We start from the raw sequence: 56,681 nt of genomic DNA on the forward strand, positions 1-56,681 counted from the left end.
TCTACGAGAACTTCCCCGGCTGGAGCGAAGACATCACGACGGCCCGCAGCTTCGAAGATCTGCCGCAGACCGCGCAGGACTACGTGCTCGCGCTCGAGAAGATGAGCAAGACGCGCATCTCGGTCATCGGCGTCGGCCCTGAGCGTGATCAGGTGATCGTCCGCCACGACCTCGTGGACTGAGCGGAGCGCGCCGCGGGTCGGTGCCGTGCTGGTGCTGGTGTCGGCGCGGGTGTCGGCGCGGGCGGGGTGTCGCGTATGGTCGCTGAATCGGGCCAGGGGCGGCAAACTGTGACACCTCCGGGGATACACATGAGGAGACAGCGATGACGCAGTTCTGGGTCGGTGGCTACGGCGCCGATATGGGCGGGGATGCCACGGGTATCGGCCTGCTCGAAGGCGACGAGGGGCGCGAGCCTGCCTCACTCGCCTACCGGGGCGCGGTCACCAAGACGTCGTCTCCATCGTGGTTGGCGCGGCATCCTTCGCTCGATGTCGTCTTTGCGGCGCTGGAGGGATCGGGCAGTGTCCAGGCATTCGCGCGCACCGGCGAGAGGGCGCTGACTCCGCTCGGCCGCCCGGTCGAGGCTGGGGACTCGGTCTGCCACCTCGCCGTCGCACCATCCGGCGACTACCTGGTTGCCAGCTGCTACGGCGATGGACGGGTCGTGCGCATCGACCTGTCTTCAGACGGACGGATGCTGAAGCCGTCGATCGCGGATGCCACCGCCGATCCCTACGGAATGGATGCCGCCACCGGGGATGCCGATCCACTTGCTGTTGACCTCAGCGACATGCTGGCGGCCGCCACTGCGTCGCTCGAGCCCAGTGCAACTGCTGCGCCACGCTCTGGACTCCTGCTGTTCGACGAGATGCTCGGACTGAATTCTGCCGCTGAGCCCGAACCCGTGCCACCCGTCGAAGAGGACAAAAACGTGCGCTCTTCGCACGCGCACTCCGCAGCGTTCTTGCCGGACGGACGCATCGCCACCACCGACCTCGGCTTCGACCTCGTGCGCATCTGGCGCCCGACGGCGAGCGGCCTGACGCTCGATCACCAGATCGTGCTGCCGTACGGCGTCGGCCCTCGGCACATGGTGGTGCACCCCAGCGGCCACCTGCATGTGGTCACGGAATACTCCTGCGAGGTCTTCACGCTCGCGGCCGGCGCGGATGGTCGATGGGCGCTCATCGCGGCGACGTCGGTGAGTCCCGGGGTAATCGTCGGGTTCGACTTCCCGTCCGAGCTGTCGCGCTCACGCGATGGCGAGACGCTCTACGCAGGAGTGCGCGGCAGCAACACCATTGCCGCGCTGCGCGTGCGTGGTGCGGGCGAAAGCGTCGAGCCGTTCGCGCTCGCCGAGTCTGGCGTGGACTGGCCGCGGCATCATCTGGTCCACGATGGGTCGCTGCTCGTTGCGGGGCAGCGGTCGGATGAGATCAGCGTGCTCGACCTCGATGAGCGCACGGGCGCGCCCCGTGGCATCCGCCACCGCGCCCCAGCGCCCGCGCCGACGAGCCTGCTGCTCGCCTGACCCGGGTGATCGACTGGCCCACCCGGCACACTTGCAGGGCCGAAGCACGGATGCAAGGCGAAACGCCGACGAATCAGTCGACATCCGTTCGATCGCCCTGCAGGTGTACCCGGGTCACTCCGCCGCCGCCCCGGTTTTGAGCCAGCGAACCGGCCCAGCCCCTGCAACACCGAGGACGTCAGCCGGATTCTGCAGCGCGCACGAATTCAGGCTCAGGCATCCGCATCCGATGCATCCGTCCAAATCTCCCCGCAGATGCTCGAGTTGGCGGATGCGCGCATCCAACTCATCGCGCCAGCGTTGCGAGAGGCGGGCCCAGTCCTTCTTGGTAGGAGTGCGTCCTTCCGGCAGCGACTCGAGGGCTGCACGGATGTCTTTGAGGGGGATGCCGACGCGTTGCGACACCCGGATGAAGGCGACCCGGCGCAGCGTGTCACGGCGGTAGCGGCGCTGGTTCCCGTCCGTGCGCTCCGAGTCGATCAGGCCGTTGCGCTCGTAGAAATGCAATGCGGATGCTGCGACTCCGCTGCGACTGGACAACTCGCCGATCGTCAGCTGCCGGTTCTTGTCTCCATCTAACTGCGGCATGCGGTTCTCCCTGTTGCACCGTCGGCTTGACCTCAACCATAGTTGAGGTCTTAGCGTCATCCTCATGACAACGGATACGGGAGAGGTGCGGACGGTCAAGGCCACCGCACCGGGCATCATGAACGGCGCGTACGTCTGGATCACCATCGGCGCGTGTGCCCTGGTGTTCCTCGGGGCATTCGAGTCGCTGGCAGTCACGACCGTGATGCCGGCGGTGAGCGCAGATCTCGACGGTGAGCGACTGTATGCGCTGGCCTTCGCCGGGCCTCTGGCAACAGGGCTGATCGGCATGGTCGTAGCGGGGAACTGGTCGGACCGTCGCGGGCCAACGGCCGTGCTGTACACCTCGGTGCTCGTCTTCGTCGTCGGCCTTCTCATCGCCGGACTCGCGCCGAGCATGGAGATTCTCGTGGCAGGGCGCTTCGCGCAGGGACTCGGTAGCGGAGCGATGATGGTGGCGTTATACGTCGTGGTCGCGCGGGTCTACCCGCCGCACCTGCATCCGGCGATCTTCGCCGCGTTCGCTGCGGCGTGGGTCGTGCCTTCTCTGATCGGTCCGACGATCGCCGGGGTGATGACGGATATCTGGAGCTGGCATTGGGTCTTCCTCAGCGTTGTCGTGCTTGCGATGGCCGCGCTTGTCATGGTGATCCCTGCCCTGCGCGGGCTCTCGAGAGCACGGGATGCATCGGTGCCGTGGGCGTTCGGCAGGCTCGGTTGGTCCGTGCTCGCGGCGGTTGCCGTTCTTGCGTTGAATCTTCTGGGCGACATTCCGGACATCGGTCCGGTGCTCGCGCTCGCCGCCGCGGTCGTCGCTCTCATTGCCGTCCGGCCGCTGGTGCCCAAGGGGACGCTGATCGCTCGCCGTGGCCTGCCATCGGTCATCCTGGTTCGTGGCCTCATGGCCGGAGCATTCTTCGGCGCACAGGTCTACCTGCCGTACCTGCTGACCGACCGGTACGCCCTCACTCCGACTCTCGCCGGGCTCTCATTGACCGGTGGTGCACTCGCCTGGTCGGTCGCCTCCACCGTCCAGGGCCGGATGGGTGCCCGGCTGTCCAGCGTGACGGCACTGCGGATCGGAATGGTCCTCGTGTTGATCGGCATCGCACTCGTGGCGGTGACATCCGCCTTCCGATTGGATGCGCTGGTGATCGCCGCCGCATGGGTGGTCGCCGGCTCGGGCATGGGGCTCATGAGTCCACGCAGCAGCGTGCTGATCCTGTCGATGTCGACACCGGCGAATCTGGGCTTCAACAGCGCGGCCATGACGGTCACCGACTCCTTCGGCGCTGCTCTGGTGCTGGCCGTCACCGGCACGCTTTTCGCCGCGTTGTCGACGACCGGTGACCCGTTCACTGCCGTGTTCATCGTTGCCGTTGTGATTGCCGTCGCAGCCGTGGTGCTGGTGCAGCGGGTGACTCCTTCGAACACGGAGGTCACGGCATGAGGGCGATCGAACAGCGCCGCCAGCGAGGGAAAGTCGTGCTCGTTCCGCAGCCTGCGCGGTACATCTGTCGGTCGGAAACACACCTGTAGGCCGGAGTATCGCTAAATCGGCCGACATCCGTACTTTCGCCTGACATCTGTACCCCGGGCATCCGTATTCTCGCCCTACATCTGTACCCAATCGGGAACAACCCCGGTGACATCGCGTTGCACCTCGGCAAGACTGGTGCTTCACGGGTTCCGACGGAAGGCGAAGAGATGTCGACAGATGAATACGACCTGATCGTGCTCGGCGGAGGCCCTGTCGGCGAGAACGTGGCAGACCGCGCCGTGCAGGCAGGGCTCAGCGCGATCATCGTCGAGAGCGAACTCGTCGGCGGTGAATGCTCGTACTGGGCGTGCATGCCGTCGAAGGCACTGCTCCGCTCGGCTCAGGCATTGCGTGCGGCCCAGCACGTCGCGGGTGCCGCAGAAGCCGTGACGGGCACGCTCGATGTCCGCAAGGTTCTGGAGCGGCGCAACTCTTTCACCAGCGACTGGTCGGATGCCGGCCAGGTCGGCTGGCTGCAATCGGCGGGCATCGATCTCGCCCGCGGCCACGGCCGGATCACCGGCACGCGAGAGGTCACGGTGACAGCCGATGACGGTACAGAGTGGGTGCTGACGGCCCGACATGCGGTCGCGATCTCCACTGGCACGGATGCCACCATCCCCCCGATCGATGGAATGGCGGATGCTGCGCCGTGGACGAGCCGCGAGGCGACCAGCGCGCAGGAGATCCCGGCATCCCTGGCGATCGTCGGTGGCGGCGTTGTCGCCGTCGAGATGGCGACCGCGTATGCCTCCCTCGGTGCGAAGGTGACTCTGATCGCTCGCAGCGGTCTGTTGGCGAATATGGAGCCGTTCGCCAGCGAGCTCGTCGAGACAGGGTTGCGTGAACTCGGCGTCGATGTCCGCACGAACACCGGCACGACGCGCGTCGCCCGTGATGCGGATGGCGTTATGGTCGCCCTCTCGGACGGCTCGGAAGTCACCGCATCCGAACTCCTCGCCGCCACCGGGCGCACTCCCCGCACCTCCGACATTGGGCTTGATGCGGTCGATCTGGAACCGGGCCGCTACATCACGACGGACGACACCCTCCGCGTTCCCGGCGTCGACTGGCTCTACGCGGTCGGCGACGTGAACGGACGAGCGCTGCTCACTCACCAGGGCAAGTATCAGGCGCGTGCCGCAGGCGACGTGATTGCAGCCCGCGCGAACGGTGACGACGTCGACGATGCGGCATGGGGTCGCCATGTCGCCACCGCAGACCACGCGGCCGTGCCACAGGTCGTGTTCGGCGAGCCGGAGGTCGCGTCGGTCGGGCTCACCGCGAAAGCGGCGATGGATGCCGGGTACGACACCCGCGTGATCGACTACGACCTCGGGGCAATCGCCGGGTCGAGTCTGCGCGAGGACGGCTACAGCGGGCAGGCACGCATGGTCGTCGACACCGCACGCGATGTCATCGTCGGGGTCACCTTCGTCGGACCGGATGTCGCCGATCTGCTGCAGGCCGCGACTATCGCGATCGTCGGCGAGGTGCCGATCTCGCGACTCTGGCACGCGGTGCCCGCCTACCCGACGGTGAGCGAGATCTGGCTGCGGCTGCTCGAGGAGTACGGGCGGGAGTCTGCCTGAACCGTGGGCGGTCCGGCATCCCATCCATCTGGAGCTCGGCTCCGAACAGCCGAAGAATGTTCCCCGAATGTCCGAACCTTCATTTACGCTCGTAACCGAATCTGAGGAGACCAGACCATGAAGGCTGTATTCGAAGGAACCACGATCGCCGAGGCCGACGAGACTGATCTGATCTCGATAGAGGGCAATTGGTACTTTCCCCTCACCTCGGTGGCACCGGGGGTGCTCGTTGAGAGCCCGACCGCGTACACGTGCCCGTGGAAGGGTGCAGCACAGTACTACTCCCTGCTGATCGACGGAGAGACGCACGCCGATCAGGCGTGGGGGTACCCGCATCCTTATGAGTCGGCGTTCGAGCGGCTCGGTAAAGACATCTCCGGCCACGTGGCATTCGCCCCTGGCGTCGAGGTCGGACCGTAGGCGCGGCCAGGTCGGAGATACACGCATGATCGAGTTCCGCTCAGTATCAAAGAGATTCCCCGACGGCACGCGCGCCGTCGAGGACTTCAGCCTCGTGCTGCCTTCGCGAAAGACGACGGTGTTCGTCGGGTCATCCGGATGTGGCAAGACGACGCTGTTGCGCATGATCAACCGCATGGTCGAGCCGACCGGCGGCGACGTCGAGATCGACGGAGACAGTGTTCTCGGTAAGAATCCGGTCGCCCTGCGCCGCAGCATCGGTTATGTGATGCAGAACTCCGGCCTCATGCCGCACTTCACCGTGATCGACAATGTCGCCACAGTGCTGCGGCTCACCGGTACCTCGAAGAAGACCGCGCACGCGCGAGCCAACGAACTGCTCGACACTGTCGGGCTGGACCGCGCTCTCGCTGACCGCTACCCCAGCCAGCTCTCGGGTGGGCAACAGCAGCGTGTCGGGGTTGCGCGTGGACTCGCGGCCGACCCGAACATCCTGCTCATGGATGAGCCATTCGGCGCCGTCGACCCGATCGTGCGCGCCGACCTGCAGCAGGAGCTCATAAGGCTGCAACGGGAGCTCGACAAGACTGTGGTCTTCGTGACGCACGACATCGACGAAGCATTTCTGCTCGGCGATCAGGTCGTCATTCTCGACAAGGGCGCCCGCATCGTGCAGGTGGGCAGCCCCAGTGAGATCATCGAAAACCCGGCGGACGACTTCGTCTCGGCCTTCATTGGTGCCGAGCGCGGACGCCGAGCGCTGCACCTCAAGCAGACGCCGCACGGAACCGTCGTCGTCGACTCCGAGGGCCGTACGCAGGGGGCACTCACCGATCCGGGCACGACATGAACTGGGTCATCGACAACCTCGGGCTCATCTTCGAGCTCAGCCTGGTGCACTTGCGTCAGAGCGTGATTCCGATCGTTCTCGGGTTCGCGCTGTCGCTGCCCCTGGGCTGGATCGCATGGCGGTACCGACTCGTGCGCGGTCCGGTCATCGTGCTGACCGGGCTCCTCTACACGATCCCCTCGCTCGCACTGTTGATCCTGCTGCCCGCGGTGGTCGGCTACTCCCCGATCAGCGAGACGAACCTCATCGTCGGTCTCACGATCTACGCGGTCGCCATCCTGGTCCGCTCCGTCGCCGACGGCCTCGACTCGGTGGATGCCGCGGTGCGCCAGTCCGCGACGGCGATGGGCTACGGCGGGGCACGCCGGTTCTGGACGGTAGATCTGCCGCTCGCCGGTCCCGTCATCCTCGCAGGCCTCAGGGTCACGGCAGTCAGCACGATCTCGCTCGCCACCGTCGGGGTGCTCATCGGCGTCACCAATCTCGGCTACCTCTTCACGAACGGTCTGCAGCGCCGCATCATTGTCGAGGTGTTCGCCGGCGTCATCGCAGTCGTGGTCATCGCGCTGATCGTCGATCTTCTGCTGATGCTCGTCGGGCGCGCCGTGATGCCGTGGGTGCGGGCCACCGGCATTCCCACCGCGCGTCGCCGCGCACTTCCGGTGAGGGCTGCCGCATGAACGTGAGCGTTGCCGCATGAATGTCTTTGCTGAGGCGCTGGCCTGGTTGTTCTCCCCGGAACGACTGGAGGGGTCGTATGCGTTGCCCATCCTGCTCGGTCAGCATCTGTTCTATACCGTGATCTCGGTCGCCGTCGCCGCAGTGATCGCCGTTCCGCTGGGCTGGCTCATCGGCCACACCGGGCGCGGTCGCGAGTTCGCCGTGGCGGTGTCGGGTGCCGCACGCGCGGTGCCGTCCTTCGGACTGCTGATCCTGCTCGTGCTGCTGCTCGGCGTGCTGCGCATACCCGAGGCCGCGGTGATCACCTTCGTGCTGTTGGCGATTCCCTCGCTGCTCGCCGGAGCCTATACCGGCCTCGAAGCGATCGACCGCCGCGTGATTGACGCTGCCCGTTCGATGGGCATGACCGAATGGCAGGTGTTCTGGAAGGTCGAGGTGCCACTCGGTCTCCCGCTGCTCGTCGGCGGCCTCCGCGCGGCGCTCCTGCAGGTGATCGCTACAGTCACCATCGCGGCCTACGTCAATCTTGGCGGGCTGGGTTGGCCGATCATCCAGGGCATTCCGCTGCGCCGCTTTGACCAGGTGCTCGGCGCGGCGATCCTCGTCGCCCTGCTCGCCCTGCTCGTCGATCTCCTCCTCGCCGCCGCGCAGCGAGCTGCGGTGCCGGCGGGTGTACGCGTGCAGCAGATCGGAACGAAACGCCCGCGCCCTGGCCGGAACACGTCGCACGCCCCCGCGTGAACGGGCGCAAAAGCATCCACATCGACTCACCATCAGAGAGGAACATCATGTTCACCGCACGAAAGTCACGCCTCGTCCTCGCCGGCGGCATCGCGCTCGCCGCTTCGCTTGTCCTCGCGGGCTGCGCCACCAGCAACCCCCTGGACCCCGCCGCCGACGGAGGCGACTCCGGCGACGCGGCCTCCGACACGATCGTCATCGGGTCACAGGCCTACTACTCGAACGAGATCATCGCCGAAATCTACGCCCAGGCGCTGGAGAACGCCGACATCGAGGTCGAGAGGCAGTTCAACGTCGGGCAGCGCGACGCGTACATTCCCGAGCTCGAATCTGGCGCGATCGACCTGTTCCCGGAGTACACCGGCAACCTGCTGGAGTTCTACGACGGCTCGGCCGATACCAACAGCCCGGATGCGGTCTACGCGGCGCTTCAAGGTGTGCTGCCGGACGGCCTGACTGCGCTCGATTACGCCGAGGCCAGCGACCAGGACACCTACACCGTGACGAAGGAATTCGCCGACGCGAACAGCCTCACAACGATCGCCGACCTTGCGAACGTCAGCGAGCAGGTCACGATCGGTGGGGCTCCGGAGTTCGAACAGCGCCCGTATGGTCCGGCGGGCGCCAAGGAGCTCTACGGTGTCGACCTCGCCTTCTCAGCCACGGGTGACACGACGCTTGAGTCGCTGTTGGCCGGCGAGATCCAGGTCGCCGACATCTACAGTGCAGACCCGGCGTTCCAGACCGAGGACATCGTCGCGCTGGAAGACCCGGAGAACCTCATCCTCGCCTCGAACGTCGTTCCGATCGCGTCGAGCGACGTCTCCGAGGAGGCAGTGGCGGTCATCAACGGGGTCAGCGCGGCGCTGAGTGTCGACGACCTCGTCGCGCTCGGCGTGCAGAGCACGGTGGACCAGCTCTCTCCTGAAGAAATTGCCACGCAGTGGCTGACGGACAACGATCTGATCTGATCGATTGAGGAGGGGTCTTCCCGGCAGTCGCCGGGGAGACCCCTCGTCATGCTCCGAAGAGCGGGCATGATCGTGCCGGTGACCTGGGAGAATGGTCGAATGATCTCCAAGCGTGACCTCGCCCACCGGCTCGACATCCCTTTGGAGATGGTCGTGCGCCACGGGTTGGACGACGGAATCAGCGAGGCGGAGTTCGCTGCGCTGGAGCAGGATCCGCCTGCGTGGCTCGTCCAGTCACGGGCGAACCGTAAGAAGGGCGCGCGCCCGATCTGGGCCACGCTGACATGTGCCGTGTGCGGCTACACCGAGACGGCCAGGCCGAAGAAGTGGTGGCCGAAGGAGTTCACCTACGTGAGCTGCAGCCACCACTCGCCATCCGACCTGCCGAAGCCGGCGCCAGGACACCACCGCGCTGAATTCGAAGGCGTCGGGACGAAGTTCGTCGGAATCGTCGATGACAGCTTCGAGGGTCTTTAGAGCTGCTTAGACCCTGGCATCCTGCCGGGGGATCCAGATCTTCTTGATGATGATCAGGATGGATGCCGTGACTGGCACCGCCACGAGTGCCCCGAGCAGTCCGAGCAGGGTGCCGCCGACTAGTGCGCCGATGACGACTAGCGAGCCGGGGATGGCGATCGCTCGGTTCATCACCTTCGGCGTCAGGAAGTACGACTCCACCTGCATGTAAATCAGGTAGATCACCGCGAAGATCAGCGCGAAGATGATGTTGTCGCCGAACAGGGCGATTCCGGTGCCGATCACCCAGAACAGCAGAGATCCGACCAGCGGGATCAGCGTGATGAGGAACGCGACCACGGCCAGCAGCAGCGGGAATGGCAAGCCGAGCACCGTGTACAGAACCAGAACAAGCATCGAGTTTATGAACGCCAGAGTCACCATGCCCATGACGTAACCACCGACAGAGTCGGTGATCTCGGTGCTGATGAGGTCGGCGTTCGAACGGTCGCGCGCCGGGACGAGGCGAAGCATCGCCTGCTTGATTCCTGGCAGAGTTGCCAGGAAGTAGATGATGAGCACCAGCACGATCACTGCGCCGGAGATGCCGTTGGCGATGGATGCGCCGACCTGAAGTGCGCCGCCGCCGATCGTGGCGATGTTGCCCGGGTCAGTGAGGAAACCCTGCACATCGCCGACCAGCGTCTGGAACTGGTCGCCGAATTGATCTTCCAACGTCGCGTAGAGGTCGCTCTGCTGGAAGTCCCCGACCATGACGGGAACATCTTTGACGAAGCTGGCGATCTGCGCGACCACGACGGGGACGATCGCCCAGATGACCAGGCCCAGGGCGGCAATGAGGCCGATGAGTACGATCACCACACCCCACCCGCGGCTCATGCCGCGCCGCTCGAGGAAGCGCACGGCGGGGTCGAGGCCGAGAGCGGCGAACAGTGCGAGGGCGATGTAGATGATCACCGTTGACAGGTTCGACAGCGCGAGTCCGAGCAGGATCGCGGCAAGACCGCCGAGGGTGACGAGGAAGCCGAACATGAAGGGTCGGTCGATGCGTGTCCAGAATGAGCGGCTCGACGGTATCGGCTCGATGACCTGCTTCGGTGCAATCTCGGGGGCGGTGACAGCCTCCGCTGGTGCAGGCTTCCGCTTCTTGGGCTTCACCTTCGTGGCAGCTTCAGCCCGCGAGTTGGCGGTCGCTTCGTTGGCGGTCGCGGTGACATCGTCAGGTTCCACGGGCAGTTCAGTGCTCATGCGCCAACTCTAGAGCGCCGACGCACGATATCGTCTTAACCGCCGACGATGAGGAGACACATGACCGACGCCGACGACGCCCGAGCCGAGCTGCTGCGCCTGCGAGGCAGCATCGACAACATCGATGCCGCGCTCATCTACATGCTGGCCGAGCGGTTCCGCGCCACCCAGCAGGTCGGCATTCTCAAGGCAGAGCATGCGATGCCGGCGTCCGATCCGGGGCGCGAAGAGCAGCAGGTCGCGCGTCTGCGCGCTCTCGCCGAAGAAGCGCACCTCGACCCCGAATTCGCCGCGAAGTGGTTCAACTTCGTGGTGGCTGAGGTCATCCGCCACCACACCGAGGCCGCTGAAGGCCGCTGACGTACCCGGCTTGAGCCCCGAGTCCGCGTTCTAGCGGACTCCCAACGCGGAACCTGCGACGTGGGCGGCGGCGCCGCGCAGAACCGCATCCTGTCCGATTGATGCAGGGTCGACCTCGATCGGAGCGCCCGATGGCAGCGCTGTGCTTGTTCGGAGCACTTCCGCCACATCGTCGCAGAACGTCGAATCGACGATTGCGTCCGCCCCACTGATCACGACGCGCTTCAGATCGAGCGCCGCGGTGATTCCCGCCAGCGACCTGCCGAGGTGGTGGGCGGCCGCCCGCCGGGTTTCGCGCGCGTCGTATGCCGCATCGATCCGGGCGGCGAGGGCCGCTGACCCGATCCAAGAGTGGATGCAGCCACTTCGCCCGCACACACACGTGGGGGATCCCGCATCCGGTGCATCGTCGACGACGAGGTGAGCGAGCTCACGTGCCGTGGAATGAGCGCCTTCTGTGGGACCCAGATGCAATGCTGTGCTGCCCCGTTCATCCAACCGCACCATCAGGAAGTCACCGTGGCGGCCGTTCCGGTGCTCGGCGAGCGCGACAAGATCGGCGACGTTGCTCACGCGAACGGGTGTGCGGGTTTCGACCTGCAGGTTGCGATGCAGTGTCTCCGTCAGTTCGGCGCCGGCGGCGCCGTCTGATCCACGACCGCTCTCTACAGGGATGCCGATTCCGATGCCGAGCAGCGGGCGGGTGGCAACGGCTGCGAGTTCGATGGCCATCGCCAGGGCTGCAGCCACAGCATCCACTCCCGCCGGGCGCATAGCGCGTTCGATGATGCGTCCGTCCGGTGTGCACAGCGCGGCGCGGAATCCGGCCGGATCACTCAGGTCGATCGCGATCACCTGTGTGGCGTCGTGGTCGAGGCGCAGCATGACAGCAGGCTTTCCCGGTCTGGTCTCCTGGCTCTGGCCGGTCTCGACGACGATGCCGTCGAGCAGCAGGTGCTTTACGACCTCTGAGACGGTGGGCCGCGCAAGTCCTGTCATGCGAGCGAGGTCGGCACGACTGACAGTCGTCTCGCGCTGCAGCGCGCGTAACACCATGCCGCGATTATGGCGCCGAACCCGCTGGGGAGAGCCGATGGGCGAGCGGAGGTGCGGGGCTTCAAGATCCGCGAGCGTGATTGTGCTCATCACAGCACCGGCCGTCTTCTAGGGTGGGTGAATCGCACGATACTCCTTCGCCGAACAACATACTTAGTTCAGTCACTAAAGTATGCTCAGCGTATGGACGTCCGATGTCCATGTCAAGCGATGCCGCCTGCCACCTGTCGCCAAGGAGCGCTGATGAAGCCGACACTCACCGATGACGTCGGACTTGACGCGCAGAGCATGATGCGTCGGGCGAATCTGAGGCGTGCGTTGCAGCTGGTTTTCCTGGATCCAGGCGTGCAGACCCGCGCGGGGATCGCCCGAGCCACCGGACTCACTGCGGCCACGGCCTCGTCGCTGGTCGCCGAACTCATCGAGAGTCGATACGTCATCGAGGGTGAGCAGGCGGCGAGCACGGGTGGCAAGCGGGCGACGACGCTCAGCGTCGACGACCACCTCGTCGTGCTCACCATGGTGGTGCATCAAACCGAGGTCATCGCCACGCTCGTCAGCCTCGACGGTCGGGTCATCGAGCAGTCCCGCACCGAGTACGTGCCTGAGCAGACGGTCGGTGTTCTCGCGAGTATCGCGACGCGGTGGGCCGCGTCTCACGGTGATCGGCTTCTCGTCGCGAGTGTGCAGCTGCCGGGCGCGACCGACGGACGGGTCGTGCTTGAGAGTGTGCAGCTCGGATGGCGCGATCTGCCGCTGGCGGCGCAGCTGGAGTCGATCCTCGATGTGCCGGTGCTGCTCATCAACGACGTGGATGCCGAAGCCATCGCGGAGGCGACGATCTCTCCGGATCAGTTCGGCTACCGAATTTTCATTCACCTCGGGGTCGGCATCGGCGCGACCACGATGCTCGACGGTGTGATCGCGCCGGGCCCGCGGTCGCGCGCCGGTGAGATCGGCCATGTACAGGTCGTCTTCGGAGAGGCGGCAGTGGAGTGCGGCTGCGGGCTCACCGGCTGTTTGGAATCCGCGTCGTCGATGGTCGCGATGCTCGGCGAAAGATTCAGCGAGGGGATGCCGGAGGCGGATGCCCGTGCGCTCGCCGCGGCCGCTGCGCCGGAACGACTGGCGGCCGGGGTTGTCGCTCTCGCACGCGCGACGAAGTTGATCTCGGCAATGCTTGATCCGGCCGAGGTCATCCTCGGCGGATCCGCCGCAGCGCTGGGGGAACCGTTCCTCGAACTGCTGCGGCGGGAAACTGCCTATGCGGCGAGCGGCACGAGCGATATGCGGGTGCGGTTCGCGCATCCACAATCCGAAGCGCATCTCGGGGCTGCGCAGTATGCGCTCACCACCGTGCTCGGGGTGCGGTGGAGTCATCCGGTTTGACGGGCGGCTGCCGGCCGCACGGATGTCGGTCGAAATTACGGATGTCGGTCCAGATCGGGGAGTTGGACAGGCATCCGTAATTTCAACCGACAGGTGTACCCGGCTACTTCACGCTCCCCGCGGTCAGCCCGCCGACGAGGCGCTTCTCGATCATCATGAACAGGATGATCACGGGCAGGATCGCGACGATCGAGACGCCGAACACGTACTGCCAGCTGGTCTCGTACTGACCGACGAACTTCGTCAGCGCGACGGACAGCGGCTGGTTCTTGTCTGTGGACAGGATCACCAGCGACGCGGCGAACTCGTTCCAGCAGGCGACGAACGTGAACACGATCGCGGTGACGATGCCGGGCCACACCAGCGGCAGGCTGATCTTGAACAGCACCGTCAGTCGTCCGGCACCATCGATCTGCGCGGCCTCGTCGATCTCTTTCGGGATGCCGGCGAAGAACGAGTGCATGATCCACACCGCGAACGACAGGTTGAACGCCGCGTTGATGAAGATCATCGCCGCCCAGGTGTCGCCCAGGCCGAGCACCGTGAACTGTCGGAACAGGCCAGAGGTCAGCACGGCCGGTTGCAGCATCTGCGTGACGATCACGAGGAACAGGAACACCATGCGCCCGGGGAACTTGAATCGTGCCGTGTAATACGCGGCAGGCATCGCCACGACCAGCACGAGCAGCGTTGCGAATACCGCGATGACGATCGTCGAGATCAGGTTGTACGGCAGCGGCGTCTCTGGCGTCGACCACATGTGGATGTAGTTCTCCCAGTGCCACTCCACCGGGAAATACGTCGGGTCGACCGAGCGGATCTGCGACTTCGTCTTCACGGAGCCGAAGAACATGATCACGTACGGCAGCACGAAGATGCCGAGCACGAGGGCGCCGGCGACCATACGCAGGATGACGCGAGGCAGCGACACTTGGTCGGCCGTGTAGCGACGTCGACGCCCGACGGGTGCCCCGGGGCGGCCGCCCCCGGACGTAGTGATGAGGCGGGTCTCTGTGATGGTCATCATCAGACCTCCTTCATGGGCTTGACGATCTTCACGTAGGCCGCGACGATCACGATCACGATCAGGAAGGCCACCACAGACAGTGCGCTGGCGACATCGACCTTCTTCTGCAGTTCGATGTATTTGAAGATCATCGTCATGACCGTGTCGGCGTCGTAACCGGGTATCGATCCGGTCATCACCTTCAGGATCGGCAGCGAGTTGAACACGTTGATGATGTTGATGAGTACGGCGACGCTGAGTGCCCCGCGTAGCTGCGGGAAGACGATTGACCAGTAGGTGCGCACCGGTCCCGCACCATCCATCTTCGCTGCCTCAAGCGCATCGCCAGGCACGGACTGGAGCCCGGCGAGCAGCGTGTAGGTCGTGAACGGCAGCGACACGAAGATCGCGATCACGATTGACCAGGCGAACGCGGTCGTGGGATTGCGCGTCCATCCGAAGCCTTCGGGTGTGGTGACCAGGCCGATGTCGACAAGGAACTTGTTGATGACGCCGAAGTACGGCTCAAGGCCGTAGTAAAACACCAGCGTCGTCATCACGACCGATGCCGCCCACGGGATGATCACGGCGAGCCGCACGAGTTGGCGACCCGGAAACGCCTTGTTCAGGATCTGCGCAAGCCCGAGCGAGATTACGACGGTGATCACGACGACCGAGGCAACCCAGATGACCGTGCGCCCCATGATCGGCCAGAATGCCGGGAAGTTGAACACGGCGATGTAGTTGTCGAAGCCGACCGAGCCTTTGTCGAGACCGGACAGTGAGATGTCTCGCGTGGAGTTGAAGAACATCACCCCCGCAGGGAACAGCACCACGCCGATGATCAGGATCAGTGCGGGCGCGAGCCACGGCAACGCACGCAACAACTCCCGTGCACCGGGGCTCTTCTGCGGCACAGCGTCCGTGTTGTCGGGGGTGTGGGGGCGACCGGTGGCCGCCCCCACGGGGCTCGAGGATTTCGTCATTCGGCTCATGGATCTATCCCGAACCCCTCCATCTCCGGGCGTCAGCCCGCGTCGACCTGTGCCTGGATCTCCGCCAACACATCAGCGGCGGACTTCGTCTGCAGCTGACCGAACAGCGACTTGAATGCTCCGTCCGTCGCCGACCACTGGGCGTTCGTGGAGGGGTAGAACTGGGCATCCGGCAGAACCTCAAGGAACGGCGCGAGCGCCTCATCGTCGGCGAGCTGCTCAGAACCCGACTTCGTCACGGGCAGGAATCCCTCAGCCTGCACCCACGGCACGTAGACGTCCGGTGAGTAGAAGTAGTCGAAGAATGCCGTGATTGCCTCGGCCTTGTCTCCGTCGTTTTGGAAGGCCATCAGCTGGTCGGCGACGCCGAGCGTGAACGGCGAGCCGTCCTTGGTGGGGATCGGAACGATGGAGTAGTTCAGCTCGGGGTTGCCCTCGGCGATCTGGCCGACCGTCGGTGGCAGACCCACCTGCATCCCGATCTTGCCTTGGATGAATATATCCATCAGGGGTGAACGCTGGGTCGAACCGGGGTCGGCCTGGGTGGCGCCCGCGTCGATCATCTTCTTGATCTGTTCAGCGCCGACGAGGTTCTCCGGAGTGTCGATGGTGATCGTCGACTCATCGCCGAACGATCCGCCGCCGCCCCACAGCCATACGGCCGCTTCTGCCTGCGCCTCTTCGGATCCGAGCGGCATGCCGTAGCCGGCGATACCGTCGCCGAGGGCGGACACCTTCGTCGCGGCATCCAGTAGCGAATCCCAGTCGGTCGGCGCTTCGACGCCGGCCTGCTCGAGAAGGTCGTTGTTGACGAACAGTGCACGGGCGGATGCGATGAACGGCAGTGCGTACGTCGTGCCGTCGAGCTGCTCGTTTTTGATGAACGACTCCTGGAAGTCGGCGAAGGTGTCGGGGCTCGTGACCTCTTCGACGTCGTACAGCAGCTCATCGGCTGCGAAGCCGGCGAACGGGCCGCCGTTGTAGATGTCGGGCGCCTCGCCGCCCTGAACCTTTGTGGCGATCACGCTCTCGAGGTTGTCCCACGACTGCACCTCGAGCTTGACCTTGATGCCGTCATTTGCGGCTTCGAAGCCGGTGATGACGTCTTCCCAGAGGCCCTTCGTGTTGTCGGAATAGCTGGGCACGAGCAGATCGATCGTGGTGGTGGAGCCGGCGTCGCCGCCATCCCCACCGCCGTCGGAACCTGAACCCGAGCCGCCGAACCCGCAGGATGCGAGCGCGAGCGTCGCGGTCGCTGTGATGGCGACAGCGCCGAACCGCAGAGACTTCTTCATGTCATTCCTCACTGTGTGTGGATGCGCCGTCACGAAGAAAAGGAACTCACGCGACGGTGCGTGGTCTCGGTGCGCGGCTTCGCGCACGTCGTCCGATATGTGGATTGGGTAGGACACTACCCCTATTTGTGAAGTGTGTGTACAAACAATGTACGGTTTGTCATCGAATTGTGTCCGTGACGTTATATGATCGTTTTGCTTACTAAAGCACCATAAGTCTTCAAACGCTGGACGTCTAGAACGGAATTGGAACTCATGACAAATCAGAACCTCGCACCGGGCGCACACATGCGCGCAGAGCTCCTCTCGCAGCCGGCAACGTGGGCCCGCGCGGCAGAGATGCGTGACGAGCAGAAGGTGCTCCCCGCGGCAGGTGAGCGTGTTGCTGTCGTCGGTTGCGGCACCTCGTGGTTCATGGCGCAGTCGTACGCGGCACTGCGTGAGACCGCAGGTTTCGGCGTGACCGATGCATACGCGGCATCCGAGGCCTTCCTCGACCGTGACTACGACGCCGTCATTGCGCTCACCCGCTCCGGCACCACCAGTGAGGTGCTGGAGATCACCGAGCAGATCAAGGGAAAGATCCCGGTCATCGGCATTATTGGTGACCCGACTTCGCCGCTGGTTGGCCTGGTCGACGACGCCGTGCTGCTGCCCTTCGCGGACGAGAAGTCGGTCGTGCAGACGCGCTTCGCCACCACCGCGCTGACCCTTATGCGCGCATCGCTCGGCCTGGATGCCGACGTCGCGCGTTCGATTGCGGATGCCGAGGCCGTGCTTGCCTCCACCGACGACGAGACCCTCGCGACGGCAGACCAGTACACCTTCCTCGGCCGCAACTGGACGATCGGCCTCGCGCACGAAGCCGCACTGAAGATGCGCGAATCGTCGCAGTCGTGGACCGAGTCGTACCCGTCGATGGACTATCGCCACGGTCCGATCGCGATCGCCGCGCCTGGCCGCATCACGTGGCAGTTCGGTGTCGCACCAGAGGGCCTCGCCGGTCAGGTCGAAGCCACCGGTGGCCGCTTCGTGCAGCACGATGTCGACCCGCTGGCTGATCTCGTTCGACTGCACCGTGTCGCACTCGAGCGCTCGGTGGGCAAGGGTCTTGACCCGGATCAGCCCCGCAACCTGAGCCGCTCGGTTATTCTCGAGGCGTGATGCCACCCACCACTTCCGGGATCGGGTCCGGCGCACCAGTGCTCGCCTTCGACGTTGGAGGCACCGACATCAAGTCGGCGCTCTTCGACGCCGACGGCACCGCACTCGGTCTGCGCCGCACCCCGACGCCCCCGCTGGGCGATGACCCGGCGCCGGCACTGATCGAGGAACTTGCTCGACTGGCCGACGAACTGCGGGCGCAGCATCCGGATGTGGCGCCGGAAGCGCTGGGCTTCGTCGTGCCAGGCATCGTCGATGCGGATGCCGGCATCGGCGTCTTCGCGAGCAATCTCGGCTGGCGGGATGCGCCGTTGCGCGCGCTCGCCGCAGAACGGATCGGGCTTCCGGTCGCGTTCGACCATGATGTGCGATCGGCGAGCTGGGCTGAGCATGAGCTCGGCGGCGCCCGTGCGCACGACGACGTCGTGGTTCTCATCATCGGCACTGGAATCGCCGGCGCGATCCTCGTGGGCGGTCAGCCGTACACCGCGGGCGGGTACGCCGGCGAGATCGGTCATTCACCGATTGCCGACGGGCCGGAGTGCGCGTGTGGTGCGCGCGGATGCCTCGAAGCGATCGCCTCCGCTGGCGCAATCGCCCGCCGCTACGCCGCCGCCACCGGTGAAACTCCGGCCGGCGCCAAGGACGTCATCGCCCGCGCTCAGGCCGGCGATGGGGTCGCCGAGCGGGTATGGAACGAGGCGCTCGACGCCCTCACTCTGTCGCTCGCGCAGCTCACCGCAATATTTGCACCCGAGGCCGTCGTGATCGGCGGCGGGCTCTCCCGCGCTGGTGGCGCGCTGTTCGACGAACTGCGCACACGGCTGGCCGCGCGGCTGAGCTTCCACCGCATCCCCGAACTGATCCCCGCGCAGCTCGAAGGCAACGCCGGCCTGCTGGGCGCGGCACTGCGCGCGAGGGAGCTGACATGATTCTCACCGTGACCCCGAATCCCGCCCTCGACATGACATGGGAGATCGACCGCATCGAGCCCGGCGGAGCGCACCGCGCTGACACCGGCGCCGTGCGCGCAGGCGGCAAAGGCCTCAACGTCGCCCGCGTCGCGCACGCCGAAGGATACGCGGCGCTTGCGGTCACGACGGTCGGCGGCGCGACCGGTGCCGAGCTGCGTGCCGAGCTTGATGCCAGCGGCATGCCGCACCTGCTCGTTCCTGTTGCGGCCGCGACCCGTCGCAGTATCGCCTGGGTCGACCGGTCGCTCGGCGACACCACGATCGTCAACGAGCGCGGTATCAGCGCGACCCGTGAGGAGTGGGCACAGTTCGTTGCGACCGTCTTCGAGCAGGCGGCATTCGCATCAGTCGTTGTGATCTCGGGGAGCTTTCCGCCCGGGGCGCCCGAGGGCCTCTTAGGGGCGCTCATCGCCGCGGCGGGTGACCGGCCGGTGATCGTCGACACCTCCGGACCCTTGCTGCTCGCTGCCGCGGATGCCGGAGTCGCCGTGCTCAAGCCCAACAAGGCTGAGCTTGCTGAGGCGACCGGTCTCGACGACCCGATCGACGGCGCGCGCGAACTGCTGCGCCGCGGCGCCGGGCTCATCATGCTCTCGCTCGGCGCGGACGGGATGCTCGCGATCACCGCAACCGGCATCCTCCACGCGCGCCTGCCTGAAACGCTCGCCGGCAACCCCACCGGCGCGGGTGATGCGGCCGTCGCTGCCGTCGCAACGCTGCTCGACTCCGGCGAACGTGACACCGAAACCATCCTGCGCCGCGCAACCGCGTGGTCGGCCGCGGCCGTACTCATGCCACTTGCCGGTGAAATCTCACCGCAGCATCCACAGCTCGCAAACGCCCTGATCGTGACCGACGCCACAAACCAGAAGGACTCCGAATGACCCTCGCCCGCGCTGCCGACCTCATCCTCGACGCGTCTGCTGCCGGCCGCGGTATCGGCGCCTTCAACGTGATTCATCTCGAGACCGCTGAGGCGCTGGTGGCGGCATCCGCTCAGGCGCAACTGCCGGTCATCCTGCAGATCTCGCAGAACTGCGCGAAGTACCACGGTGGGCTGGAGCCGATCGCCCTCGCCACTCTTGCCGTTGCACGCCGGGCCGAGACTCCGGTCGCCGTGCACCTCGACCACGCCGAGCTCCCCGAGCTTGTCGACGAGGCCATCGCGCTCGGCTTCGGATCGGTCATGTTCGACGGCGGTGCGCTGCCCTATGACGAGAACGTCGCGCTGACCGCCGAGGTCGCACGCAAGGCGCATGCCGCCGGAGTTTACGTCGAGGGTGAGCTGGGTGAGGTCGGCGGCAAGGATGGCGCTCACGCTCCCGGCGTGCGCACCGATCCTGCCGAGGCGCAGGCGTTCGTCGCCGAAACGGGAGTGGATGCTCTCGCCGTGGCCGTCGGATCCTCCCACGCGATGCTCGACCGCAGCGCGTCGCTCGACATCGAGCTGATCGCTCAGCTGCGTGCCGCTCTTGATGTGCCGCTCGTGCTGCACGGCTCGTCCGGTGTTGCGGACGACGTCATCGCGCAGGCCGTGCGCGCGGGCATGACGAAGATCAACGTCTCCACGCACCTGAACGGTTTCTTCACGCGTGCCGTGCGTCAGATGCTGGATGCCGATGAGCGTCTGGTCGACTCCCGCAAGTACGTCGCACCGGGCCGCGTAGCGGTTGCTGATGAGGCGGCGCGGTTGCTCAGGCTGTTCGCCTTGTCAGACCTGTCGGCTCCGTCGGCCCTGTCGCTCAGCCAGGAATCCGCGTGAAACGCGCGGCTCGGCTGGCGAAGATCCTCGACCTGCTTGCGGGGCAGGGTGAGGTCTCCGTCGACGATCTGGTCCTGCGGTTCGAAGCGTCCGCGGCGACGATCCGTCGCGATCTCGACAGCCTCGCCGAGCAGCGGCTGCTCACTCGTACCCACGGCGGTGCGGTGGCGCAGTCAGTCGCGTACGAGCTGCCGATTCGGTACAAGAGCCACCAGCGCACGCACGAGAAGGAGCTCATCGCTCAAGCAGCCTCCGAGCTCGTCACAACCGGCGCTGTCGTCGGCCTCTCCGGCGGAACGACCACCACGGCGATCGCCGCGGCCCTCGCCGCACGCGACGACCTCGGTGAATTCACGGTCGTCACGAACGCCGTCAATATCGCCTCCCAGCTCGCGACGAGGCCCGATATCAAGGTGGTTGTGACCGGAGGAGTCATCCACTCCCGCAGCTACGAGTTGGTGGGCCCATTCGTGGAACAGCTGCTCAGTGGCATCCAACTCGACATCGCCTTCATCGGCGTGAACGCACTGTCGGCGGAGGCCGGGGCAAGCACGCACGATGAGCGTGAAGCCGCCGTGAATCGCATGATGGCCTCGCGTGCGCGACGGGCGGTTGTCGTGGCCGATTCGAGCAAGATCGGCCAGGTCGCGTTCGCCCATGTCGGTGGCACCGAGCTCTTCGACACGGTCATCACGGATGCCGCGGCCGAGTCACTTGTGGATGCGGGATACACGGTGGTCGTCGCCAGCTGAACCCGGCACACTCACCGACCGGCACACTCACCGACCGGCACACTCACCGACCGGCACACCTGCAGGGCCGAAGCACGGATGCAGGGCCATCGGTCGGCGTGTCCCCAGACGTCCGTACGATGGCCCTGCATGTGTACCCGTGATCCCCCAAGCGGATGGTGCCGCAGCTGCGCCCTGCAGCACCATCCTGAGTAGTCGGTGTCGGTTGTGCGTCCCCAAACGCGTCCCCAGAGCCAACCGCGCCGAGCTCCTACCCTTCCGGAGCATCCACGTGACACCTTCCATGTATCAAGAGCCACTTCGGGGAATCCTGATACATCGAATGGAGAAATTCTTCAGGATCCACTTCCGTGGCACTGAAACGGGGTGTGATGGCCCGTCATGGCGGATGCCTCGGCAAGGGCGACAGCGGGTGACGAGCCCCTGCTCAGGCCGCTGTGTACGGCGCTGAGCAGTTCGCTGGCGATGTCGTCCGGAACGACTGCTGGAGCCGCGATCACACTACGGGTTCCCGCGTGCAACCACACTCGCGTCATCCCGAGCGCCTCCTCGCCCCAGCGCACCGACGACAGTCCGAGCTCGCAGGCGGAGAGTACGACGGTGTCCGGAGCGGGGGAGATCAGATCGACGTCGTAGCCGAACAGCGTGCCGTCGATGAGCTCGAATCCCGCGAACAGGGGGTTGTCGACGGCGTGCCGTCCGTGCGCGGCAACATGCAACACGTCGACATTGCCGGCGAGAGTGGTGACGGCATCCACTCGCGCATCGTCGCCGGTGAGCACGGCGGCGTTCGTCCAAGCGGATGCCGCGGCGCGCACCTCCTCGACGGCGCGGGCCACCCGCGGACCGGCCGCGAAGCCCGCCGTCTTCAGCGTGCGTGGCGTCTCGCGCTCCTGCATCCAGCGTGACGCTGAGGTCGCCAGCGTGAAGGGGCGCCCCGCCATCGACGGCAGCATCCCCCACGGAATTCCAGCGAGGATGCCGGGCACAGTCAGCACCAGTCGGCGCTCGCCGATCAGTGCTCGCAGCGGGGTGAGGAGGGCGTCATCGAGGCGCAGCATCCGCTCACCGAGTGCGCGCGCGACGACGTGAGCCATCGGACCGCTGCGGATCGAGGCGGAGACGTCGAGGTCGGCACGCAGCCCCGCAGACGCCTGTTGCACCGTGACGAAATCGAGTTCGACGATAACGCTGTCCGTCGCGGTGGTGACCACGACGCTGAGGCTGCTGCCCGTGAACACGTACGACAGCACCGCGGTATCGGCGCCGATGGTGTCACGCAGCTCGGAAACAGTGACGCGCGGTCTGGTGTCGCCGGCGCCGGTGGCCGACCACTGCCGGTCGCGCACGCGGTCTCGGAGCGCGCGCACCTGCGGATGTGCGGTCCACTCCTGGCCGGTCAGTTCGGTGCGCAGCATCCGCAACTCCGCCAGATCGGCGGCCAACTGCGGATCATGCGGCGGGCGCACCGGCGCGACCTGCTGGCTGAGGTGGCGGGCGCGCTCTGACCAGTCGAAGAGGATGCCGGCGTCTGCACTCGCGGCGGCAGCGGAAAGTCCGTGGAACACAAGTTTTGTTCCGTGCATCGTGAGGGATGCCTGCAGGTCGAGCGCGCCGAACGAGCGCTGCCATTCAGACAGCAGATCAAGGCCGGCGGCGGCGTGGCGGCGTGCTTCCGCATGCTTGCGGTGGGCTCCGGCGCGTGCAGCACGGGCCTCGGTGGCGCGCAGGCGCAGTGGAGTCGGCGCGTGCGCGGGGATGCGCGGCAGGGGTGTGGTGCCGCTGGTGTCGGAGAGGGCAGCGCTCAGCGCCACGGCGGTTGCCTCGCTGGGAAATCCGGCTGCTCTGAGCTCACCTGCCGTCCGGGTGAACTCGATGGCGGGTGGTGGGGAGCCCCCGTCGAGCCCAGCATCCAGACGGATCGCGTCGCTGCGCGCGGCCCAACTCTGCGCCCCCAATGCGCGGAATCGGCGAGTGGCGGCGCGGGCGACGCGCTCTGCTCTGGCCGGGTCGTGCCGGAGCAGGGAGCGGGCGAGGTGGTACTCGGCCTCGGCGCGAGCCTGGCGCATCCTGGCGCTGCCGAAGGTGGCGGCGACGCTCTCCAGGAGGTGTTCGGCTTCATCGACGAGCCCGGCATCGCGCAGCACCTCGGCACGGTCGAGGTCGCTCATCGCGGCGCTGATGGGGGAGTCTGCGGCGATGATCGGGCGGGATGCCGTCATCAGCTCGAGAGCTTCGACCAGGTCGCCGCGCAGCAGTGCGGTGTAACCGAGGTTGTGGCGGGCCTCGGCGGCGGCGGTCATGTCGCCCGAGGCTTCATAGAGCGTGACGGCCTGCGCCAGGTCGGCGGTGCAGGCGTCGAACTCACGCCGCTGCATGTGCACGAGTGACCGGTTGAGCAGGCAGTTCGCCCTGGCATCGCCGGTGAGCCCATCGATCGCGCGGCTGAGCATTTCATCTGCCTCATCGAGGCGTCCTGCACGGGTGAGCAGCACGCCGAGCTGCCCGGCCAAGATCGCCTGAGTCTCCGCGCTGACACCGTCCTGCGTCAGCGCCTCCCGGCAGAGTTCCTCGGCTCTGGCAGGCTCGCCGGTTTGCGCGAGGACATACGCCGTTGTGCCGGTGATCCTCGCCTGCAGGTCTGGCCCGGCATCCGTCGCCTGCGCGGCCGCCGCGGTAGCTGCCTCGGCCGCCGCGCGCGCCAGCAGTTTCCGCGCCTCGGCGTACCGCTGCGCGTTGGAAGCCGCGCGCCCGCGCTCGTACAGTGTGCGCGCAGAAGTCCCCATCGTTCCAGGATGCCGTGTCTGGGGCGGCGGCGGAAGAGCGGGGGGCGCTGACTCAGCCGCGCTCAGCTCAGTGGTGCGACCGGCGGGAGGTCCTTCAACACGGCATCCACGGCCTTCTTCACCGCGCCCTGCGCCGCGGCACCCTCACGTGGCACCGATGCGGCCAACCGCGCGGCGATCTTCCCCGCGACATAGGGTGCGGCGAACGACGTTCCACTCCACGCCGCGAATCCGCCCCGGTAGTCGTCCGGGTCGATCGTCTGCCGTTCGAGACCGTCCACATCTGCCCTGGTCGACGCTTGCGCGCCACCGACGAACGCCGGCGTCGTCGACACGACCATCGCCCCTGGAGCGTACGTCCGCACCCACGGTCCGATGTTCGAGAACAGTGCCAGCGACCGCCGTGAGGGGTTGAGTGCTCCGACTGAAACGAGCGGCACCGCGCGGTCAGCGACCAGTCCGTTGTCCGCACCGGGCCATGCCCACAGTGAGGCAGGAAAAGACGGCCGGTCGATCGCATCGTTTCCTGCCGAGCACACCACGACTGTGCCGAGCTCGCGCGCGGCCTGCAGCAGGTCGTAGAGCACGAGTGAAAACTGACCGTCCATCGGGGTCTCGTGGTAGTAACCGAGCGACAAGTTCAGCACGTCAATCGGGTGTCCGCCGTCGATTCCGTGCACGAATCGACGCTGCAGTTCGATCACCGCCGCGAGCGCTTCAAGGAACGTGCTCTCATCAACCACGCCGAGAGAGCCTGCGACGCGGATCGAGAGGATGTCCGCATCCGGAGCCGTCTGCCGAATCAGCCCCGCGATGAACGTGCCGTGGCCCGCCACCGCGTCGATCTCGCCGTCCAACTGGCCGTACAGATCCGGATACCGCTCCGGATCATCATTGCCGGTCAACCCGATCGGCACGCCATCGAGTTCGATCGTGCGGGTGACTATCGAATCGGGCAGCCACTCGTGGACGCCGCAACCGGTGTCGAGCACCGCCACGACAGCCCGCCGCCCTTTTCGAGGCGCTACCCCGCGTACCGGCGCCGCGCCGATCCACGCGATCGGCTGGCGCCCACCGCGACCGGGCTCGAGATAGTCGTCGCTGCCGACGGCGCCCGCACCGCGCACCGGGTTGGTGCGCGTGAACGGGTTGGTCCTGGTGAACGGGTTGGTGCGCGTGAACGGATTTAGCCCGACCGGGTCGATTGCCAGCATGTGCTCGAGTCCGGCCCGAGGCATGGGGTTTCCGACGATCCGGCGGGCGCGCTGCAGCACGCGCCAGGCATCCGGCGCCACCGGAGACTCCCCTTCGGTAGGAACACCCTGCGTGCGTAGCAGCGCGCGACGAAGCCCAGGGATGCCGGGCAGCATCTCCGCTCCGTGTCCTGCCCGCACCACGTCATCCGGCTCGACCAGAAGTTCCCAACCGAACGACTCGGCGGCCGCCATGAGCGCGCGCAGCTCGCTATCGGGGCCCTCGTTCTCCTCAAGGCTGCGATCGGCGATCAGCAGCCGATCCGGGAGATACGCGGTCGGATACGCACGGATGCCGTCGACGGGATCCACGCTGGGATCAAGTGCCGTGCCGCGGGCGATCGACCCCTCCGCGCGGTCCTGCCAACTCCAGCCCTTCGGATGCTCCATTGCTCTCCCTCTCCGGCAGGCTCAGCGCCCGCGTGCTCGCTGATGTGCGAGCTCACGCCTCGAACTGAGGTGTGAGCAGATCTTTGTGTCCTTCGCCGGTGACCAGCAGCACGCGGCTGAGGCCGGGCAGGACGTCGTCGAATGCGAAGCGGCCCTGTTCATCGGGCGTGATGCTCCAGTCGCGTTCGCCCTGGGTGAGCCGTACCTCGGTGGCGCCGGCATCCACCCAGCCGTCGATGCGGCGCCGCCGGTTCGCGGTGTGACTGATGTGCAACAGGATGCTCGATGTGCCATCGCTGAACTGCAGCGTGGTCGTCTTACTGTCGCCGCGCACTGCGGCTTCGGCGTTCTCGATCAGGGTGAGCAGGGCGTACTCGCGGGACAGATCGGAGATCGCAATGGCCGCGATCATGCGGTCGGCGAGGTCGCTCGGTGCCGGGTCGAGCTCTTCGAACGCTGCACGCAGCTGAGCGAGCATCAGTTCATCGGATTCAGCCATCACGACCCCCTTCGTCGGAGAACCCCGTGTTCACCAGCGCGGTGCGCAGCTTCGTGAGACACCGTTTGCGTGTCGGTCCGATGCTGCCGATCGGCATGTCGAGGTCGGTGGCGATGCGCGCGTAGTCCGGCCGGTCGTCGAATGCGACGACTCGCAGCAGGCGCCGGCACCGGTCTTCGAGGGTGGCGACGGCGGTCCATAGCCGGCGCGCTTCATCGGATGCCGCGACCTCCGTCTCAGTGGACTCCGTCGGCGGCAGCATCGGCTCGAGGATTTCGTCTGCGGTGGCATCCGCTCGTCTGTGACTCTTGCTGACCCGCCAGGCTTCGCGGCGGGCCGTGATGGTGAGCCATCCGGAGACGGCGCGGCCGTCGGCGATCTTCTCGTGCCCGCGCACGAGGGCGAGCCAGGTGGACTGCACGACGTCCTCCGTCAGCGTCCGCTCGAGCCCGTAGGCGCGCACGACGTGCCATAGGACGGGAGTCATGAGGCGCACCAGATCGTCCATGGCACGCACATTTCCAGAGCGCCAGTCGGCGAACAGGTCGGCGGCGCGTTCCCAGCGCGCCGAACCATCGCTGACGGCGCCTTCGGGGGAGGCGTCGGTCATGAAGATCATTGTGCTCACACCTACTAGGAGCAGGGCAAGGGTTTCTTGATACATTCGCGGCCTACGCTGGGTGTGTGATCGCTCTCGCCGTGCTTCTTTTCATCAACGCCGCCTTCAACGTGATCGTGTGGCCGCAGTTCTACAAGCGGGTCGTGAACGATCCGCGTGCTCGGGATGCCGATGGCAAGGCCACCGCGTTCCTCAAGGTGCATGCGATCCTCATCGCGATCGCGCTAGTTCTGGCCATCGTGTCAGTGATCGCCGGAATCGCCGCGCTCGCCGGGGTGCTGTAGGCGTCGCTCAGGCCCGCGCGACGGGCTGCTGCAGTTCGGTGACCCAGTCGGACTGATCGTCCGACTCTGCCCGCACGTACAGTTCCCGGCAGGGACCCGTCGGCACGAAGCCGCGGGCGATGATCTCGGTGTGGATCTGCATCCAGCTGTTCGCGATCTGATCCATCGACCCGAGATGGATGCCACAGATCGCCTCCGCCGCCGCGGGGAGGTCGACGAGCTCGAACCCGTCCTGTGCAGGCCCGTCGTAGGCGTAGCCGGCGATGACCTCGGTGCCGTCCTCTGCCGCCGAGTACTGGGCGATCGGAGTCGTCAGGGAGCCGCGCTTGTCGCCGATGATCGCCGCGACGGCCCCGAACGCGGGGCCGACGACGTCGGCGATCTCCGGCTGAGATGCGACGATCGCCCGCCGCGCGGCCAGGCGCACGGCGGGGAGGGGCTTCTCGATGATCTCGATTGTGGACATCTGATTCTCGCTTTCGATGAGGTGGAGGCGTCGCTCCACGTCGACGAGGCGTGCGGCCGCGATGCGCTGCTCCTCGGCGACCTCGGCCCGGCGAATCCGCAGCAGGACGCCGATGCGTTCGGCATCCACGCCCTGCTCGAGGATCAGCGCGATGTCGTCGAGGCCGAAGCCGAGTTGGCGCAGCGCCACGATCCGGTGCAGCCTTTCCAGCTGCGATGGATCGTAGGAACGGTAACCGCTGAACTCGTCCACGTGGGCGGGCACGAGAAGGCCCGCGGTGTCCCAGTGCCGGAGCATCCGGTGGGTCACCTGGCCGATCTGCGCGAACGCTCCGATGGATAACATGTCTCAGTTCTCCCACCTCACACGGTGTCAGAGTCAAGCATCGTGTCAGAGTCAAGTATTCCGTCAGCGCACGAGGAATTGTGCGGCGTGGGCGGACCAGCCGGCCTCGGCTGGCAGAGCGCGCAGTGCACGGTTGCCGAACGCGAGCAGCACCGCGGAGAGGCAGAGCGCCGCTGCCACGAGCAGGGTGTTCTCGCGGCCGATCAGTGACAGGCCGAAGCCGGCGATTAGGGGTGCCAGCGGCATCGCACCCATGCCGAGCACAGAGCTTGCGCTGTTCGCACGTCCCAGCAATTCGGTGGGGGTTGCCACCATGAAGTAACCCATGAGGGCCGCGTTCACCGCGGGGATGAATAATACGATCGCGCCCAGCACCGCGGCCAGGGCCAACGGTGCGTGCACGGGCAGCAGAGCGAAGACGCCGATCACCGATACGCCGAGTCCGGCGATGATGATGATGCCCGCTGGCACCCGTGAGACCAGCATTGGTGCGAAGAGCGCGCCGATGAGCATCGCCACACCGGCGCCGGACGACAACAGTCCGATCGTCAGAGGCGTGTGCCCTTGCTGCTGCAGCGCGTAGATGATGCACGTGAGCGCTGTGGTGAAACCGAGGTTGATGATCGTCGCCACGAAGAGGACGCCGCGCAGGTCTGGTCGGGAGAACAGCCACCGAAAGCCCTCGGTCATCTCGCGGATCGCATTCGGCTTGCTGATGGCGCTCGCCGCAGTTGCCGTGGCCACCCCGGATACTGCGACTTCCGTCGTCGCCGTCGGAAAACGGGGATCATCTGGCGTGTCTGCGGCGTGTCCTTGGGTAACACTCCGACCGGCGGCGTGTTCGTCTGGGTTTTCCCAAGCGGCAGGGGACGAGGCCCCGGTTGCGGCAGAGCGCTGCAGCATCCATGCCGTCACCATGGCGATCGCGTGGCTCACAGCCATCACGGCGCCGATCAGCCAGCCGCCAACGGCGAGCAGCGCACCCCCGAGCGGGCCGCCGGCGAGTTCGAGCACGGCATTGCGCCCCTGATTGGCGGCCTGAGCTCTGCCCATCGCATCATCCGGGACGATCTCCTTCAGTGCACTCTCCCCGGCGACATCGAATAGGCCTGCGCGCGCCGCGAGCAGCACGTCGAGCAGCAGCAGCGTGGTGAAGGTCAGCGCGTCGGCGAGGGCGAGCAGGGTGAAGGCGCCGGCGAGGAGAATGCCGATAGCCGAGCCCAGCACCATCATCGGTATGCGTCGGTGTCGGTCGGCGAGAACTCCGCCCAGCAGAGTGGTAACGGTGCGGATCGTCATCCCCACTGCGCCGATGATGCCGGCCTGTGTCGGGTCGTTCGTGACGAACAGGGCGATCAGTGGGACCGCGAAGCCAAACAGTCCACCGGCGAGGCCCTTGGCGGTGTCGCTGATGAGCCAGGTGATGTAACGGCCGTTGCGACTGAGTCGATGCGGAAGTGCGGTGGTGGTCATGCGGTCCAGGATAAATGCGCAAGAGAAGTTGCGCAAGTAAATGTGCGCAACTTGTGGTGCGGATAGGATCAGGGCATGACGGATGACACCCCTCACGAGGATCCGTATCCCGATTCGAAGCACGCGACGTCGGCGATGCTGAAGGCATACGCGCATCCGCTGCGCCGTCGGATTGCGAAGGTGCTGGTGGGACGGACCTACGCCCGTGCCGCTGATATCGCGGCCGAGTTGGACTTGCCGGCCAACAGCGTGAGCTTCCATTTGCGTGTACTTGCGAATGCCGGACTCATCGAAGAGGCGCCGGAGCAGGCTCGTGACCGCCGAGATCGGGTCTGGACGGCGGTCGAGGGGGCATGGAGCATCGGTTCCCCGGCGCGGCCGGTCGAGGATGAGATGCTGGGCGGGGCGCTGATGAGTGCGCTCGCGGAAGACCACTTCGACATGGTTCGTCGTGTGCTGGAGTGGGTGCCGGAGTATGTGACTGGCCGCGACCCCGAGCCGCACGGCACCTTCTCTCAGCACAATCTGCGGCTGAACCCGGCGGAGTATGCCGACATGGAGAAGCGGATTCACGAGGCGATCAAGGAAGTCGCCGACGCCCACGACGCCGACGATCCCGACACCCGCACCTGGACCCTCGACATCATCGGCGCCGACGACACGATCTGAACCCGGGCCGCGACGCTGAACGCCCGCCCCACCGGGTGGTGGAGACGGGCGTTCAATGCGGCGAGTGACCTACGGAATCGCGCGCCGGAAGGCCAGGAACGAGATTCCGGCAAGGACCGCGATTGCGACCAGGCCCCAGAGGGCGAGTCCCAGTGCGCCGAGATCGAGGATGCCCATCCAGACGTTGCCCCAGAGCTCTAGTCGACTGACCAGGTACACGAGACCGAGGAGGAGGAGCGTCAATGCCAGGCTGATGATCAGGTAGACCATCGGCCCCCAACTCTTGTAGATCGTCGCAGACGTGAAGCCGCTGATGAAGATGAGCAGAGCGAGAGTGAAGTAGATGAATCCGGCTCCGAGCGGACCGGACTCCCACACCCAGGGCAGGTGGAAGAAATAACCGTTGATCCCCCAGCCGTTCGTCGCCAATTCGAGCAGCCCGCCGAGGATGAAGATCACCCCGAGGATGGCGCTGGTCATCATCGCGGTGATCAGCGTGCCCAGGTAGAAGTCCCGCCGCGTGATGCTCATTGCCTGCGAGAACGGGAACGACATCGTCATCGCCTGGATCCCCACGAACAGGAAGGACCACAGCGGCGCCTGGCTGCCACCGCCGTACTTCGGCCCATCGCCCGGGATCATCGCGTAGATGAGAAGCGAGACGAGTAGGGCGCCGCCCAACACGATCAGGGGCACCCAGATGTAGGTCTGCTTGTTGATGAGCTGCAGACGGACGACCTTCAGTACGCGAAGCATCAGTTGACCTCCTCGGCCTTCGCGCTCGCCGCTTTCTGCGTGAGACGCACGATCAGTTGCTGGAGTGACACCGGTGCGATGTCGAGCCCATCGGCCGTGATCGCTGCGCGTTCAGTGGCGGATAGTTTGCCGAGGACCGTGACAGATGCCACGCGGCCCAGCGACTCGCGATGCAGAACCTCACGTCCGGATACCCAGGCCTCGACCTTTGCCGCATCGCCCACGACCGTGGCCGCGCGGTCGCGCACGGCATCCGTCTCCTCGTCGAGGAGGATCTGCCCGTCGTCGATCACGATGACCCGCTCGATGAGGTTGGAGACCTCGTCGATCAGGTGCGACGACAGGATGATCGTGCGCGGGTGCTCTGAGTAGTCCTCGACGAGTCGGTCGTAGAAGATCTGCCGTGCAACCGCGTCGAGGCCGAGGTACGGCTCGTCGAAGAAGGTGAGTTCGGCGCGTGAGGCGAGACCGATGATGACGCCGACGGCGGAGAGTTGACCACGGGAGAGTTTCTTGATCGTCTGCTTCATCGGCAGTTGGAAGTCCTTGATCAGCTGCTCGGCGAACTCCTGATCCCAGTTCCTGAAGAACAGGCTCGCGGCCTTGAATGCGTGCCGAGGTGTGGCATCCTCCGGGTATTTCTGACTTTCCCTGACGAAGCAGACCCGTGAAAGCACGTGCGTGTTCTCGTAGGGGTGCTCCCCGAACACCTTCACGTCGCCGGACGACGCGAAGTTCTGGGCAGTCAGGATCGACATCAGAGTGGTCTTGCCGGCGCCGTTGCGGCCGAGCAGGCCATAGATGTGTCCACCTTCAATGCTGAGAGACACATTGTCGAGCGCGCGCTTGTCCTTGTAGCGCTTGGTGAGGTTTTGCACCTCGATGACGGCGGTCATGCGGGGTTCCCTTCGGTGGTTGTGGATGCTGCGGCGCGTTCGCGCAGCATGGTTGCGAGGTCTTCGGCGCCGAGGCCCAGTGTGCGGGCTTCGGCGAGGAGCGGGTCGAGGTAGCGGTCAGCGAAGGCCGCACGGCGCTCGCCGAGCAGCAGCTCGCGTGCTCCGGTGGCGACGAACATGCCGATTCCACGGCGTTTGTACAGCACTGCCTTGTCGGCGAGCATGGCTACTCCCTTGGCTGCGGTGGCGGGGTTGATGCGGTAGAAGGCGGCGAGTTCATTCGTCGACGGCGCCTGGGACTCTTCCACGAGTGAGCCATCGAGGATCGAGTCCTCGATCTGCTCGGATATCTGGAGGAAGAGCGGCTTGCCTTCTTCGATCACGATGCCTCCAGGTGGTCAGTTGGTTACTTACTTGACTAACTAACCATAGAACCCAAAGAAGTGTCAAGCCTTGCCCTCCGAGCCGCGCGGCTCAGCCCGCGATATCGCGGCGCTGCAAGACGACGGCGGATGCCGCGGCGCACAGCAGCGCAAGTCCCCAGACCGCCGCGAGGCCACCGAGGTGCACGCCGTCGAGCAGCGGCGACTGGTGGTACACCCAGGCGTATGGCGAGAAAACGTTCAGCCACTCGAGATCGTCCGATTGCTTTGCAACAGCCTGGAAGACGTATCCGAGAACGGCGATCCCGGCGCCGACGCCGGATGCCCACGATTTGCGGCCGGTCAGAGCTCCGGCGAGAAGTCCCGCAGACGCGCTGAGGAAGGCGAGTCCGACGAGTGCGACGCTCGCGCCGATGATCCGGGGCGGATTGATGTCTAGTTCGGCGGGTCCGTTCACAGCCCACACGATGACCCCCGCGAAGGCGCCGAGCCAGAGCATCCGGACAAGGATCGACAGCGCCGACTCGACGACGTACTGCGCTCGTCCGATGCCGTGTGCAAGGTCGAGTTCGAGGCGACCGCTCTCCTCGGCGCCAGCGATCGCGGCGGAGCCCCACATCACGGCTGCGATCGTGAGCAGCAGGAACCCGGTCAGGCCATAGAAGGTGCTCTGCGCGTACCCGGCCCCGGTGGTGATCTGGTCGTAGCCGAGGGTGTCGATCAGCTCCTTCGGCATGGAGTCGATGATGCCCTGCAATTGCCCGGAGGCGCCGAAACTCGGGTACAGCGGCAGGTAGAGGAACAAGACGGCGGCGACGCCGACGCTCCAGCCGGCCGTGCTGCGCCAAGACTCGCGGATGCTGCGCCGGAATACCGGCAGGATGCTACGCACGACGGCCTCCGCGCCTTGCCCGCCGCGATGCCCGCGTCTCGTCTTTGGCGACCGTTCCCGCACCAGACCCGTACAGCCTCAGCACCGACTCCTCGAGATCGGGCTCCTCCACGGTGAGGTCGTTGACCTCGAACGGGGCCAACGCCTTCACGAACGGGTCGATCGCGCCGTCGACGGTTCCGGTGATGCGGAGGCCACCGTTCGCATCGCTGATTTCGAGACCTACGAATCCGGGAAGCGTCGCGAGGCGCGCGCGGTCGGCCGCGGCATCCGTCGTTGTGATTCCTGCGCGCACACGACGGATCGATCCGAGTCTGAGCGAGGCGACATTTCCCTCGGCCACGATATGGCCGTCACTCAACACCGCGACCTCGTCGGCGATCTGCTGGATCTCACTGAGTACGTGCGAGCTGAGCAGTACGGTCTGCCCCGCATCCCGCGCCTCGCGCACCATCTGGAGGAACTCGCGCTGAACGAGAGGATCGAGGCCGCTGGTTGGTTCGTCGAGGATGAGCAGCTCTGGTCGATGCATGAACGCCTGGATCAGGCCGATCTTCTGCTTGTTCCCCTTGGAGAGTGTGCGCACGGGGCGGGAGAGGTCGACGCCGAGGCGTCCGGCGAGCTCTTGGGCGGCGCCAGGTGCGACCGGCCCGGACACTTCTGCGTAAAACGCGAGCAGGCGGTGTCCGGTGACGCGCCCGTCGAGCCGGAGCTCTCCTGGCACGTAGCCGATCCGGCGTCGCAGCGCGGCCCCACCTGTGCGAGGATCCTCACCGAGCACCATGGTCTCGCCCGACGTGGGCCGGATGACATCCACCAGAGTGCGCAGCGTCGTGGTCTTGCCGGCGCCGTTCGGGCCGATCAGTCCGAACACCGTGCCGGGCGCCACGCGCAGGTCGATGCTGTGCAGAGCGGTGTGCTGTCCGAACTTCTTGTGCAGCTGACTGATGTCGATCGCCGCGCTCATGGCGTTCGCCCCTTCCTTGGTGCGATGCGTTGTACAGCACACTAGGCCGGGCGGGCGCTCAGCGGTAGCCGCGGATGTCGCCAAGGCGCACGCCGACGAAATCCACCTCGTGAGCGAAGGTGCGTAGCAGCGGTCGCAGACGCGCGTAAGTTGGGGAGGTGCCCGACTTTGCTTATGACCGCCTCCGCCGCTTCCCCGATGTCGAAGCGGACAACCTCCAGGCGTACGACGCCACCGATCTGCAGCTGGTCGAGCGCGCTCTCGCGCTGGTCGAAGAACGTGGGCTGAGCGGGCCCGAGATCGTCGTGATCGGTGACGAGTACGGCGCAATCACGCTGGCTCTGGCGGATACCGGGCTCGCGGGTGTGCGCGTGCATCAAGATTCCGCCACCGGACGACTGGCTCTGGCGAACAACGCGCAGAAGCTGGAACTGACCGGCTTCGCCGCACACGAGTTCGACACCGACTTAGTTGCTGGCGCCCGCCTCGTGCTGCTACAGCTGCCGAAGGCGCTCGCCGATCTGGAGGAGATCGCGGATGCCGTCGCTCGCTGGGCCGCGCCCGACGTGACTCTCGTCGCGGGCGGGCGAGTCAAGCACATGACCCTCACGCAGAACGAGGTGCTCGGGCGGAACTTCGACACCGTCCAGGCGCAGCGCTCAGAGCGGAAGTCGCGGCTGATCGTGGCGACCGGACCGTTGCCCGTGGCGGAAGAGCCACCGTACCCGCAGCGTGCGGAGCATCCGGAGTTCGCTCTCACTCTCGTCGCGCATGGGGGAGCGTTCGCCGCGAACCGAATCGACATCGGCACTCGGGTGCTGCTGGAACTTTTCGCCGCCGGCGGTGCACCCACCGCAGAGAACGTCATCGACCTCGGATGCGGCACCGGCGCGCTCGCCGCGTACTACGCCCTGCACCACCCCGACGCCCGCGTCATCGCCACTGACCGCTCGGCGGCAGCCGCGGCATCCGCTCGGGAGACGATGATCGCCAACGGCGTCGCGGATCGAGTCACCGTGACTCACGACGATGCCGGCGCCGAACTGCCGGATGCGAGCGCCGATCTGATCCTGCTCAACCCGCCGTTCCACCTCGGCGCGAGCGTGCACACTGGTGCCGCCACCCGCCTGTTCGAGGCATCCGCCCGGCTCCTCCGGCCAGGAGGTGAGCTGCTCACGGTTTTCAACTCGAGCCTCACTTACAAGCCCGAGCTGACCCGTCTGATCGGCCCGACCGAGCAGTTGCACCGCACGGCGAAATTCACGGTGACGCGCAGTATCAAGCGCTGATTCTGTCCGCGCCGCAGATTGTCGACATTAGACAAATCCCCGTTCACGTGACAAAAACCACACCCTTCTGCCGACCGAGATTTGCCTCTGACCGGCCATTTTGTTACTTTGGAATGTAGGCCTTTTGGCCTTATGACCAGTCCGCGGCCACGTCCTTCTTTCGATGAGCTGTGCTGCGAAGAGGCGTGGACGTACGGTCGATGCTCCTGTGGTGGAGCCGAATCCACCGTTAGTGCCGCCAGCGTTATGAATGTCGAAACGGCCTCGAGTATCACCCGGGCGTAACCGAGACGGGCTCACTGAGCACCCGAAATGCGGGTGAGCCATCGGGAGAATTGTGACCGAAGCCGCACTTGTCGCGCGCAATCTTTTCAAAGTGTTCGGAAAGAATCCGAACCAAGCCGTCCGCCGGCTGAAGGCAGGCGAGGGAAGAAATGACATCCTGGATGTCGGAACGGCTGCCGTCATCGACGCCAGCTTCACCGTCAATCGAGGCGAGATCTTCGTCATCATGGGCCTGTCCGGATCGGGCAAATCCACCATCATCCGCATGCTCAACGGGCTGCACGAGATCACCGACGGCACCGTCACCATCGGCTCGGATCAGATCACCGGCATCCCGGCAGCGCGACTGCGCGAGATCCGCCGCGAGAACGTGTCGATGGTGTTCCAGCACTTCGCCCTGCTGCCGCACCGCACGGTCGCCGCGAACGTCGCCTACCCGCTGGAGCTGAAGGGCGTCAGTAAGGCTGAGCGACTGGCGAAGGCAGAAGAAGTGATCGACATGGTCGGGCTCACCGGCTGGGGCGACAAGCTGCCTTCTCAGCTCTCCGGTGGAATGCAGCAGCGTGTCGGCATCGCCCGTGCACTCGCCGCAGACACCGACATTCTGCTCATGGATGAGGCGTTCAGTGCGCTTGATCCGCTCATTCGTCGAGAAATGCAGGAGCAGCTGGTCGAGCTGCAGGCAAAGCTGCAGAAGACCATCGTGTTCATCACTCACGATCTCAACGAGGCGATGTTCCTCGGTGACCGGATCGCCGTCATGCGCGACGGGCGCATTGTGCAGATCGGAACGCCCGAAGACATCCTCACTGACCCTGCCAACGACTACGTCGAGCAGTTCGTGCAGGACGTCGATCGCGCGCGTGTGCTCACGGCATGCAACGTCATGGAGCGTCCGCGACCGGTCGTCGCCGACAACGCCGGCCCTCGTACGGCGCTGCGTCAGATGCGCGATACCTATATGTCGGCCGCGTACGTCACCGGCCGTGACCGCAAGCTGATCGGCATGGTCACCGATCGCGATGCCATCAAGCTTGTCCGCAAGGGGGAGACGTCCCTGGAGTCGATCCTCAAGCCCGTGCCGCTGAGCGTCTCCGAGGACGACGTGCTGATGGACCTGTTCATCCCCTCCGTCGAGTCGCAGCTGCCGCTTGCGGTTCTCGACGCTGAGGGGCGCCTGACCGGTGTCATTCCCCGTGTGACGCTGCTCGCCGCTCTCGGCCCGGGGCCCAATGCGACCGAGGAGATCACTCTGCCGCACCTGCCGGTTCCGCAGGCCGAGATCGATGCGGTTCTGGAGGCGGCAGAGGATGCCGTCGCCGGCTTCGCAATCGAAAGGGAGGTGCGCTGATGGATGGTTTCCGTATTCCCCTCGGTGAGTGGGTCGCGACCATCGTTGCCTGGGTGAAGGACAACCTCGAGGGTCTGCTCGACTTCATCGCGGTCGTCGTCAAGTTCTTCGTCAACGGACTCAGCGACGCTCTTCTCGCCACGCCGTTCCCTGTGCTGATCGCCATCTTCGCGCTCATTGCGTGGTTCGTGCGTTCCTGGCAGATGGCCGTCGGCACCGTGATCTCGTTCGTGCTCATCATCGGCATGGACCTGTGGGAGCCTGCGATGCAGACGCTCTCGCTCGTGCTGGTCTCCGCTGTGGTCGCCGTGCTGATCGCGATCCCACTGGGCATCTGGTCGGCGCGCAACGACACGGTCCGTACCGTGCTCAAGCCGGTGCTCGACTTCATGCAGACCATGCCGGCGTTCGTGTACCTGATTCCCGCGATCGTGTTCTTCAGTATCGGCGTGGTGCCGGGGCTCGTCGCAACCGTGATCTTCGCACTGCCTCCCGGAGTGCGGCTCACCGAGCTCGGCATCCGCGGTGTGGATTCCGAAACCGTCGAGGCCGGCCAGGCTTTCGGCGCGACGCCATCGCAGATTCTGCGCGGCATCCAGCTTCCGCTCGCGATGCCGACCATCATGGCCGGCGTCAACCAGGTCATCATGCTCGCCCTGTCGATGGCTGTCATCGCCGGTATGGCTGGCGCGGACGGCCTGGGAAAGATGGTCGTCCAGGCCATCTCGACCGTCAACATCGGCAAGGGCGTTGAGGCCGGCCTCGGCGTCGTGCTGATCGCCGTCTTCCTCGACCGGGTCACCGCGGCGCTCGGCACGCCGAGTCAGTACCGCTCTTCGCTCTTCGGCATCCTCGCGCGTCGCCAGGCGGAACGTCGCGACGAGGCAGCGGATGCCGCGGCTGAGGTCGAACGTGCGCTCGTGGCACCGCGTCGTCCAGCCGCTCCCTGAAACCCACACCTATACGTAACGCAGCAGAACATACGAAAGGAAGCACCATGAAGAAGTACCGGCACATCACAGCCATCGTGGCTCTCGGAGCCGTAGCATCCATCGCCCTCGCAGGTTGCGCGGGCACCCCGACAGACTCGGGTGACGCAGGATCAGACGGCGACAGCGCCGACAAGGGCACCATCACGCTCGGCTTCATCCCCTCCTGGTCGGATGGCCTGAGCATGGCGTACCTGGTCCAGGACCAGCTCGAGAAGATCGGCTACACCGTCGAGTTGGAGACGCTCACCGAGGCGGGCCCGTTGTTCACCGGACTCGCACAGGGTGACATCGACATGTTCCCGTCTGCGTGGCCGGAGGTCACGCACGCCGAGTACATGAAGACGTACGGCGCCGACCTCGAAGACCTCGGCGCCTACTACGAGAACGCCAAGCTCACGATCGCCGTGCCCAGCTACATGGACATCGACTCGATCGAAGACCTCAAGGGTGCGGGCGACCGCTTCGACGGCAAGATCATCGGCATCGAGCCGGGCGCTGGCCTGACGGCGAAGACGCAGGACTCGATGATTCCGGCCTACGAGCTGGAAGACGAGTACACGCTCGAGACTTCGTCGACCGCCGCGATGCTCACCGTCCTCAGTGAAGCCATCGACAACGAGGAAGACGTCGTCGTGACGCTGTGGCGCCCGTTCTGGGCCAACAGCACGTATGACGTCAAGGACCTCGAAGACCCGCTGGGTGCGATGGGTGACGCGGAGACGCTGAACTTCATGGCGCACAAGGGCTTCGCTGAGGAGTTCCCCGAGGCCGCTGCACTCGTCGAGCAGATCAAGCTCGACGATGACCAGTACGGCACGCTCGAGGACCTCGTCGTGAACGAGTTCGGTGAGGGCCAGGAAGCCGACGCCGTCGACGCCTGGCTCGAGGCCAACGGCGACCAGTTCGACTGGGTCGTCACCGAGTAAGGCGCCGGATCAGCCCGCGGGTACGCCTGCATGATCCTGGTACACCTGCACGATCGAATGGGCGGATGCCTCGTGCATCCGTCCCCCGGTCGTGCAGGTGTACGGTGCTCGGTCGTATTCTGATGGCATGGACGGTTTCGCCGCTGTCGACTACAACTTCGCTCGCGAGGTGCTGCAGCGGGGCATTGCGGCGCTGTATCTCGTCGCCTTCGTCTCGTCTCTGAATCAGTTCCGCCCGCTGCTCGGGGAGCGAGGGCTGCTGCCCGCCCCGGATCTTCTCGCCTGGGCATCCGCCTCGAGGGCGAGGGGGCGGATGCTGCGCCCCACGCTGTTCGCGCGCATCCGCTATACGGATCGACGTCTCGCGGTGCTGTGTTGGGTGGGCATCGTCATCGGTGCGCTGCTGGTCGCCGGCATCCCGCAGTTTGCACCTCCGTGGGTGCCGATGGTGTGCTTCCTGTTGCTGTGGTTCGGGTACATGTCGATCACGAGCATCGGGCAGACGTTCTACGGTTTCGGGTGGGAGATGCTGCTGCTCGAGGCCGGATTTCTCGCCGCGTTCCTCGGCTCTCGAGACCAGCCGCCGCCGACGGTGGTCATCGTGCTCTTCTGGTGGCTGCTGTTCCGGCTGGAGTTCGGCGCAGGCATGATCAAGATTCGCGGTGGACGCGAGTGGCGCGATCTCACCGCCCTCACCTTTCACCACGAGACGCAGCCGATGCCGGGGCCGTTGAGTCGTCAGGCGCATCTGATGCCGCGCTGGTTCCACAAGGGTGAGGTGCTGGGCAATCACTTCGCGCAGCTGGTCGTTCCGTTCTTCCTGTTCGCTCCGATCCTCGGACTGTGGATCGACGGGCCTGCGCCGGCGATCATCGGGGCGGTCGCGGGCGGGATCGTGCTGGCGACGCAGCTGTGGCTGGTCGCCACCGGGAACTTCGCGTGGCTCAACTGGGCGACGGTTGTGATCGCGTTCTCGGCGATCGGGGTGTCTCAGGCCGCCCCGTCGTCGTCGGGGCTCCCCAACTACTGGCTCGTGATCACCTCGGCCGTCGGCATCCTCTACGTCGTCATTAGTTGGCCCGCACTGCGCAATCTCTTCGCGAGACGGCAGCTGATGAACGCGAGCTTCAACCGCTGGCAGCTCGCGAACGCGTACGGCGCGTTCGGCACGGTGACGAAAGAGCGGATCGAGATCGTCGTCGAGGGCACGACGGACGAGGATCCGGATGCCGCGACCTGGCGCGAGTACGAGTTCAAGGGCAAGCCGGGGGATGTGCGGCGCGTGCCCCGGCAGTTCGCGCCGTACCATCTGCGGCTGGACTGGCTGATGTGGTTCCTGCCGCTCGGTCGGTCGCTCGATGAATGGTTCACGACGTTCCTCGCGCGATTGTTGCAGGCGGATGCCCCGACGCTCGCACTGCTCAGGAGCGATCCGTTCGAGGGGCGTCCGCCGCGTTGGGTGCGGGCGGTGTCGTATCGCTACCGCTTCGCGACGCGGGAGGAGCGGCGACGGGATGGGGTCGTGTGGGTGAGGGATCGACGGCGGGTGATGGTGCCGGCGTCGGGGCTGCGGTGAGCCGGAACGTGCTTGCAATCGGTTGCAGTATGCTGACCGCTCTGGGAGAATGCGAGCGTGGCTGATACGCGCGCTGAACCGGACGACTTCGATGATTTTTGGAGTTCGCTCGTCAGGCGTGCGCGAGAGGTCGTGGTGCAACCGACGAGTGCGGGGTCACCCGAACCCGGCACCCGCCTCGTCGAGTTCACCTCGCTCGACGGACTCCGCCTCGGCGGCTGGCTCACCTTGCCTCCAGGGGAGATCCGTTCCGCAGTGATCATCGCCCACGGCTATGGGGGCCGCGCCGCCCTGGATTCGCGGTGGGCGCCAGCCGATGCGGCAGTGTTTTATCCGATCGCGCGAGGGATGCCGACGCTCTCGCTGATCGACGGCATTCCTTCGGTCGGGCGAGAACATGTGCTGCACGGCATCCAGTCACGCGATACCTACGTGCACGGTGGATGTGCGGCGGATGTCTGGTGTGCCATCTCTGCGCTCGAAGAACTCCTGGGCGCGAAGTTGGGCGAGCGACACGGCGGCCTCCGGCTCGGCTACTTCGGGCCGAGCTTCGGCGGCGGCATCGGCGCCTTGGCCATCCCCTGGGATGACCGCATCGATGCGGCATCTCTGTATGTGCCCGCCTTCGGAGCGCACGTGCGGCGGCTGGCGATTCCGAACGGCGGCAGCAGTTCCGCCCTCAGGGACTGGGTGCAGGAGCATCCGGAGGCCTGGGACGTGCTGGACTATTTCGACGCAGCGACAGCCGCTAGCCGGATCGATGTGCCTACGATCATCGCTGCCGCCCGTGAGGATCCTTCGGTTCCTCCGGTGGGGCAATTCGCCGTCGCGGATGCTGTTCCGCAGCGGCATCGACGTGTCATGGCTATGACGGCCGGGCACCGGAATTATCCCGAGGAAGAGGCAGAGATGGCGGCCTACGCCGCCGAGTCACGGGCGCTGTTCCGCGCGCGATGATGCAGCGCGCGATGATGCTGGGCGCGGTAACGCTGCGAGGGCCGGTTACACCGCGGCGGTCGTCCCGCGCGGTGCGAAGGAACCAGGAACGACGACGTTGCGCGCCGTCCGCCCCGCGGAGACATCGCTGAGCAGTGCCACTGCGCGCCCACCCAGTTCATCGAAATCGACTTTCACCGTACTCAACTGCGGTGTCACTGTTCGCGCGAGGAGCACATCGTCGCAGCCGACTACGCTGACGTCACCCGGAACACTCAGCCCGATTTCCGCCAGCCCGCCGACCACTCCGCAGGCCACGAAGTCATCGAAGGCCATGACCGCTGTGGCCTGCTGTGCGGCGATCTCAGAAGCAGCTGCCCAGCCGGCCTCGAACGTCGCCTCGACAGGGCCGATTTCGATCAGCTCGACTTCGCCCGGCGCATCCTTCGCCCAACCGCGTACGGCGGCGGTCCGCTGTTTCGCAGCCCACGATCCGTCGGGGCCCTGCAGGAGCAGGATCCGCCGGTGGCCGAGGGTGACGAGATGGTCGGCCGCCTGTCGGAGCGCTTCCGAGTTGTCGCAGACCACGGAGGGGATGCCGCGCTCGGCACGGTTCACGAGAACGGTCGGTGTCGATCCGACCGCATCCTGCAACACTGCTTTGGGCAGCCGCGTTGATGCGACGATGAGTCCGTCGACCTGACCACTGAGTCGACGCAGCTGCTCGGCGGCATCCGCGCCACCGGATTCGGCGTCGACAAGCAGCACCGAGGCATCTGACGCGGAGGCCGCCCGCTCGATCGCGCGCACCAGTGGGGGAAAGAACGGGTTGGTGATGTCGAGGACCACAAGGCCGATGAGCCCGGTCTTGCCGGTGGCGAGGCCGCGAGCGGCACGGTTGAGCTCGTAGCCTTGCGCTGTTGCGGTGGCCATGATGCGCTCGCGGACAGACTCGTTGACCATGTGTGGCCGGGAGAAGGCTCGCGAAACGGTCGAAGCGGAGATCCCCAGCTCGGTTGCGATCGAATAGATCGTCGCCTTCACGCGTCCACCTCCTGCACGTTGGGTCATTGAGAGCGCTCTCCAGAGTATTGCAGGTGATCACTCAGCCATTGGATGCTGGTGTGCAGCACGTCCTCGGGGAGCGGGTGTCCGTTGCCGTGCTGGAGCACATCCAGGCCGCCATCGGGCCATGCAGTGGCGGCTCGTTCGGCGAGATTCGCATTGTGCGGGCCGTCCGACGCACCGCCACCGACGTACAGCACGGGTCGAGGAGCGATGAGCGCCAGGACCTCATCCAGATCACGGTCCGTCGGCACACGATCAGTCAGGTACCAGGGATCCTCCCAGTTGGAGTGCGCGAATCCGAGGCCAGGCTCATGAGTGACCGTCGCGGCGATGCGTGTATCCAGGGCGCCGAGGAAGAGCGCGAGCTTGCCGCCGAGGGAATGCCCGAAGGCGCCGAGTCGCTGCGCATCCACGCCGGGGACAGTGGTGAGGGCCTCGAGCGCGAGTCGGAGATCGGCGATGCTGCGGCCGAGCCCGGTGACGCCGGGAAAGCGGGCGCGATTCGCTGCGGCGACCGGCCCATAGCGCGCATGCAGCTCGACGGCCGGGCTCGGTCGGGCTTCGATCTCTGCCCACCACGGCACGGCAAGAACACCGAGTCCCCGGGCGGCGATCTCTCGGGCGAACGCCTTCGTGGGGCGAGCATCGGCATCCGGATACCGCTCGCTCGGGATGCCGAGCAACGACTCGACGTCGTAGAACGGCACCACGATCACTGCGCTCTGCCCCGGCGGGAGCAGCAACACTGCGTCGAGCGTGACGCCGAAGCTCGTGAGATGCACCGTCGTCCGCATGATGCCGTCCGGTCCCGCCGTGCTCTCGCCGATCCGCCAGGCCGCATCGGGTGCACGCTCAGCGCCAATCAGGTCGCTCCACTCGGAACGCAGAGCCTGGCGAGCATCGGTCACGGCATCTGCTCCGTGTCGGCGGTCGTCTCGATCTCGAAGTCGACGGTGAACAGATACGACCATGGCCAGCGCAGCTTTACGACGCGGATGCCACGGAGTGCGCGGATCCCGCTCGCCCACTCCGTCAGCTCTTCAGCAACGCGCTCGGCGAGTGCCGGGATCTCCTCCAACGGAGGGTCAGATAGTCCGCGCTCTGCGAGCTCCTGCAACAGGCGCACACGGAGCACCGGCAGGTAGTGACCGTCCTTGATGATCTTGGTGAGCAGGTAGCGCCGGCGGGCGGCACTGCTTGCCGCGGAGTTGTCGAAGAGCGCGCTGACGCCGGCTGCGAGCGTCGTGCCGAGTGTGTTGCCCGCCGTGTTCCACCCGCCGAAGGCGGCGAGCTCGCCGAGCGCATCCACGTCGTCAAGCGCGGTGACCAGCGCCGGGTCCGAGCCATTGGCGTAGCGGACATCTGCGACGGCGACCCGTCGCCCCGCTGCCAGATGCGCGGCGGTTTCTGCGGCGACCGCGGCGCTGGCGGGCCGGCTGTCCTGGTCGATCGGCGTCCCCGTGAAGTCCCCGGACTCTTCGGCGGGCGCATGGATGACCAGAACGAGGTCGGCATCGGATGCCACATCGACGCGGACGCCACCCAGGGCGAGGATCTGCTGGCTGATGCCCCGATCCACTGGCCGGTCCTCGTAGGGGGCGATGCGGCTCAATCCGGCAGCATCCGGGCTCGTGACGAAGATGCGCGGCATGATGCCGCGAGCCTGGCCGATCACCCGGGAAACGAGGACACTGGGCACCTCGTCGGCGCCCGGATACAGCAGCGCTCCGGTGTCGAGTCGGTCGTTCCATGCGCTCAGGGCGAGGCGCTCCGCGGCCGGAAGCCCGCGCGGCGCGGTGTCATCCGAGGTGATGACCAGGTCGCGGACGGTGCCGTCGGCGGCGAGGCCGAGAGCGGCGAGATTCACGTCGTGGTTGCGGAGCCTCCGCCGGACCAGATCGCCCGCGTACTCGGCTGGCACGGCGGCGCGAGCGGCTCGCACATCATCGAGGTCGGCTTCGCCACGCGCCTGGCGATCCCAGGCCTGGGAAAGTGCGAACAGGTGGCGACCGTGAGTCGCCCAATACTCCGGCTCCTGCCTGCTACGGGTCGCGTTGTCATAGTGCGGAAGCCGGGTGATGACCTGGTAGGCGCTGATCGGGGAGCGGAGGTCCCGCAGAACGTCGAGACGAGGGATGACATCGGCGATGCGATCGTGCGTGAGCCGTGAGGGAATGAGGCCGCCGTGCACCAGGAGATCCAATGAGATGACGTGGGCGTCGACTTCGCCATCGATTTCGCGGAGCCATGCGGCCAATCCTGCCGTGTCGGCGGGCTCGCGGAAGCGCGGCATGAGTGCAGCTGGAGGCAGAATCACGTCGGCTCCGCTGCACGCTCCGATCCATGCGGCGTAGCCGGCCGTGTTCGGACGTTCATCGGGGGGCAACACCGCGATACGAATCTGCTGGGGGGCTTGTGTGCTCATCACGGTCGAGGCTACCCTGCTACTGCAACCGATTGCAAGAATTTCCCCCGAACTGAACGGCGATGAAGCCGCGACAGAGGAGACACGATGAAAATGCGACGGCGTACGACGGCGGGACTGCTCGTCGGGGCACTCCTGGCGACGACATTTATTTCCGCAGCGCATGCGGAGACAGCACCCGGAGACGCGAATCTGTTGCCGAACGCGAGCTTCGAGCTTGGCGCCACCGCAGACGCACTCGACAGCTGGTCGCCGTGGTCGAGCACTTCCCTCACGCACTTCGGTGTTGCGAGCGACCCCGTCAGCGACGGCATCCAAAGCCTGCACGTGAACGACCAGGCCACGACCACCGGCGGTGGTTTCGTCAGTGCGCTCATGCCGGTGACGGAGCGCACCACTTACGAGGTGAACCTCAATGTCTTCCATGTGTCGGGCAGTTTCAGCATCTGGGCGTACTTCCACGACGCCGAAGGTGTGCAGATCGGCTCAGAGTGGCAGACGGTGCGCACCGGCACCGGTGCATGGGAGCGCTCGTTCCTCGAGTTCGACGCCCCTGCCGGGGCATCGCAGGCGAAGGTGATGATCTACTCGGGCAACCTGCCGACCTCCGACGTGTACGTCGACGATGTGTACTTCGGGCTCCCAGGCGGATCGGGCCACGTGCCGCCTGTGCCCCCGTCGGTGCCCGAACAGATCGTCGCGAATGACGAGTCCCTCACTTCACTGGGAACTCCGGTTGGCAGCCGCGTTGTGCGCAACGCGGTCATCGGAGAAGAGGATGGCGTCTCGATGACGTACGGCCTGTACAAGGGTGTCGAGGAGACCGGCACGCCGGCGACCCTCGTGGTCGCCCGCACCTCCGACGGTGGAATTGTGCGCACGCTGCCCCTTGCAGGAGCGGACTTCGCACAGCACATCCAGAAGTCCAGCGACGGGAAGATCTACATCGCCACCTCCGGCAGCTACAGCCTGTGGGTCTACGATCCGGCGACAACCCAGCTCCGCGAAATCGGGGTCATCAACCCCGCCAGCCCCGCAGAAGGGTACGGCTGGTCGCTTGCCGCCGCAGACGACGGCAGGATGTACATCGGCAGCTACCCCAGGGGTTACCTCTACCTCTACGAGCCGGCCGACGATTCGATTACGAACCTCGGCGCCGTCGATCCCACCCAGTCCTACATCCACTCGATGGCCTACGACCCGGTGCGCAAGAACCTCTACGTCGGTGCGGGCGGAAACAGCGCCCAGATCTGGAAGGTCGCAGCCGACGGCACGAAGACGCCCCTGCTGAACGAGCAGAACGCGCCCGGCGCGACCACCGAATCGTTCGTGTCGACCTTCACTTGGGTGAACGACCGGCTGTTCGCCCGGATCTCCAATCGACTGATCGTGGTCGGTGCCGACGATCAGATCGAGTACTGGCGTGGTGGGGCAAACGAGATCCACGGGTACCACGTCTCGCAGCGACCCGATGCCCCGGACAAGTACATCTACTCGTTCGGGTCCACGTTCTGGGAGTACGACTCCACGACCCAAGCAATGCGCAACCTCGGCATCCCGAACAATGGATACCTCAATGACTCGTACTGGGTGCAGCTGGACGAGGCAGGTTGGCCCGGATGGACGATGATCGCCGCCACCAGCAATGGGGTGGTCCGGATGAACATCGAGGCCGGGATCTCCGAGGCGCACGACATCGTCTACTCGAGCGCGACGACCGCGCAGCGGCTGTTCAATGGCCCGGATTCAATGTACGCCTCGGGGTACCTGATCGGCCTTGCCCCGTTCGACGACGCAACCGGTCAGGCCGGGGCCTCCATCCAATCCGGCCAGTACGAAGCGGCCGAGGTGCGTGACGGCAAGTTGCTGTTGGCGACGTACGGCAATGCCCGCTTGATGGAGTACGACCCCGCGACGGGGGCGGCTCCTCGCCAGATCTTCTCGCTGCAGGACCAGGGGCAGGATCGCCCGTTCGGCATGGACTACGACGCGGAATCCGACCGCATCTTCATGGGCACCGTCGCGCACTACGGTCACAACCAGGGCGGGCTGACCGCCTACGACTTCGCGACGAACACACGCAAGACCTATACGACCGAGATCGTCGACGAGCAGTCCGTGGTCAGCGTGCTCGCCCATGACGGCCTGGTTTACCTCGGAACGACGATCGATGGCAGCCTCGGAGCCGTGCCCTCCGGGCAGACGGACGGACACATGGTCGTCTGGGACCCGGATGCTGAGACCGTGGTGCACGACGTCATCCCGATCGCCGGGAACGAGGGCGTCACCGGACTCATGGCCGGACCCGACGGTCTGATCTGGGGCGTCTCCGAGAACACCATCTTCAAGTGGGACCCGGAGCTGGGCGAGATCGTCTACTCCGAGCCGATCCTCCAGCACCGATACGGCACCGGAACCGTGTGGATGTGGGGCGACCTCGAGATCGGCTCCGACGGGAACGTATACGGCACCGATCGCTTCTCGTTCTTCCGGATCGACGCCGAAACGATGGAGTACTCCGAGATCGTGCCGGACCCTGTGATGGGATCGCCGATCATGAACGCGGTCGCTAATCCCGATGGCGACATCCTCTTCTCGCACGGCCCCTACGTGTTCCGCTACGACGTGCCGGCGCCGGCGGAACTTGCCTGCACCGTGGAGCTGGAAAATCGCGTCGATGGGGAGCTCATCGTCGCGGAGGGCGAGATCGTCTGCGGTACGAACGTCACCGTGAATGGCGGCGTGACTGTGCAGAGCGGCGGCGCGCTCCGGATCGTCGACAGCGTCATCCGCGGCGGAGTCATCTCGACCGGTGCGGATGCCATCCGCATCCAGGACAGCTCGATATCGGGGACCGTCTCGGTGTCGGAGACCACTGGCGGCTATGTGTTCGCGGGCAATGACGTGCGTGGTTCTCTGCAGTGCTCCGGAAACGAGAATCCCATCGATGACCTCGGCCATCCGAACGCCGTCCGCGGTGTCAGCCAGGGCTGCGACGGTGTGTGAGGCGGCAACCGGTCACGTATCAGCGACATCCATCAATCATCGCAATGCCGGCACGGTTGCCGGCGGAACGGAGTCATCATGACAATGGGATACCGAAGTTCGACGGGATACAGGGCGGGGGTGGGCCTGCTCGCCGGAGCGCTGCTCGCCACCGCATTCACCGGGGCGACGCAGCTCGATGCGCGGCCCGCTGCAGCCGCCGAGGCGCAGAACCTGCTGGCCAACGCCAGCTTCGAAGAGGGTGCCACGACGCTCGAGCTGACCGCATGGTCACCGCTGTGGATCGGCTCAGACAAGTTCTTCACCGTGACCGGCGACCCGGTCTCGCACGGGGAGCAGAGCCTTCGGATCCTCGATGAGAATGACGCCGGGGCGACAGGGCTCGTCAGCGATGAGGTTCCGGTTGAAGCTGGGCAGTCGTACGAGTTCAGTTACGACCAGCTCCGCACTTCGGGCCACCTGCTGCTGATGACGTACTTCTTCGACGAGGAGGGCACGCAGATCAGCCGGCCGTACGAATCGGAGCGATCGACGATCGGGCAGTGGGAGCGTTCGGTCAGCGAGTTCACTGCGCCGGCAGGCGCCGTCACCGCGAAGGTGATGTTCTACAGTGCGGGTGAAGGTCTTGTCGACACCGTTGTCGACGACGCGTTCTTCGGGCTGGCCACGGAAGCCCCCGAAGAGCCCGAGCTCTCGCCGGTCGACAAGATCCTCGTCCAGGATGAGCGCATCGACTACCTCGGGGCGCCCGTGACCAGCCAGATTCCCAGCCAGGCGGCGCAGGGGATCGAGGACGGCAGGCACGTCTCGTACCAGGCGTTCAAGGGCAACCCGACGAGTGGGTACCCCGCCACGTTCGCGGTGACCGACGTCGCCAGCGGGGCACAGCTGCGCACCTGCACGATCGACGGTGCAGACCACGCGCGCAACCTGAACATCGCCGACGACGGACGCGTCTACTGGGGCACCTATCACGACTCCAAGCTCTGGCGATACGACCCGGCGACGGGAGAATGCACCGATCTCGGCCGGATCAGCGATGTGAAGGACTCCACTTTCGGCATGTCTCCCGGCTCCGATGGGTCGATGTACATCGGCTCGTACCCGGATGCCCGCCTGTTCAAGGTGGACCCGGTGACCGATGAGGTCGAGCTGCTGCGCAAGATCGGCGACGGCATCGACTACATCCACGCGATCGCCTACCACGCCCCGACCGACACGCTCTACGTCGGCTCAGGCGGGCGCGTCCCCCAGATCTGGAAGATCACCGAGGGCGGTCGCGGCGAGCAGACTCTGATCGCCGATGAGACGACCGCGCCGCGTCTGAACGAGGGAACCCAGTTCGTGGGGCGGATGGACATCGTGGGTGATCGGATCCTCGCGCAGGTCGGATTGCGGATGCTCGTGCTCGACCTCGACGGCAACGTCGTCCACTGGGACCCGGATCAGACCCGTTTTTTCTTCGGGCACCACGTCATCCAGGGCGCGACCGCTGACACGGCGATCTTCTCCACTGACGGCGGGGAGCTGCTGGCATACGACATTCCGGCGAACACGTTCTTCTCCACCGGCATCGACATCGGCGGCTACCTCTCCAACGGGGTGGTCGATACGTCCGGCGGCACGCCGCTTCTGTACGGCACATCGTCTAAGGCGGTGTTCGTCGCAAACCTCGAGACGGGCGAACTCGTCTCGAACGAGCCGATCGAGTTCGCGCAGCCGACTCTGATCCAGAAGCTGTTCCCCGGCCCCGACGGCGGCGTGTGGGCATCCGGGTACATGGTCGGCCTTGCCGAGATCGACAAGGCGGGCGTGAACCATGGGCCGACAATGCAGCGCGGTCAATTTGAGTCGGCCGCGGTGCGCGACGGCAAGATGTACTTCGGCGGCTATGGTCATGCGCGCTTCGACGTGCTCGATCCGGCCACCTACGACCCTGTCGACACCAGCACCGTGCCGACACTCTTCGACGGTGTCGCGCAGGGGCAGGACCGTCCGTTCGGAATGGCGTACAACCCCGACCGCGACGAGATCTACATGGGGTCGGTGGCTACCTACGGCCAGACTCAGGGCGCTCTCGCGATCTGGGATGCCGGGACGGGCGAGCACGATTGGCTGACGACCGAGATCGGCGAGGACGAGAACATCATCTCGGTCGCCTACAACCCGAACGATGGTCTGGTCTATCTCGGCAGCACCGTGGACGGCGGTCTCGGGTCAGTGCCCAGTGGGCACACCGCGGGCAAGCTGATCGTCTTCGACCCGGCGACGAGGACGGTCGTGAAGACGATCGACCCGGCCGGGGAGGAGCGCGAGGGCGTCAGCGGCCTGATGGTCGACCCGGATGGCGTCGTCTGGGGCGTCGCGGAAGAGGCGCTGTTCGCCTATGACCCGACCACGGGCGAGTCCACCGTCGAGGCGACGGTCGGCGGCCGCTACAGCGCCGGGACGACGTACTGGGCCTACGGTACGGTGAGCAGATCGGATGCCGACGGCAGGATTTATGTCACGGCGGGCTATCGGTTCAGCGTGCATGACCCTGCGACCGGCGAGACGACGCGCATTGCGAACGGTCTGCAGTGGAGCGCGGTCGACGGTGAGGGCGACGTCTACGTGAGCGCGGGCGCGAACCTCTTCCGCTACGACGTGGAAGAGGTGGAATGGGCCAGTTGCACCGAGAAACCGGCGGCAGACATCGCCGACGGCCTGGTCGTTCGTTCCGGCGAGGTCGTCTGCATCGATGGCATTCGAGTGGATGAGGGGGTCGTGGTCGAAGCGGGTGGCGCTCTGCTGATGAGGGATACCGACGTTCGCGGTGGAATCCAGGCCGATGGCGCTGCGCGCATCGAGGTGCGCAACACCGAGGTGCGCGGTGCGGTCGCGGTGACGGCGACCACCGGCGCGTTTGTGTTCTCGGGGAACGAGCTGCGCGGATCGATGACGTGTGCGGATAACGCCGCAACCCTTGATGACGAGGGGAGTGCGAACACCGTCAGCGGCGCGATCAGCGGATGCGTCGAACAATGATGTCTCTGTGAACGTTCTACAGTGGGGGTCGCGCCATTCGCGCGGCCCCCACTGTGGTTGTGATCTCTTTGTGATGCATCCGGTTGCAAGAGCTCTTGACAGAGAGCCCGACGGGCCGTAGCGTGAAATGCAACCGATTGCAGTTGATGATAGAAGGATGGGGCAATGAAGCAACTTTCTAAGTTTGCAGCGCTGGCGACCGCGACCCTACTCGCCGTGACGCTTGCGTCGTGTGCAGGGGAACCCGCGGCGGAGCCGGCCTCCGAGCCGACCGAGGTCACCGGAGACGTCACCTATTGGCACTACACGATCGGTGACTCCGGAGAAGACTCCTATTGGGCGCCGGTCATCGAGCGCTTCAACGAGCAGTACCCGAACGTCAACGTCGAAGTCGTCGTGCAGCCGTTCAGCGGTCGCGAAGAGGCGCTGACGGTCTCGCTCGCAGGCAAACAGGCGCCAGATGTCGTGTACTTCAACCCCGACTTCATTCCGCGGTTCGCGGAGGAGGGGGTACTCGAGCCCGTCACCGACATCGTCGAAGGCGATGACGACTGGCGCGAATCGGCGATCAATGCCATGACCTATGACGGCGAGGTCTACGGCGTTCCGATCCTGATGAACGCAGGGATGACGGTCTGCTTCGCCGATGTGCTGGAAGCAGCCGGAATCGAGTGCCCGGAGACATGGGATGACGTTCGCGAGAATGCGCCCGCGCTGAAGGAAGCCGGATATTTCTCGACGCAGTATGAAGGGGCAGTGCAGGTGACGTTGAACGGCACCTTCTACACCGCTCTCGCGCAGGCCGGCGGATCGGTCCTTTCAGATGACGGCTCCAAGGCGACGTTCAATAGCGCTGAGGGGCTGGAGACGCTGGAGTTCCTGAAGCTCATGGCCGAGAACGAGTACTTCCCGTCGGCGGAGCTGACGACGCTGACTTCGTTCGAGCAGACCCCGGCCGGCAACGGCAAGATCGGGTTCATGGCGACGTCGACCCCGCGCTCACTGGACGGCTTCTACGACCGCGAGAACATGATCGCCGGTCCCCCGCTCACCAACAAGGAGACTGTCGGATTCGGAACGGTCGGCGGACTCTCGATCTTCAACACGACCGACAGCGTCGACGCATCCAAGGCCTGGATCGAGTTCGTCACCAGTCCCGAGGAGCTCACACCGTTCCTGGAGGCCACGGGATACCAGTCGCCCCGTCCGTCGATCACCGGTCTCTTCGAGGAAGGCAGCCTCGAGGACTTCCAGACCGCGTACCTCGATGATGCCTATGCGGGCGAGATGCACCCGCAGGCCCGAGAGATCATCAGCCTCCTCGCCCCGCACGTGCAGGACGCGATCCTCGGACGCACCGACCCGCAGGAAGCATTGGATGCCGCCGAAGCAGAGATCAACTCTCTGCTCAGCCGCGGATAGAAGAACCCGTCGAGACGGTGGGCGAACGTCCGTATCGCCCACCGTCTCTGAACCGATCGACCGAGAGGCCCGATGTGTCGACATCCACACTCCTCCCGCGCAAGGAGGCGGCGCCCGCCACGGGCGCTGACAAGCCGCCGTCCCGGCTGCGTAAAGCACTGCGATCGGACACCGCGGTCATTGCCTATGTGTTCATCGCGCCGTACCTGATTCTCTTCCTCGCCTTCCGCATCATCCCCGCACTCGGCGGTCTCTTCCTCTCTTTCACTGATTGGAAGATCTCCGGGGCGTTTGAACTCGTCGGGCTGGATAACTTCGTCCGCCTCTTCGCAGATCCGATCTTCCAGAAGGCGCTCGTCGTCTCTCTGGTCTTCGTCGCGCTCGCCGTGCCCATGGTGGTGGTGCTATCGCTCGCGGTCGCCGTACTGGCGTCCAGGCCGCTGCGCGGAATGGCCGTCTACCGGTCGATCTTCTTCCTCCCGGTGGTCACCAGCCCGGTGATGGCAGGAATTATCTGGGTGTGGATCTTCAGTGAAGACGGCGCACTGAACTGGCTCATCAGCAATGCAGGTATGCAGCCCATCGGATGGCTGACGAGCGAGGCCTTCGTTCTCCCGTCTCTGGCGATCGTCAACGCATGGGGCAACTTCGGCTATGACATGCTCATTCTCTTGGCCGGCATCCTCGCCATCCCCAGTGACTACTACGAGGCTGCCTCTCTCGATGGTGCGAATGCCTGGCATCGGTTCCGTTACATCACGTTGCCGCTGCTGAAGCCTGCGCTGTTCTTCGTGATCATTCTCGAGATCATCAAGTCCTTCCAGACCTTCGACACGATCTACGTGATGACCGGCGGAGGTCCGTCGCGTGCGAGTTACACGTTGACCTACATGATCTATGACCAGGGCTTCGGCTATTTCGAGTTCGGATACGCCAGTGCGGCCGGCCTCGTGCTGCTCGTCATTACCCTTCTGATCTCTCTCATCCAACGTCGCGTCATGAAGGAAAGCTGATGGCTCAGTCGACCCTGGACTCTCCCGCGATCAGCGAGTCGCTCACCCGTCGTGCGCCGGGGCAGGGCAAGCGCAAGCGCAAGCTGCCCAGCCCCACTCACCTGCTCCTCATCCTGATCGCCGTCGTAACGGCCTTCCCGTTCTACGCGATGATCGTCATCGCGCTGCAGCCGGGACGCGGGCTGGAGATGCCGGGGGCACTCTTCCCGACCGATATCTCTCTCGATTCCTTCGTGGCTGCGCTGAGCTCCACGCGGGTGCCGCGATGGTTCCTCAATACCCTGATCTACGCCGTCGTCTCCGTGGTGCTGGTGCTGCTCTTCGCCGCGATGGCCGGTTACGCCTTCGCGAAGAAGCGCTTCTGGGGCAGAGATGTGATGTTCTGGTCGTTCGTCGCGATGCTCATGGTGCCCGGAAACCTCACCCTCATCCCGCAGTTCATCATCGTGACGAACCTCGGCGGGCTGAACACGATGTGGGGCCTTATCGTTCCGACGCTCGCCAACGTGCAGGCGATGTTCCTTATGCGTCAGTTCATCCGAGACATTCCCGACGAGATCATCGAGGCGGCACGCATCGATGGCGCTGGCGAGATGCGCATCTTCTTCTCGATCATCTTGCCGCAGACGAAACCGGTGATGTCGATCCTCGGCGTGATGGTGTTCCTCGCGCACTGGAACGATTTCCTGTGGCCGCTCGTCTCGCAGCAGCACCCGGACAACTTCACGCTGAGCGTGGGGCTGAACAGTATGCAAGAGGAGCTGACGATGCTCTCGACCACGATGGCCGGTGCCGTGCTCATGTTCATCCCGACGCTGATCATCTTTATCTCGGTGCAGAAGAACTTCGTCCGCGGCATCGTGATGAGCGGGATCAAATAGCAGAGCGGATGCCCCGACGGCGCGCACATCGGCGCGGTCGGGGCATAGCTGTGTCAGCCGAGGTGCTGTGTCAGCCGAGACGCTGTGTTAACCGAGGCGCTCGTAGTTGGCGCTTGTCACCTCGGCGTGCAGCGTGCCGTCCGTGAGGAAGCGCTCGATCTCATCGATCACCGCATGGCCCTGGCCGAAGCGGGCCTGCACCGTACCGCCGGCGACGTGCGGGGTGAGCAGGGCATTCTCCCTGCCGAAGAAGTCGCTGTCCGCGGGCAGCGGCTCGGACGAGTAGACGTCCAGCCCCACGCGGAGGCGCCCAGACCGCACCTCGGTGAGGATCGCCTGCTCATCGGTCACCTCGGCGCGGGCAGTGTTGATGACGATTGCGTCGTCGCGCAGCAGTGCGAGCTGCGGGGCGCCGATCATCTGCGCGGTGTCGGGCGTGCTCGGTGCGTGGATCGCGAGCACATCGCTGGTGGCGCACAGCTCGTCGAGGCTGCACAGCTCCACGCCCATCTGCGCGGCCTCGTCGGCGGTCGCGTAGGGGTCATAGGCACGCACCGCGGTGGCGCCGAGTCCGCGGACCATTCTCGCGTAGTGGCGCCCCACCCGGCTGAGTGAGACGAGGCCGATCCGCTGCGCGGCGATGCTCTGGCCCAGCATCCCGACGCCGCCGGTGATCCACGAGCGCGAGGACTGGAATCGGCGATCATGCAGCACAAGATTGCGCAGCAGCGCGAGGGTCATCGTCACCGCCATCTCGGCGACCGCTTCGGCCATGGCATCCGAACCTCCCTGCGCGATCCGCAGATCGTTGCCGAGCGCCTCGATCGGGAACAGGCGCCGCACCGAGCCCGCGCTGTGCACGGCCAGGCGCAGGCGGGAGCCGTTCAGCACCGCCGGATCGAACGGCTCGGTGCTCCACGACGTGATCAGCACGTCGAAGTCGTCGCCGATCGTCGTCGGCACACGCACGTTGCCGGTTGGCGTGGAAGGGCGAACGATCTCGCCGAGCTGTGCCAGCCGGTGCTGCGCGTCGGCGTCGTACAGGCGGGCGAAGTCCGTGTCGCCGATCGCGATGAAGATTCTCGGTGTCACGCTGCTGCTCCCGTTCCTTCGTGGACGACGGCGCCGGCCACCCTGACTGTTCGTACGACGACGTCATCGCCCAGTTCGACATCGAGGCTGTCGCCATCGGTGTCGGTGTTCATGTTGATGCCGAGCAGGCGCGCAGGGTTACGGCTGGACATCGCGAGGAGCTCATCATCATCGAAGGGCAGTGCCCGACGGGCCCAGGCCACGCATTGACGCAGTGATCGACCGGAGCCGGCGAGAAGCTTCGTGCCGGTCACGCTCAGCTGGCCGTCGGCGGACACCGTGACGCTCCCACCCACCGGTGTGAGATAGTCGCCGGCGGGGGATCCGGCCAGCGCCGCGGAGTCGGAGGTGAGGATGCTCCGCGCGACACCCTTGGCGCGGATCATCGCGGTCACGGCGTCTGCGGGCAGATGGTGGCCGTCGGCGATGAACATCGCTGTGAGCTCGTCCGCGGCCAGCTGCGCCCAGATGTGGTTGGGATGGCGCGGGAGAGTGGCGTGTGCGCCGTTGCCGAGGTGCGTGCTGAGGGTCGCCCCGGCGCGGACGGCCTCACGGATGTGCTCCGGGCTCGCGGCGCAGTGGCCAAGCGAGACCCGGATTCCTCTGCTGGCGGCATCCGCGATGTAGGGCAGGGATCCTTCCCGCTCGGGTGCGAGCGTGACGATGCGGATGAGGTCGCCTGAAGCCTGCTGCCAGCGGTCCAACTCGTCTATGGAGGGATCACGGAGATGGTTAATGTCGTGGGCTCCGCGAGGTCCGTCGTCGGGAGCAAGGGACGGGCCCTCCACGTGGATGCCAGCGATCGAGTGCGCGATCAGCGCGTCCATGGAACGTGCCTCGATGATGGCGGCAAGAACGTGGAGGATCTTCTCCTCGCTCGCCGTGATCACCGTCGGAAGGTAGCGGGTGACGCCCTCCGCCCACAGCGCACGGGTGAGTGCGACGATCGTCTCGGCGGTGACGTCGTCGGCGTTCACGTCGTGGCCGCGGAAGCCGTTCACCTGCAGGTCGATGAGCCCTGGCCAGCGGTGTGAGGTCATAGCGGGAGGCTATCGCCTCGGATCGTGTCATCCAGCGCGTTCGCTGCCGGTGCATCCAGGAACCACGACACGTTCGCATGGGTGCGCAGGAAGCTCGCAGGGCTGGAATCGTCGATCCCGCCGCCGAGTGCGCGGGCCACGGCGGCTGCCTTGTGCTCCCCGATGACGGTGCAGATGAGCGTGCGGGCGGAAAGCAGTGCCGGCACTGTGAGGGACAGCGCGTGCGTGGGGACATCGCTCAGAGCCTCGAAGAGTCCTTCGTCGACCTGCTGCTGACGG

General features: G+C 65.7%; 53 protein-coding genes (2 of these 53 only partly in view). 30 read left to right on the forward strand and 23 right to left on the reverse strand.

The genetic code is table 11. The annotated features are described in order from the left end of the window. Positions 1–182 carry the final stretch of an adenylosuccinate synthase gene (locus ACSU1G_RS27210; RefSeq protein ID WP_439283516.1) on the forward strand. Its footprint begins 1,105 nt before the window's first position, so only the last 182 of its 1,287 coding nucleotides appear in the window; the start codon falls outside the window, past its left edge; the stop codon is at positions 180–182. 143 nt (positions 183–325) lie between these two features. Next, positions 326–1,534 (forward strand): lactonase family protein, encoded by a 1,209-nt coding sequence (locus tag ACSU1G_RS27215; protein WP_439283518.1) that lies wholly within the window; start codon positions 326–328, stop codon positions 1,532–1,534. 114 nt (positions 1,535–1,648) lie between these two features. On the opposite strand, the gene soxR is transcribed toward ACSU1G_RS27215, so the two are convergent. Then, positions 1,649–2,188: a redox-sensitive transcriptional activator SoxR gene (gene soxR / locus ACSU1G_RS27220; RefSeq protein WP_439283520.1), complete on the reverse strand. Its 540-nt coding sequence runs from the start codon at positions 2,186–2,188 to the stop codon at positions 1,649–1,651. Here soxR and ACSU1G_RS27225 point away from each other — a divergent pair. The 8 genes from ACSU1G_RS27225 to ACSU1G_RS27260 all read left to right on the forward strand — a co-directional run bounded on the left by ACSU1G_RS27225 (position 2,187) and on the right by ACSU1G_RS27260 (position 9,394). Beyond that, on the forward strand, positions 2,187–3,572 hold the full coding sequence (locus ACSU1G_RS27225) for an MFS transporter (RefSeq protein ID WP_439283522.1): 1,386 nt from the start codon (positions 2,187–2,189) through the stop codon (positions 3,570–3,572). The two genes, soxR and ACSU1G_RS27225, sit on opposite strands and share 2 nt — an antisense overlap. A gap of 257 nt (positions 3,573–3,829) precedes the next feature. Next, a complete protein-coding gene (locus ACSU1G_RS27230; RefSeq protein ID WP_439283524.1) occupies positions 3,830–5,254 on the forward strand; it encodes a dihydrolipoyl dehydrogenase family protein in 1,425 nt (474 codons plus the stop codon). Positions 5,255–5,371: 117 nt separating this feature from the next. Next, positions 5,372–5,674, forward strand: coding sequence for a DUF427 domain-containing protein (locus ACSU1G_RS27235; protein WP_439283526.1), 303 nt, complete (start codon positions 5,372–5,374; stop codon positions 5,672–5,674). A gap of 25 nt (positions 5,675–5,699) precedes the next feature. Beyond that, positions 5,700–6,524, forward strand: a complete 825-nt coding sequence (locus ACSU1G_RS27240) for an ABC transporter ATP-binding protein (RefSeq protein ID WP_439283528.1) — start codon at positions 5,700–5,702, stop codon at positions 6,522–6,524. Next, the gene (locus tag ACSU1G_RS27245) at positions 6,521–7,204 is read left to right on the forward strand and encodes an ABC transporter permease (RefSeq protein ID WP_439283530.1); all 684 of its coding nucleotides are present in this window, start codon (positions 6,521–6,523) and stop codon (positions 7,202–7,204) included. Before ACSU1G_RS27240 ends, ACSU1G_RS27245 begins: the two co-directional genes overlap by 4 nt. A 16-nt stretch (positions 7,205–7,220) precedes the next feature. Beyond that, the gene (locus tag ACSU1G_RS27250) at positions 7,221–7,946 is read left to right on the forward strand and encodes an ABC transporter permease (RefSeq protein ID WP_439283532.1); all 726 of its coding nucleotides are present in this window, start codon (positions 7,221–7,223) and stop codon (positions 7,944–7,946) included. A 47-nt stretch (positions 7,947–7,993) separates the two neighbouring features. After that, a complete protein-coding gene (locus tag ACSU1G_RS27255) occupies positions 7,994–8,917 on the forward strand; it encodes an ABC transporter substrate-binding protein (protein WP_439283534.1) in 924 nt (307 codons plus the stop codon). Positions 8,918–9,016: 99 nt separating this feature from the next. Then, the gene (locus ACSU1G_RS27260) at positions 9,017–9,394 is read left to right on the forward strand and encodes a hypothetical protein (RefSeq protein WP_439283536.1); all 378 of its coding nucleotides are present in this window, start codon (positions 9,017–9,019) and stop codon (positions 9,392–9,394) included. A 6-nt stretch (positions 9,395–9,400) separates the two neighbouring features. Here ACSU1G_RS27260 and ACSU1G_RS27265 read toward each other — a convergent pair whose 3' ends face one another. After that, positions 9,401–10,642 carry an AI-2E family transporter gene (locus ACSU1G_RS27265; protein WP_439283538.1) on the reverse strand — a complete coding sequence of 414 codons (1,242 nt, stop codon included), beginning with the start codon at positions 10,640–10,642 and terminating at the stop codon, positions 9,401–9,403. Between the two features lie 60 nt (positions 10,643–10,702). On the opposite strand from ACSU1G_RS27265, the gene ACSU1G_RS27270 reads away from it, so the two are divergent. Then, positions 10,703–11,002, forward strand: a complete 300-nt coding sequence (locus tag ACSU1G_RS27270) for a chorismate mutase (protein ID WP_439283540.1) — start codon at positions 10,703–10,705, stop codon at positions 11,000–11,002. A gap of 30 nt (positions 11,003–11,032) precedes the next feature. On the opposite strand, the gene ACSU1G_RS27275 is transcribed toward ACSU1G_RS27270, so the two are convergent. Next, a complete protein-coding gene (locus tag ACSU1G_RS27275; protein ID WP_439283542.1) occupies positions 11,033–12,058 on the reverse strand; it encodes an ROK family transcriptional regulator in 1,026 nt (341 codons plus the stop codon). Between the two features lie 243 nt (positions 12,059–12,301). Between ACSU1G_RS27275 and ACSU1G_RS27280 the strand changes: the two genes are divergently transcribed. After that, entirely contained in the window at positions 12,302–13,447 is a 1,146-nt protein-coding gene (locus ACSU1G_RS27280; RefSeq protein ID WP_439283544.1) for an ROK family protein, read from the forward strand. A 103-nt stretch (positions 13,448–13,550) separates the two neighbouring features. On the opposite strand, the gene ACSU1G_RS27285 is transcribed toward ACSU1G_RS27280, so the two are convergent. Genes ACSU1G_RS27285 through ACSU1G_RS27295 form a run of 3 tightly spaced genes read right to left on the reverse strand, consistent with a single transcriptional unit; the run spans position 13,551 to position 16,743 of the window. Then, entirely contained in the window at positions 13,551–14,474 is a 924-nt protein-coding gene (locus tag ACSU1G_RS27285; RefSeq protein WP_439283546.1) for a carbohydrate ABC transporter permease, read from the reverse strand. Continuing rightward, positions 14,474–15,448, reverse strand: a complete 975-nt coding sequence (locus tag ACSU1G_RS27290; protein ID WP_439283548.1) for a carbohydrate ABC transporter permease — start codon at positions 15,446–15,448, stop codon at positions 14,474–14,476. The genes ACSU1G_RS27285 and ACSU1G_RS27290 overlap by 1 nt, the downstream gene beginning before the upstream one ends. A gap of 32 nt (positions 15,449–15,480) precedes the next feature. After that, positions 15,481–16,743: an extracellular solute-binding protein gene (locus ACSU1G_RS27295; RefSeq protein ID WP_439283550.1), complete on the reverse strand. Its 1,263-nt coding sequence runs from the start codon at positions 16,741–16,743 to the stop codon at positions 15,481–15,483. A 255-nt stretch (positions 16,744–16,998) separates the two neighbouring features. Between ACSU1G_RS27295 and ACSU1G_RS27300 the strand changes: the two genes are divergently transcribed. The 5 genes from ACSU1G_RS27300 to ACSU1G_RS27320 are packed head-to-tail and all read left to right on the forward strand — an operon-like array spanning position 16,999 to position 21,395. After that, positions 16,999–17,907: an SIS domain-containing protein gene (locus ACSU1G_RS27300; RefSeq protein ID WP_439283552.1), complete on the forward strand. Its 909-nt coding sequence runs from the start codon at positions 16,999–17,001 to the stop codon at positions 17,905–17,907. Then, entirely contained in the window at positions 17,907–18,839 is a 933-nt protein-coding gene (locus ACSU1G_RS27305) for an ROK family protein (protein ID WP_439283554.1), read from the forward strand. Before ACSU1G_RS27300 ends, ACSU1G_RS27305 begins: the two co-directional genes overlap by 1 nt. Next, positions 18,836–19,765 (forward strand): 1-phosphofructokinase family hexose kinase, encoded by a 930-nt coding sequence (locus tag ACSU1G_RS27310; RefSeq protein ID WP_439283556.1) that lies wholly within the window; start codon positions 18,836–18,838, stop codon positions 19,763–19,765. Before ACSU1G_RS27305 ends, ACSU1G_RS27310 begins: the two co-directional genes overlap by 4 nt. Further along, positions 19,762–20,643: a class II fructose-bisphosphate aldolase gene (locus tag ACSU1G_RS27315; RefSeq protein WP_439283558.1), complete on the forward strand. Its 882-nt coding sequence runs from the start codon at positions 19,762–19,764 to the stop codon at positions 20,641–20,643. The genes ACSU1G_RS27310 and ACSU1G_RS27315 overlap by 4 nt, the downstream gene beginning before the upstream one ends. Continuing rightward, positions 20,640–21,395, forward strand: a complete 756-nt coding sequence (locus tag ACSU1G_RS27320; RefSeq protein ID WP_439283560.1) for a DeoR/GlpR family DNA-binding transcription regulator — start codon at positions 20,640–20,642, stop codon at positions 21,393–21,395. The genes ACSU1G_RS27315 and ACSU1G_RS27320 overlap by 4 nt, the downstream gene beginning before the upstream one ends. A 335-nt stretch (positions 21,396–21,730) precedes the next feature. Here ACSU1G_RS27320 and ACSU1G_RS27325 read toward each other — a convergent pair whose 3' ends face one another. From ACSU1G_RS27325 to ACSU1G_RS27340, 4 genes are all read right to left on the reverse strand, one after another. Further along, on the reverse strand, positions 21,731–24,181 hold the full coding sequence (locus ACSU1G_RS27325; RefSeq protein WP_439283562.1) for a CHAT domain-containing protein: 2,451 nt from the start codon (positions 24,179–24,181) through the stop codon (positions 21,731–21,733). Between the two features lie 62 nt (positions 24,182–24,243). After that, a complete protein-coding gene (locus ACSU1G_RS27330) occupies positions 24,244–25,824 on the reverse strand; it encodes a S8 family peptidase (RefSeq protein ID WP_439283564.1) in 1,581 nt (526 codons plus the stop codon). A gap of 52 nt (positions 25,825–25,876) precedes the next feature. After that, complete coding sequence (locus ACSU1G_RS27335) at positions 25,877–26,323, reverse strand: hypothetical protein (protein ID WP_439283566.1); 447 nt, start codon at positions 26,321–26,323, stop codon at positions 25,877–25,879. Beyond that, positions 26,316–26,933 (reverse strand): RNA polymerase sigma factor, encoded by a 618-nt coding sequence (locus ACSU1G_RS27340; RefSeq protein WP_439283568.1) that lies wholly within the window; start codon positions 26,931–26,933, stop codon positions 26,316–26,318. Before ACSU1G_RS27340 ends, ACSU1G_RS27335 begins: the two co-directional genes overlap by 8 nt. 74 nt (positions 26,934–27,007) lie before the next feature. Here ACSU1G_RS27340 and ACSU1G_RS27345 point away from each other — a divergent pair, with 74 nt between their 5' ends. Then, the gene (locus tag ACSU1G_RS27345) at positions 27,008–27,226 is read left to right on the forward strand and encodes an SCO4848 family membrane protein (RefSeq protein WP_439283570.1); all 219 of its coding nucleotides are present in this window, start codon (positions 27,008–27,010) and stop codon (positions 27,224–27,226) included. Between the two features lie 7 nt (positions 27,227–27,233). Here the strand turns inward: ACSU1G_RS27345 and ACSU1G_RS27350 are convergent, their stop codons facing one another. Continuing rightward, entirely contained in the window at positions 27,234–28,037 is an 804-nt protein-coding gene (locus ACSU1G_RS27350; RefSeq protein WP_439283572.1) for a MerR family transcriptional regulator, read from the reverse strand. 63 nt (positions 28,038–28,100) lie between these two features. Continuing rightward, the gene (locus ACSU1G_RS27355; protein WP_439283574.1) at positions 28,101–29,510 is read right to left on the reverse strand and encodes an MFS transporter; all 1,410 of its coding nucleotides are present in this window, start codon (positions 29,508–29,510) and stop codon (positions 28,101–28,103) included. Between the two features lie 75 nt (positions 29,511–29,585). Between ACSU1G_RS27355 and ACSU1G_RS27360 the strand changes: the two genes are divergently transcribed. Beyond that, entirely contained in the window at positions 29,586–30,179 is a 594-nt protein-coding gene (locus ACSU1G_RS27360; protein ID WP_439283576.1) for a winged helix-turn-helix domain-containing protein, read from the forward strand. 69 nt (positions 30,180–30,248) lie between these two features. Here ACSU1G_RS27360 and ACSU1G_RS27365 read toward each other — a convergent pair whose 3' ends face one another. The 5 genes from ACSU1G_RS27365 to ACSU1G_RS27385 form a co-directional block, all read right to left on the reverse strand. After that, entirely contained in the window at positions 30,249–30,935 is a 687-nt protein-coding gene (locus ACSU1G_RS27365; RefSeq protein ID WP_439283578.1) for a hypothetical protein, read from the reverse strand. Beyond that, positions 30,935–31,831 carry an ABC transporter ATP-binding protein gene (locus ACSU1G_RS27370; protein WP_439283580.1) on the reverse strand — a complete coding sequence of 299 codons (897 nt, stop codon included), beginning with the start codon at positions 31,829–31,831 and terminating at the stop codon, positions 30,935–30,937. The genes ACSU1G_RS27365 and ACSU1G_RS27370 overlap by 1 nt, the downstream gene beginning before the upstream one ends. Continuing rightward, positions 31,828–32,214 carry a GntR family transcriptional regulator gene (locus ACSU1G_RS27375; RefSeq protein ID WP_439283582.1) on the reverse strand — a complete coding sequence of 129 codons (387 nt, stop codon included), beginning with the start codon at positions 32,212–32,214 and terminating at the stop codon, positions 31,828–31,830. The genes ACSU1G_RS27370 and ACSU1G_RS27375 overlap by 4 nt, the downstream gene beginning before the upstream one ends. A gap of 91 nt (positions 32,215–32,305) precedes the next feature. After that, positions 32,306–33,106 carry an ABC transporter permease subunit gene (locus tag ACSU1G_RS27380; protein ID WP_439283584.1) on the reverse strand — a complete coding sequence of 267 codons (801 nt, stop codon included), beginning with the start codon at positions 33,104–33,106 and terminating at the stop codon, positions 32,306–32,308. Continuing rightward, entirely contained in the window at positions 33,099–34,073 is a 975-nt protein-coding gene (locus tag ACSU1G_RS27385) for an ABC transporter ATP-binding protein (RefSeq protein WP_439283586.1), read from the reverse strand. Before ACSU1G_RS27385 ends, ACSU1G_RS27380 begins: the two co-directional genes overlap by 8 nt. A 158-nt stretch (positions 34,074–34,231) precedes the next feature. Between ACSU1G_RS27385 and ACSU1G_RS27390 the strand changes: the two genes are divergently transcribed. The 6 genes from ACSU1G_RS27390 to ACSU1G_RS27415 all read left to right on the forward strand — a co-directional run bounded on the left by ACSU1G_RS27390 (position 34,232) and on the right by ACSU1G_RS27415 (position 41,449). After that, the gene (locus ACSU1G_RS27390) at positions 34,232–35,362 is read left to right on the forward strand and encodes a class I SAM-dependent methyltransferase (protein ID WP_439283588.1); all 1,131 of its coding nucleotides are present in this window, start codon (positions 34,232–34,234) and stop codon (positions 35,360–35,362) included. A 337-nt stretch (positions 35,363–35,699) separates the two neighbouring features. Next, positions 35,700–36,998, forward strand: a complete 1,299-nt coding sequence (locus ACSU1G_RS27395; protein WP_439283590.1) for a quaternary amine ABC transporter ATP-binding protein — start codon at positions 35,700–35,702, stop codon at positions 36,996–36,998. After that, a complete protein-coding gene (locus ACSU1G_RS27400) occupies positions 36,998–37,948 on the forward strand; it encodes an ABC transporter permease (protein WP_439283592.1) in 951 nt (316 codons plus the stop codon). Before ACSU1G_RS27395 ends, ACSU1G_RS27400 begins: the two co-directional genes overlap by 1 nt. A 47-nt stretch (positions 37,949–37,995) precedes the next feature. Next, positions 37,996–38,916: a glycine betaine ABC transporter substrate-binding protein gene (locus ACSU1G_RS27405; protein WP_439283594.1), complete on the forward strand. Its 921-nt coding sequence runs from the start codon at positions 37,996–37,998 to the stop codon at positions 38,914–38,916. Between the two features lie 127 nt (positions 38,917–39,043). Then, positions 39,044–40,492: a lipase maturation factor family protein gene (locus tag ACSU1G_RS27410; RefSeq protein WP_439283596.1), complete on the forward strand. Its 1,449-nt coding sequence runs from the start codon at positions 39,044–39,046 to the stop codon at positions 40,490–40,492. Positions 40,493–40,549: 57 nt separating this feature from the next. Continuing rightward, positions 40,550–41,449 (forward strand): acetylxylan esterase, encoded by a 900-nt coding sequence (locus ACSU1G_RS27415; protein ID WP_439283598.1) that lies wholly within the window; start codon positions 40,550–40,552, stop codon positions 41,447–41,449. Between the two features lie 45 nt (positions 41,450–41,494). On the opposite strand, the gene ACSU1G_RS27420 is transcribed toward ACSU1G_RS27415, so the two are convergent. From ACSU1G_RS27420 to ACSU1G_RS27430, 3 genes are read right to left on the reverse strand one after another with little or no spacing between them, the layout of a single operon-like run. After that, complete coding sequence (locus ACSU1G_RS27420) at positions 41,495–42,472, reverse strand: LacI family DNA-binding transcriptional regulator (protein ID WP_439283600.1); 978 nt, start codon at positions 42,470–42,472, stop codon at positions 41,495–41,497. Between the two features lie 23 nt (positions 42,473–42,495). Further along, positions 42,496–43,404: a dienelactone hydrolase family protein gene (locus ACSU1G_RS27425; RefSeq protein ID WP_439283601.1), complete on the reverse strand. Its 909-nt coding sequence runs from the start codon at positions 43,402–43,404 to the stop codon at positions 42,496–42,498. Further along, positions 43,401–44,921 carry a DUF4127 family protein gene (locus ACSU1G_RS27430; RefSeq protein ID WP_439283603.1) on the reverse strand — a complete coding sequence of 507 codons (1,521 nt, stop codon included), beginning with the start codon at positions 44,919–44,921 and terminating at the stop codon, positions 43,401–43,403. Before ACSU1G_RS27430 ends, ACSU1G_RS27425 begins: the two co-directional genes overlap by 4 nt. Positions 44,922–45,008: 87 nt before the next feature. Here ACSU1G_RS27430 and ACSU1G_RS27435 point away from each other — a divergent pair, with 87 nt between their 5' ends. The 5 genes from ACSU1G_RS27435 (at position 45,009) to ACSU1G_RS27455 (ending at position 54,270) form a co-directional block, all read left to right on the forward strand. After that, the gene (locus ACSU1G_RS27435; RefSeq protein WP_439283605.1) at positions 45,009–47,927 is read left to right on the forward strand and encodes a carbohydrate binding domain-containing protein; all 2,919 of its coding nucleotides are present in this window, start codon (positions 45,009–45,011) and stop codon (positions 47,925–47,927) included. 78 nt (positions 47,928–48,005) lie between these two features. Then, entirely contained in the window at positions 48,006–50,954 is a 2,949-nt protein-coding gene (locus ACSU1G_RS27440) for a hypothetical protein (RefSeq protein WP_439283607.1), read from the forward strand. 165 nt (positions 50,955–51,119) lie between these two features. Further along, on the forward strand, positions 51,120–52,376 hold the full coding sequence (locus ACSU1G_RS27445) for an ABC transporter substrate-binding protein (RefSeq protein WP_439283609.1): 1,257 nt from the start codon (positions 51,120–51,122) through the stop codon (positions 52,374–52,376). A gap of 74 nt (positions 52,377–52,450) precedes the next feature. Then, positions 52,451–53,389, forward strand: a complete 939-nt coding sequence (locus ACSU1G_RS27450; protein ID WP_439283611.1) for a carbohydrate ABC transporter permease — start codon at positions 52,451–52,453, stop codon at positions 53,387–53,389. Further along, positions 53,389–54,270: a carbohydrate ABC transporter permease gene (locus ACSU1G_RS27455; protein ID WP_439283613.1), complete on the forward strand. Its 882-nt coding sequence runs from the start codon at positions 53,389–53,391 to the stop codon at positions 54,268–54,270. Before ACSU1G_RS27450 ends, ACSU1G_RS27455 begins: the two co-directional genes overlap by 1 nt. A gap of 87 nt (positions 54,271–54,357) precedes the next feature. Here the strand turns inward: ACSU1G_RS27455 and ACSU1G_RS27460 are convergent, their stop codons facing one another. The 3 genes in view from ACSU1G_RS27460 to ACSU1G_RS27470 are tightly spaced (each overlapping or abutting the next) and all read right to left on the reverse strand, a layout consistent with a single transcriptional unit that may run on beyond the window. Further along, the gene (locus ACSU1G_RS27460; protein ID WP_439283615.1) at positions 54,358–55,362 is read right to left on the reverse strand and encodes an NAD(P)-dependent oxidoreductase; all 1,005 of its coding nucleotides are present in this window, start codon (positions 55,360–55,362) and stop codon (positions 54,358–54,360) included. Then, on the reverse strand, positions 55,359–56,402 hold the full coding sequence (locus tag ACSU1G_RS27465) for an N-acetylglucosamine-6-phosphate deacetylase (protein ID WP_439283617.1): 1,044 nt from the start codon (positions 56,400–56,402) through the stop codon (positions 55,359–55,361). Before ACSU1G_RS27465 ends, ACSU1G_RS27460 begins: the two co-directional genes overlap by 4 nt. Beyond that, positions 56,399–56,681: the end of a 6-phosphogluconolactonase gene (locus ACSU1G_RS27470; protein WP_439283619.1), read on the reverse strand. It continues 503 nt past the right edge of the window; only the last 283 of its 786 coding nucleotides appear in the window; its start codon lies off the right edge, out of view; it ends in the stop codon at positions 56,399–56,401. Before ACSU1G_RS27470 ends, ACSU1G_RS27465 begins: the two co-directional genes overlap by 4 nt.

The sequence above is a fragment of the Microbacterium sp. A93 genome (assembly GCF_051842835.1).

Excerpts from the sequence above, each read along its gene's own strand:
- ACSU1G_RS27225 (WP_439283522.1), top strand. The coding sequence starts at position 2,187 with ATGACAACGGATACGGGAGAGGTGCGGACGGTCAAGGCCACCGCACCG.
- ACSU1G_RS27400 (WP_439283592.1), top strand. The coding sequence starts at position 36,998 with ATGGATGGTTTCCGTATTCCCCTCGGTGAGTGGGTCGCGACCATCGTT.
- ACSU1G_RS27230 (WP_439283524.1), top strand. The coding sequence starts at position 3,830 with ATGTCGACAGATGAATACGACCTGATCGTGCTCGGCGGAGGCCCTGTC.
- ACSU1G_RS27255 (WP_439283534.1), top strand. The coding sequence starts at position 7,994 with ATGTTCACCGCACGAAAGTCACGCCTCGTCCTCGCCGGCGGCATCGCG.
- ACSU1G_RS27365 (WP_439283578.1), bottom strand. The coding sequence starts at position 30,935 with ATGCTTCGCGTACTGAAGGTCGTCCGTCTGCAGCTCATCAACAAGCAG.
- ACSU1G_RS27440 (WP_439283607.1), top strand. The coding sequence starts at position 48,006 with ATGACAATGGGATACCGAAGTTCGACGGGATACAGGGCGGGGGTGGGC.
- ACSU1G_RS27385 (WP_439283586.1), bottom strand. The coding sequence starts at position 34,073 with ATGAGCGCGGCGATCGACATCAGTCAGCTGCACAAGAAGTTCGGACAG.
- ACSU1G_RS27235 (WP_439283526.1), top strand. The coding sequence starts at position 5,372 with ATGAAGGCTGTATTCGAAGGAACCACGATCGCCGAGGCCGACGAGACT.
- ACSU1G_RS27340 (WP_439283568.1), bottom strand. The coding sequence starts at position 26,933 with ATGACCGACGCCTCCCCCGAAGGCGCCGTCAGCGATGGTTCGGCGCGC.
- ACSU1G_RS27250 (WP_439283532.1), top strand. The coding sequence starts at position 7,221 with ATGAATGTCTTTGCTGAGGCGCTGGCCTGGTTGTTCTCCCCGGAACGA.
- ACSU1G_RS27335 (WP_439283566.1), bottom strand. The coding sequence starts at position 26,323 with ATGGCTGAATCCGATGAACTGATGCTCGCTCAGCTGCGTGCAGCGTTC.
- ACSU1G_RS27360 (WP_439283576.1), top strand. The coding sequence starts at position 29,586 with ATGACGGATGACACCCCTCACGAGGATCCGTATCCCGATTCGAAGCAC.
- ACSU1G_RS27285 (WP_439283546.1), bottom strand. The coding sequence starts at position 14,474 with ATGATGACCATCACAGAGACCCGCCTCATCACTACGTCCGGGGGCGGC.
- ACSU1G_RS27265 (WP_439283538.1), bottom strand. The coding sequence starts at position 10,642 with ATGAGCACTGAACTGCCCGTGGAACCTGACGATGTCACCGCGACCGCC.
- ACSU1G_RS27270 (WP_439283540.1), top strand. The coding sequence starts at position 10,703 with ATGACCGACGCCGACGACGCCCGAGCCGAGCTGCTGCGCCTGCGAGGC.
- ACSU1G_RS27275 (WP_439283542.1), bottom strand. The coding sequence starts at position 12,058 with ATGGTGTTACGCGCGCTGCAGCGCGAGACGACTGTCAGTCGTGCCGAC.
- ACSU1G_RS27215 (WP_439283518.1), top strand. The coding sequence starts at position 326 with ATGACGCAGTTCTGGGTCGGTGGCTACGGCGCCGATATGGGCGGGGAT.
- ACSU1G_RS27280 (WP_439283544.1), top strand. The coding sequence starts at position 12,302 with ATGAAGCCGACACTCACCGATGACGTCGGACTTGACGCGCAGAGCATG.
- ACSU1G_RS27410 (WP_439283596.1), top strand. The coding sequence starts at position 39,044 with ATGGACGGTTTCGCCGCTGTCGACTACAACTTCGCTCGCGAGGTGCTG.
- ACSU1G_RS27315 (WP_439283558.1), top strand. The coding sequence starts at position 19,762 with ATGACCCTCGCCCGCGCTGCCGACCTCATCCTCGACGCGTCTGCTGCC.
- ACSU1G_RS27260 (WP_439283536.1), top strand. The coding sequence starts at position 9,017 with ATGATCTCCAAGCGTGACCTCGCCCACCGGCTCGACATCCCTTTGGAG.
- ACSU1G_RS27240 (WP_439283528.1), top strand. The coding sequence starts at position 5,700 with ATGATCGAGTTCCGCTCAGTATCAAAGAGATTCCCCGACGGCACGCGC.
- ACSU1G_RS27310 (WP_439283556.1), top strand. The coding sequence starts at position 18,836 with ATGATTCTCACCGTGACCCCGAATCCCGCCCTCGACATGACATGGGAG.
- ACSU1G_RS27300 (WP_439283552.1), top strand. The coding sequence starts at position 16,999 with ATGACAAATCAGAACCTCGCACCGGGCGCACACATGCGCGCAGAGCTC.
- ACSU1G_RS27295 (WP_439283550.1), bottom strand. The coding sequence starts at position 16,743 with ATGAAGAAGTCTCTGCGGTTCGGCGCTGTCGCCATCACAGCGACCGCG.
- ACSU1G_RS27435 (WP_439283605.1), top strand. The coding sequence starts at position 45,009 with ATGAAAATGCGACGGCGTACGACGGCGGGACTGCTCGTCGGGGCACTC.
- ACSU1G_RS27305 (WP_439283554.1), top strand. The coding sequence starts at position 17,907 with ATGCCACCCACCACTTCCGGGATCGGGTCCGGCGCACCAGTGCTCGCC.
- ACSU1G_RS27245 (WP_439283530.1), top strand. The coding sequence starts at position 6,521 with ATGAACTGGGTCATCGACAACCTCGGGCTCATCTTCGAGCTCAGCCTG.
- ACSU1G_RS27290 (WP_439283548.1), bottom strand. The coding sequence starts at position 15,448 with ATGAGCCGAATGACGAAATCCTCGAGCCCCGTGGGGGCGGCCACCGGT.
- ACSU1G_RS27325 (WP_439283562.1), bottom strand. The coding sequence starts at position 24,181 with ATGGGGACTTCTGCGCGCACACTGTACGAGCGCGGGCGCGCGGCTTCC.
- ACSU1G_RS27455 (WP_439283613.1), top strand. The coding sequence starts at position 53,389 with ATGGCTCAGTCGACCCTGGACTCTCCCGCGATCAGCGAGTCGCTCACC.
- ACSU1G_RS27350 (WP_439283572.1), bottom strand. The coding sequence starts at position 28,037 with ATGTTATCCATCGGAGCGTTCGCGCAGATCGGCCAGGTGACCCACCGG.
- ACSU1G_RS27330 (WP_439283564.1), bottom strand. The coding sequence starts at position 25,824 with ATGGAGCATCCGAAGGGCTGGAGTTGGCAGGACCGCGCGGAGGGGTCG.
- ACSU1G_RS27355 (WP_439283574.1), bottom strand. The coding sequence starts at position 29,510 with ATGACCACCACCGCACTTCCGCATCGACTCAGTCGCAACGGCCGTTAC.
- ACSU1G_RS27405 (WP_439283594.1), top strand. The coding sequence starts at position 37,996 with ATGAAGAAGTACCGGCACATCACAGCCATCGTGGCTCTCGGAGCCGTA.
- soxR (WP_439283520.1), bottom strand. The coding sequence starts at position 2,188 with ATGAGGATGACGCTAAGACCTCAACTATGGTTGAGGTCAAGCCGACGG.
- ACSU1G_RS27430 (WP_439283603.1), bottom strand. The coding sequence starts at position 44,921 with ATGAGCACACAAGCCCCCCAGCAGATTCGTATCGCGGTGTTGCCCCCC.
- ACSU1G_RS27465 (WP_439283617.1), bottom strand. The coding sequence starts at position 56,402 with ATGACCTCACACCGCTGGCCAGGGCTCATCGACCTGCAGGTGAACGGC.
- ACSU1G_RS27445 (WP_439283609.1), top strand. The coding sequence starts at position 51,120 with ATGAAGCAACTTTCTAAGTTTGCAGCGCTGGCGACCGCGACCCTACTC.
- ACSU1G_RS27370 (WP_439283580.1), bottom strand. The coding sequence starts at position 31,831 with ATGACCGCCGTCATCGAGGTGCAAAACCTCACCAAGCGCTACAAGGAC.